Raw genomic sequence first — 55,492 nt, forward strand, 5'->3', positions numbered from 1 at the left:
CCGGGTGGACCCGGTCAACAAATTGTGGCGGCCAATTATCATCCCCGATTTGGTCTCGGGGAGAAAATTGTCCGTCTATGTTGGCGACCGCAGTGGCTAAATCCGGTAAAAACCGGCGTCAGCCCCTCGGTGAAGCCGCATATATGGAGGGTGTGCTGGGTGGTCAACGAGATTCTGTATTCTTTTTGCAATGGAAGGATAACAAACTGATATAAAGAGGTTTTTAGTCGCAAAAACTGCTCTGAACCGGCCGCATGGGTCGATTGGCCGATTCAAATCCCGCGAATCCCGACCGTGGATAGCCCCTTGCCCACCAGATCGCGTGACAACACGCTTTGTTTACCCGGCGCGGGGTAAAAACGATGGTTCAAAGCGATGGTTTCCGCACACGCTTTTGTGGATGAGACATGCAACCCAGCGTTCCCGGTATCAGCGTCGCGATGAGCATCTACGACGGTGAACGCTTTCTGGCCGCCGCGATCGAGAGCGTGCTCGGGCAGACTTTCGCAGATTTCGAGTTTCTGATTCTCGACGATGGTTCGCGCGATGCCAGCCGCGCGATCGCCGCGCACTATGCTGCGCGCGACCACCGCATCCGGCTGATCGCGCGCGAAAACCGGGGACTGGTGGCCAGCCTCAATGAATTGCTGGCGCTGGCGCGCGCGCCGCTGGTGGCGCGAATGGATGCTGACGATGTCTGCCTGCCCGACCGTTTTGCGCGCCAGGTCGCCGTTCTGGCCGCCCGTCCCGAGATTGGCGTGCTCGGCACCTGGACCGAAGATATCGACGAAAACGACACGCCTTATCCGCTCGATGCGCTCGATCACCCGGTCGATCATGCGCAATTCATCGCCGCGATCGATGCGGGTGCACCCTTGCTGTGCCATCCTGCGGTGATGTTCCGGCGCGATCTGGTCTTGTCGGTGGGTGGCTATCACCCCGCGTTTCGCCATTGCGAGGATCTCGACTTGTGGTTGCGGCTGGCCTCGGTCACGCAGATCGCCAACTTGCCCGAACGGCTGTTGCAATACCGGCACTACAGCCAGCAGGTATCGAGCCGCCACGCCACCGAACAGCAAGTCAACGCCGCGATCTCCCGCCTGGCCTATGCCGAGCGCAAGGCCGGACGCGTCGATCCCACCACGAAACTGGCTGCGCTGCCGCCGATCGACGCGCTCGACACGCTGTTCGGCCGGGCCGGTGTGGCACGCGCTGTGCGCGCCCGCGTGGCACCGGGCCTGCTCTATTCGCGCGCGGGCCTGGGGGATCACGGCTTTGCGATCGTGTGCCGCTATATCCGCGAAGGGGGCGACTGTCCGGGGCTGTGGCGCACGGTCGGGCGGTTGATGCTGTTTGGCTATCCCCTGCGCGCGCTGCAACTGGCCGCAGTGCTGGCGCGCCGGTCCCCGCACCGGTACACCCAGCCGAACGCCGTGGCAGCCTGAGGCAATGACCGCACCCACCACCCCCGGCCGCGAGCCCGCCGCGATGAGCGTGCGCGGCGCCGCCGTGTGGGCGATGGCGGGACAATATCTGTCGTTCGCGATCCAGTTCATCGCTTCGGTAATCATTTCGCGCTGGTTTCTCAGCCCCGGTGAAGTCGGGCTGTTTTCGATCGGCATGGCCACCGCGCTGATCGTGGCGGTGCTGCAGGATTTCGGGCTGTCGCGCTATATTTCGGGGCTGACCACGCTCGATGGCGAAGAAATCGCCCGCTGCGGGTCGGTCGCAGTGCTGTTTTCGGGGCTGGTCGCCCTGCTGGTTGCCGCCACCGCCTGGCCGATGGCACAGACTTATCACGAGCCGCGCCTGACCGCGATCCTGCTGATCCTGGCCGGCAGCTATCTGTTTGTGCCGATGTCGGTGGTACCTATGGCGTTGATGGCGCGCGCGATGCAGTTTCGCGGGCTGTTCGTCGTCAATGTCTGCACCGCATTGGCGCAAGGCGGGTTGGCGGTCGGGTTGGCGGCGGCAGGCTATTCCTCGTTTGCGCTGGCACTGGCCACGGTCGCCGCGGCCGCCACGCGCGGGGTGGTGGCCCAGATGATGCGCCCAAGCTGGCCGCGCCGCCTGCGGTTCGACGGCATCGGCCATGTCGTCGGGTTCGGCGCGCGCGCCAGCGTGCTCTATCTGACCGGCGCACTGGGCACGCGCACCCCGGACCTGATCGTGGGCAAGGCGCTGGGCGTAACCGCGGTCGGGCTCTACAGCCGTGCGGTCAGCCTGTCGGACCAGTTCCGCATGCTGATCGCCGGGGCGATCGGCAGCGTGTTCTACCCCGCCTTTGCCCGCATCCGCGATCGGGGCGAGCCGCTCGGCCCCGCGTACTTGCGCGTCTGCGCCGGCTATTCGGGGGTAGTCTGGCCCGCCATGGCCGGGCTTGCGCTGGCGTCCGGGCCGATCATCCGCCTGCTCTATGGCCCGGCGTGGCTGCGTACCGCGCCACTGCTGGCGATGATCGCGCTGACCGAGATCATGCTGATTGCCTTGCCACTGGTCAGCGATCTGCCGATTCTGGCCGGCAAGCTCAACCAGTTGCTGGCGCGCAATCTGCTCGACACCGCGGTGTCCGTGATCCTGCTGGCGCTTGGCACGCATTGGGGCGTGAACGGCGCGGCCGGATCGCGGCTGGTCTATGCGGTGTTCTGGTATGCGCTCTATTTCCGCTTCATGCACCGGATCGTCGGGTTCGATCGGATCAGGCTGATGTTGATCTATCTGCGCAGCGGTCTGGCCAGCCTGGCCGCAATTGCGCCGCTGGCGCTGACATACGCGCTATGGGCGCCACCGGCGACGATCACTTTTGCGCAATTGCTGCTGGCGACCATGGCGGGTGCGGTGTGCTGGCTGATCGCGCTGCCGCTGGTGCGTCATCCGGTGCTGCACGAAATCCTGGCCATTGCGGCCTCGATCCCGATCGTTGACCGCTGCATCCCGGCGCGGTTTCGCGTGGCCTGAGGCGATCATGGGGCATACCGAAACCGAAGTGCGGCTGACCAGCGTAACGCTTGATCCGGCAAACGGACTGCGCCGCGACAGCCCGCGCCCACCGGCCTTGCGCAATGGCGCCTATGCCGCGGCGTTCGACTGGGACACGCTGTTCTATGATTGCTATCGCGTCGGCGCCGATGTGGTGCTGCAGGGGCCGCCGCTGTTCAACCTGCTGGCGCCCCTGCTCGCCTCGGCCCCGATTGCTGCGCAGACGCGCCGCTGGTTCGCCCGTCCACGCCATGTCGGTCGCGACAAGCGCGGCGAACTGTGGCTGCGCTGCGCGGATCAGCGGCTGCACCTCGACGGCCCGATCGGGCGCCACGATCTGACCATCGGGCCCGACCTGTCGCACCTCTATGCCGGGCGCCGGGTGATCCTGACGCTGTCAAAGGACAATGCACCGCGCTGGATTCACGACTGGGTGCAATTCTATCGCGCCGAACACCATGCCGATGGCGTGCTGATCTATGACAACGGATCAACCACTTATCGCGCCGCCGATTTACAGGCCGAATTGCGCGCGGCGTTTCCCGACATGGTCATCCATGTCGTCGCCTGGCCGTTCAAATATGGCCCACAGGGCGGCCTGGCCGGGGCGGTCGACGGGCAGGAAGCCCCGTGGGATTCGGATTATTGCCAGACCGGATCGCTGCAACACGCGCGGCTGCGGCTGTTGCGGCAGGCGCGCAGCGTGCTCAATGTCGATATCGACGAACTGGTGCTGCCCGCGCAAGGCGGGTCGATCTTTGCCGCCGCGGAACGCAGCCGGGGTGGCTTTGTCAAGTTTGCGGGGCAATGGATCAGCGGTGCTGCGCCGGTGGCGGTTGCGCCGGAATCCTGCCGCCACGCCGATTTCGCCTGGCGCGACGTGCGCGAAACGCGCACATGCCCGCCCAAATGGTGTCTGGTCCCGGCGCGCGACGATCCATTTCGCACCAGTTGGTCGGTGCACAATGTGTTCGGTTCGCGCCATAACCGGCACGTCGATGACACTTATGTCTATCGCCACATGACCGCGATCTCGACAAGCTGGAAAGAGGCGCGCGGGCTGGCCGCCGCGTTCGACCCGGATCACCATGCGCTCGACACTGCGCTGGCCGACAGTCTGGCCCGCGCAGGGCTGGCCCGCTCCAACACCTGACCATCAGGGCGCTGGCCAGTGTGCCGCGACAGGCGTACAATCGGCATCAGGGAGATATCGGATGCCTTTGCGCGCCGTCACCATGCGTGCGGCACTTGCCGGGGCCGCGCTGGTGGTGGCGATCACCGCCGCGCGGGCAAGCGATCCCGTGCCACCCGCGCCCAACGCCCCGCGCCGGTTCGATTCCACGCCACTGGCCGCGGCCGCGCGATCAACCGACAGCGCGGATCAGGTGCTGTCGCTCAAGCGCGATGGTGGCGGCCGGATGACCGTGGCCGTCGCGATCGGCAACACGGCGGGGGCGCAGCGCACTTATGCCTTTCTGGTCGATACGGGCGCCGAACGCACGGTCGTCGCGCATGGCGTGGCCGATACACTGGGCCTGGTGGCCAGCGGGCGCGGGCGGCTGATCGGCATGGCCGGGATGCGCGATGTCGATATGGTCACGCTGGAATCGATCACACTGGGCCGCCGCGTGCTCTACGCAGTGTCTTCGCCCGTGCTCGAAGCCGATACGATCGGCGCCGACGGCATCATCGGGCTCGACGGGTTGCAGGGGCAACGCGTGCTGCTCGATTTTGACCACAACCGCATGGCGCTGGGCGATGCCGCGTCGCTGGGTGGCGACCGGGGCTATGACATCATCGTGCGCGCGCGGCGGCGCAGCGGCCAGTTGATCATGACCAATGCCACGATCGACGGGGTGCGCACCGATGTGGTGATCGACACCGGGTCAGACACTTCGGTCGGCAACGCCGCGTTGGCCCGTGCGCTGGCGCGCGATCACCGCAACGATACGGTGCAACTGGTTTCGGTCACCGGACAGCAGGCGACCGCCGGCCTTGGTCTGGCGCGCACGCTGGAACTGGGCGGCATGACGCTCAACAACACGCTAATCGCGTTCAGCGACGCGCCACCATTCGAAAGACTGGGGCTGCAACGCCATCCGGCATTGTTGCTGGGCATGGCGCAATTGCGGTTGTTCCACCGTGTGGCGATCGATTTTGCCAGCCATCGCATCCTGTTTGCGGTGCCCGAAACGCCGCCTTCCTGATCGGGTGACTGGCACTTTCCGGCAAAATCCCTATTTGCACAGGATGCCTCCCGATAATCCCCACACCGCGTCGACCGGCCGACCGCCCCGCCACGATGGCTGGCGCACGTTGCAACGGTTCCTGCCTTATCTGTGGCCGCGCGATAATCCCGATCTGCGCTGGCGCATCGTGGTGTCCTGCGTGCTGATCCTGTTGTCGACCGGGATACAGATGGCGTTGCCGTTTGCGCTCAAATGGGCGGTCGACGCAATGAACGTGACCGGGCCCCGCGTGGTGACGGCGGTGATGCTGCTGGTGCTGGCCTATTCGGCAGGACGCTTCACCGGGGTGGCGTTCGACAACGTGCGCAACATCGTGTTCGAACGCGTCGGACAAGAGGCCACGCGCAAGCTGGCCGAACATGTGTTTGCCCGCCTGCACCGCCTGTCGATGCGGTTTCACCTGGCCCGCCGCACCGGCGAAGTAACCAAAGTGATCGAGCGCGGCACCAAGAGCATCGACACGATGCTCTATTTCATGCTGTTCAACATCGCCCCGACCGTGCTGCAACTGGTGATCGTGGCGGGGATCTTCTGGTACAATTTCGGCTGGGATCTGGTCGGCGCCACCGCGCTGGCGGTGGTCGCCTACATCTGGGTGACCCGCGCGATCACCGACTGGCGCACGCATCTGCGCGAACAGATGAACCGGCTCGACGGGCAGGCGCTGGCACGCGCGGTGGATTCGCTGCTCAATTACGAAACGGTCAAGTATTTCGGCGCCGAAGCGCGCGAGGAACGCCGCTATTCCGAGGCGACTCGGGCCTATGCCGATGCCGCCGTGTCGAGCGAAAACAGCCTGGGCCTGCTCAACATCGCGCAGGCGCTGGTGGTCAACCTGCTGATGGCAGGCGCACTGGCGCAAACCGCGTGGGGCTGGGCCCATGGCGCCTATACCGCCGGACAACTGGTGTTCGTGCAGGCCTATCTGACGCAATTGTTCCGCCCGCTCGATCTGCTGGGCATGGTCTATCGCACGATCCGCCAGGGGCTGACCGACATGGCGGAAATGTTCCGCCTGATCGACACGCAAGTCGAAGTGGCCGATGTGCCCGGCGCGCCCGCGCTCGTGGTCAAGCGCGCACATGTCACGTTCGACAATGTCGTGTTCGGCTATGAGCCCGACCGCACCATCCTGCATGGCCTGTCGTTCGAGGTTCCGGCGGGCAGCCGGGTGGCCATCGTCGGGCCTTCGGGGGCGGGCAAATCAACTATCGGCCGCTTGATGTTCCGCTTTTACGATCCGTCGAGCGGTCGCATCCTGATCGACGGGCAGGATATCCGGTTGGTCACACAGGCCAGTCTGCGCGCCGCGCTGGGCATCGTGCCGCAGGATTCGGTGCTGTTCAACGACACCATCGGCTATAACATCGCCTATGGCCGCGAAGGCGCAGACGCAGTCGAAGTGGCTGCGGCGGCGCAGGGCGCGGCGATCGGCGATCTGCTCGCCCGCCTGCCGCAGGGGCTCGACACCGAAGTGGGCGAGCGCGGGCTGAAACTGTCGGGCGGGGAAAAACAGCGGGTGGCGATCGCGCGCACGCTGGTCAAAAACCCGCCGATCCTGCTGTTCGATGAAGCCACTAGCGCGCTCGACACGCGCACCGAACAGGACATTCTGGGCACGCTGCGGGTGATCGCGGCCAACCGCACCACCATCTCGATCGCACACCGCCTGTCGACGATCGTCGATTCGGACACGATCCTGGTGATCGACCAGGGGCGTCTGGCCGAGCATGGCAGCCACGCCGACTTGCTGCGCCACGACGGGCTCTACGCCGAAATGTGGGCCCGCCAGGCCGCCGAAAGCAGCGAGGACGATCTGGTCGAAGCCGCGCAGTAACGGGTCTGTTTCGAAAGTCGCCTTTCGGCGACTTTGTGCCACCCACCACCCCGCACCCCCGACCCAACCACCCACAGGGTACCTTAAATAGGTGGTTGGGCCGGGCGTGCGGGGTGGTGGATGGCACACCCTAGCCCTTGATCACATCGGCCTCCTGCCAGACCACTGCCTGCGCCACCTTGATGCAGCCCGCGCCGCCGTCCCACGTCATCGACGGCGAACCGTAGAGCCGCCAGCCTTGCGCCAACGCTTCGGACACGCGCTCGCAAAAGGCGCGGTCGTCCTTGCCGGTCAGCAGGCGATAGATCGGGCGGTCGTCGGGGGTCTGGTGCATGGCCCTTGCTCTATCAGGCAGGAACCGCCTCGCCAACGGGGTCATCTGCGGGCGCGGTCAGTTTCCCGCTGCGCATCCAGTGCCGCACCGGGATCAGCAGGATCAGGCACGCCGCCAGGCTGACCCCGGCATCCATCCAGAACGAGCCTGCAACATTGCCGACCAGGTGATAGCCATAGCCATCGAGCGCCAGCATATAGGAATAAGGCAGGAGCGCCGCGGTGTTGAGCAGGCCGAATTGCGATGCGGCCAGCGGGCTGCCCCGCCGGATCGATCCGAAAATGACCGCGTTCTGCGACACTTGCGCAAACGACTGGGCCATGTTCTCGCCAATCACCGCCACCAGATAGACCGGGGCCGTATGCGGCAGCGCGATCACCGTGACCGTGAACAGCGCCCCTACCACCCCGATCCCCAGATAGAGCAGCGGCCCATGGACAAAGCGCAGGAACCAGCGCGCCAGCAGCGCCGCGGCAAGGCCGGTGACCGTCGCACCAAACCCGTTGGCCAGATCGACCACGCCCGCTGAAACATGAAAATCAGGCCCGAGGCCGCCAAATGCATTGGTCAGCGTGAACGCGGCGCACGGCAGCGCAAACATCACCACCAGCCGCAGCACCAGCGGCTGGCGCACCAGCACCGCAACATCGCGGCCCAAATCGCCAAAGCTTTCGCGCACCGCCTTCAGCCCGGCATCGGGCGACGGGATCAACGGTTGCAGCGCCAATGGCGCCAGCGCGATCACGCCGACCGCCAGCGGCCCCCACGGCGCGGGCAAAGTGGTAATCAGCCAATACTGACTGAGCGCGCCCAGCCCGAACCCGCCGGCATTGCCCATGGTGAACCAGGTGCCGATGGTATCATCCATATCCTTGGGCAAGGCGGCGCCCAGCCAGCCGCCCAGCGCGGTGGTCAACATCACCAGTGCCAGCGCATCGGCCATCATCAGCGGCCCGACCAGCACCCCGGTGGGCGACACCGCCAGCAACGCCGTGGTCAGCGCCGCCACCAGCACGCCCAGCACCAGCGCCCAGGCGCGGCGGCTGATCATGGTATCAAGCAGTGGCGCCAGCGCAAACGTGGCCAGCGATGCCGCACCCGACAGCGCGGTGTAGTTCGCGATCACCGGTTCGGCCACGCCGTGCGCCGCCATGACTTGCGGCATCGTCACCAGCACCCCGGCATAGGCATAGCCATAGGCCGCGTTGGACAAACCCATGGCCCAGACAAATCGGGGGCGCGTTTCGATCGGTACGCTCATGGTCGCCCCCAGAGCAGGTCTTGCCCGATCCGCAACATGTCGCAGGCGCGGCGCGCGATCAACACCCTTGCCCCAATGGCCAGCAAAGCGCTTGCAGCGACGCGATCACACGTTACGTCGCTGTGTTCCAACGCAAAAAAGCAGGGCGCGCGGTATGGAACTGGTCAACGACATGCATGCCAACGTCGTCGCCCCGCGCCCGGCGAACTGGTTCGGGCATCCGCGCGGACTGTGGGTGTTGAGCGGCACCGAATTGTGGGACCGGATTTCGTGGCACGGCATGGTGTCGATGCTGGTGCTCTACATGACCGGCGACTTGCTGCATCCCGACCGCATCGCGCATGTCGCCGGGTGGCGCGCCTATCACGCCGGGCTGGCGGCGGTGTTCGGCACGATGTCCGACACCGCGATCGCGACGCAGACTTTTTCGCTGTATTTTGCAGGCATCACGTTTCTGCCGCTGATCGGTGGCTGGGTGGGTGATCGGGTGATCACGCGGCGCAGCGCGGTCACGCTCGGCGCGCTGGTGATGACGCTGGGACATTTCCTGATGGCCTTCGATGCCACGTTTCTGGTCGCGCTGGTTGCGCTGATGATCGGCGCGGGGCTGGTGCGCGGCAATCTGGCGCCGCAGATCCGCGCGCTCTATGCCTCGGGCGACCGCCGTCTGGGCGAAGCGTTTCAGGTCTATTCGCTGGCGGTCTGCGTCGGCGCGTTCATCGCCCCGCTGGTATGCGGCACGATCGCCAAATATTATGGCTGGCACGCGGGGTTTGGCGTGGCGGGGTTCGGCATGCTGGCCGGGCTGGTTTGGTATCTGGCGGGATCGCACGTGCTGCCGCCGCAACCGCCCCGTACGGCCAGGTCCATGCACGCGGCGTTGACCCCGCGCGAAGTGCGCAATCTGGCTGCGCTGGCGCTGATCTGGCCCTTTTCCGTCGCGTTCTGGACCAGCCAGGCGCAAGTGTGGAACGTGTACAACTTGTGGGTGCGCGACCACGTGGCGTTGACGGTGGACGGGTTTGTGGTGCCCGTTCCGTGGCTGCAATCGCTCGACGGACTGGCTCCGGCGGTGGCCATCCCGCTGACCATCGCGGTGTTTCGCGCGCTGGCGCGGTACGGTATCGAACCCGACAGTTTGCACAAACTGGCCATCGGCAGCCTGATCTTTGCCGGCGGCATGCTGCTGCTCGCGGCCGGGCCGCTGGTCGCCGGGCCCGACGGGCGCGCGCCGCTATGGCTGCCGATCGCGTTTCACGTGGTTTCGAATATCGGCGCAATGTGTTTCGTGCCGTTTGCCGGCGCGCTGTTCACCGGCCACGCACCCGAACGGCTGCGCGGCACGGTCTTTGGCATCTATTCGCTGTCGGTCTGCGTCGCCAGCCTGATCACCGGGCCGATGGGCGGGTGGTACGACCATGTCAGCCCGTCGCTGTACTGGGCGGTTGCGGCCGGATATGCCGGGGTCGGCGGGATCGTGCTGTTGCTGATCGCGACCCCGCTTGGCCGCTGGATGGGGCCGGACGAGGAGATCCGGTCCGGCCCTTGAAGGATTTCAGAGGATATATTTCGACAAGTCGGTGTTGCTGGCGAGGGTGGCCAGCCGGTCGGCGACATAGGCCTCGTCGATCGTCACGGTCGAACCGGTGCGATCTTCGGCTTCGAAGCTGACGTCTTCAAGCAGCTTCTCCATCACCGTCTGCAACCGCCGCGCGCCGATGTTTTCGACGCTGTCGTTCACTTGCGCGGCGGTGCGCGCAATCGCGCGGATCGCACCCGGGGTGAAATCGAGCGTGACCTGTTCGGTTTGCAGCAGGGCGCAGTACTGTTCCACCAGATTGGCGCGCGTTTCCGACAGGATGCGCACGAAATCATCCTCGGTCAGCGCCGACAGTTCGACGCGGATCGGCAAGCGGCCCTGCAATTCTGGCAACATGTCGCTCGGCTTGGCGATGTGGAACGCGCCAGAGGCGATGAACAACACGTGGTCGGTCTTCATCGGGCCATATTTGGTGGCAACGGTGGTCCCTTCGATCAGCGGCAGCAGATCGCGCTGCACGCCTTCGCGGCTGACCGAACCGCCACGCACATCGCTGACCGCGATCTTGTCGATTTCGTCGATGAACACGATGCCATTGGTTTCGGCATTGATCAGCGCGACGCGCGCGACATCGTCCTGATCCATGCGCTTTTCGGCTTCTTCATCGACCAGTTTTTCCCACGCATCGGGCACGCGCAGCTTGCGCCGCTTGGTCGGCTGGCGCCCCATCGCCTTGCCCATCATGTCCGACAGGTTGATCATGCCGATGCCGCCGCCCATGCCGGGGATCTCCATCGGCATCGAGGGGCTGTCCTCGACTTCGATTTCCACTTCGACATCGGCCATCGCGCCTTCGACAATGCGCTGGCGAAAGCTTTCGCGGGTGGCCTCGCTCGCGCCGTCGCCGACCAGCGCCTTGAGCAGGCGGTCCATCGCCGCCTTGCTGGCCGCCTCGCGCACGGCTTCGCGGCGACGCGCCTTTTCCAGCCGGATCGCCTCTTCGAACAGATCGCGCGCGATCTGTTCGACATCGCGCCCGACATAGCCGACTTCGGTGAACTTGGTCGCCTCCACCTTGACGAACGGCGCATCGGCCAGCCGCGCCAGGCGCCGGCTGATCTCGGTCTTGCCGCAACCGGTGGGCCCGATCATCAGGATGTTCTTGGGGCTGACTTCATCGCGCAGCGCCGGGCTCAGCCGCTGGCGCCGCCAGCGGTTGCGCAAGGCGACGGCCACGGCGCGTTTGGCATCGTGCTGGCCGACAATATGTTCATCGAGCGCGCGGACGATCTGTTTGGGCGTAAGGGTGTCGTTCATACTTGTTCCAGCGTCACGCGGTCGTTGGTGTAGACGCAGATGTCCGCCGCCACTTGCATGGCGCGGCGGGCGATCACTTCGGCATCGGCTTCATAGCCGGCGATGGCGCGCGCGGCGGCCAGCGCATAGTTGCCGCCCGATCCGATCGCGGCGATCACCGTGTCGCCCAGCTCTTCGGGTTCGAGCACGTCGCCATTGCCGGTCAGCACCAGCAATGTCCCGGCGTCGGCGACGATCATCAGCGCTTCGAGATTGCGCAGATATTTGTCGGTGCGCCAGTCCTTGGCCAGCTCGACCGCGGCGCGCAGCAATTGCCCGCGATGCGCCTCAAGTTTGCGCTCCAGCCGTTCGAACAAGGTGAACGCATCGGCGGTTGCGCCGGCAAATCCGGCGATCACTTTGCCGCCCTCGCCCAGCCGCCGCACTTTGCGCGCGTTGGGCTTCATGACGGTGTTGCCCATCGACACCTGGCCATCGCCGGCGATGACGGTGCGGCCATTCTTGCGCACACCGATGATGGTGGTTCCGTGCCACTGTATCAGGCCGTGGCTGGCCATCTGGTCATTCATGCACGGGATATGGGTGGTGGACCCGGGCAATCAATAGCCAAAGTCCACCGCCCCGGATCAGCTCCCGTTCGGGCCGGTGCCGCCGCCGCGACCACCACCGCCGCCGCCGCCCGCGCCGCCGCCCTGGCCCTGCGTGCCGCCGGGCAAGGCGCCGACCGTGCCGATATTGCCGAACAGGTCTTCAAAGAAGCTGCGCTCGCGGCCCAGCGTCGGGGTCTTGTGCTTGTCCGGCTCAAGCCGCACGGCATGTTCGACACCGTCGCGCGTGACGTCCTGCACATTGCCCGCGCTGTCGAAACCGACCCGCATGATCGACCCGCCCTTGATGCGCGGCCGGGTAAACGGCTTTTGCACGGTGTCGAGCGAGATGTAATAATAGGCCTGCTGACCGAACTGGCTCTTGATCGTGGGCTGGCCGAGCGACTTTTCCACCGACAGACGGTTGTCAACGCCGGGCAGCACCGACTGGGTCAGCGCAGGGTCGACCAGATAGCCGCGGTGATCGTGGATATTGCTGCATCCGCCGATACCCGCCACCAGCACGCAAGCCAGACCCGCCCGCACAGCTCCGGCGCCCACGACTCCGGCCCTGGCCTCCACTTTCCGCTCGCTACGCCGCGTTGCCACCTTAAAAGCCACCTTTCAAACCTGCCTGAACAGATAACTGCACCGAGGGTCGTTTGCCTTCGCGCCCGCGCTGCCTATATCACCTGCCTTAGGCATCAAAGCGCATTCCCGCAATGGCGGGGTGCGCTTTGATCCGTGGCGGGCCCCCGATCAGGCCCAACCAGGACAGAAAGAGACGTGATGTCGCGATTTGCGAATTGGCTGCGACCCCGCCCGGACCCCCGCGCGGCCATGCGCCCGCTGTGGCACAAAGTGGTGGAAATCGCCCGTGAAAAGGAATGGTATCGCGACTGCGGCATTGCCGACACGATCCCCGGCCGGTTCGATGCGATCACGCTGATCTTGGCGCTGGTGCTGATCCGCATGGAACAGGACACGATGCTGATCGAGCCTTCGGTGCGGCTGACCGAACTGTTTGTCGAGGATATGGACGGGCAACTGCGCCAGGGCGGCGTGGGCGATCTGGTGGTGGGCAAGCATATCGGCACACTGATGAGCACGCTGGGCGGCCGGCTGGGCGCCTATCGCAGCGCGCTTGACGAAGGCGAAGCGGCGACCACCGCGGCGGTGGCGCGCAATGTCACCTTGCGCGAAGGGGTCGATCCCGTGCTGGTGGCGCGGCGCGCGCGGGCCTTTGCCGCCGGGCTGGCGCTGGTGCCCGCGCTGCGCGTGCTCGATGGAGACATCGGCAAATGAGCGCGCCTGCCACCCCCGAATGGACGCGCCTGTTCGATATCCGGCAATTGCCCGCGACCGCGATCGATATCGAGGCCGACGCCGACGAACGGCGCAGGCTGGCGGCGCGATTCGGCCTGACCGCGATCGAGCGTCTGGTTGCGACCGTGCAGTTCGAGGACGACAAGGACAAGATCACCGTGACCGGCCGGATTCGCGCCGCGATCATCCAGGCCTGCGCCATTTCGGGCGAGGATTTTCCGGTGGCGATCGATGAACCGGTCGATCTGCGGTTTGTTCCGCTGCAAGGCACGATGGTGCCCGACGAGGAAATCGAACTGAGCGCCGAGGCCTGCGACGAAATCGAATATGCCGGAACCGCGTTCGATCTGGGCGAGGCGCTGGCGCAGACGCTGGCGCTGTCGATCGACCCGTTTGCGCAAGGCCCCGATGCCGACCGCGCGCGCGCCGAACACGGGCTGGCGGGCGAAACCGGCGGCGGGGCGTTTGCCGCGCTATCCGCGCTCAAGCCAAAGGAATAGGCGCCCGCATGGCCAATCCCGAACCGCACCAGCACGGCCCCGGCGGGGCGCGGCGTGGCGATCTGACGCGCGGGCCGATCATGGGCACACTGCTGCGCTTTTCCGCGCCGACGCTGCTGGCCAACGTGCTGCAATCGCTCAACGGTACGGTCAACGCGGTCTGGGTCGGGCGCATGCTGGGCGGCAGCGCGCTGGCCGCCACCGCCAATGCCAATGTGGTGATGTTTCTGGTGTTCGCCGCCACGTTCGGGTTCGGCATGGCCGCCACGGTCAAGATCGGGCAGGCGTTCGGCGCGGGCAATGTCGATGCCGCGCGGCGCACGTTCGGCACGGCGATGGGGTTTTGCGTCGGCCTTTCGCTGCTGGTGGCGGTGATCGGCTGGATCGGCGCGCCCGCACTGTTGCGCACGATGTCGACCCCGCCTGTGGTCTATACCTTTGCGCTGGCCTATTTGCGGGTGATCTTCATCGCCATGCCCGCACAGATGGTCAGCGTCATTCTGGCGATGTCGATGCGCGGCGCGGGCGATTCGGCGACGCCGCTGCGCATGATGATGATTTCGGTGGTGCTCGATGTGGCGCTCAATCCGCTGCTGATCGCCGGGTTCGGGCCGATCCCCGCGTTCGGCATCGCCGGATCGGCGATTGCGACGACGATCGCCTCGACCGTGGCGATGCTGGCCTTTGTGGTTGTGCTCTATGCGCGCGACCTGCCGGTGCGGCTGTTGCGCCACGAACTGCGCTATCTGATCCCGCACCCCGCCGAGCTGCGCTTTATCGTCACCAAGGGCCTGCCGATGGGTGCGCAGATGCTGCTGGTATCGATGGCCGGGATTGTCATGGTCGGGCTGGTCAACCGCGAAGGCGCCACCGCCAGCGCCGCCTATGGGGCGTCGCTGCAAGTGTGGACCTATCTGCAGATGCCCGCGCTGGCGATTTCGGCGGCAGTCAGCGCGATGGCCGCGCAGACCATCGGCGCGCGGCTGTTCGACCGGCTGGATGCGATCACTCGCGCGGGTGTCGTTCTGAATGTGATCATGACCGGGGTGATGACCGCGCTGCTGCTGCTGTTCGACCGGCCAGTGCTGGCGCTGTTCCTGGGCGCGCACAGCCCGGCGGTCGATCTGGCGCGGCATATCCAGTTTCTTGCAAGCTGGACCTATATCCTGTTCGGGATCACCATCGTGCTGTTCGGCACGATGCGCGCGGCGGGCACCGTACTGCCGCCGCTGATCGTGCTGGGCATCGCGATGTACCCCGGTCGGCTGGGGTTCTATGACCTGATGCACGCCAGGCTGGGCATGGACGCGATCTGGCTGAGCTTTCCGGTCGGATCGGGCATCGCGGTCGTGCTGGCCTATGGCGCCTATCGCCTGATCCCCTGGCGCCGGAATGCCGAACAGGCGCGTGTCACGCCCGCGCGCGCGTCCGCCCCCGCCTAGGCAGCAGGGTCAAAGTCCACCGCTTGCAGAGCCAAGATTGAGTGGCCGGAAGCACCCTACAAGTTGCCGATCCATGTGTCCGATGCGGACATTGCATTTTGCCTTTGGTAGGCTAAGCTGCGGTAAAATCCACATAGTGATTGAGGACATGGAGCAGAGTGCGTGCCGAAACAACTAGCGCATACTGTGTCGCAGGCTTGTTATGGCATAAGGAATTTTTGGAGCACTCTTAAATGAAGTTGCCATGCGATCAAAAAGGAATGCTGCGACTTATTCTTGCAGTTTTCTGGCTTATTCCTGCATGGCTTAGTTTTTCAATTCGCAATGATGCCCACCATCACGCGGGAATACGTCACTACGCATGGGTCGCGTTTCTTATTTCATCATTATTTGGAATATACTCGGCTTGTAGTGAAAGCGAAACTAAGCCACGCGCCTGACTTTTAGTAAAGATCGGTCCGCTCCCCTCCATTTTCCGCCGTTGCTGTGGGTAGCGGTCATGCCGCGAACGCTATGGTGGGAATCGCTCCACTTGCGGACATTGACGTGCTGGGTGATTATCCGCTTATGGAATACATCAGCAATAAAACGACCGCGGATCGCCTCTATTTGAAGGGGCTGACAGTCCGCTATGAGCAAGGTATCGGCAAGTGGATGCCCATCATGTGGCACTTGGCGCTTCGCGGTCATACCGGAGCGATGATTGAACTGGCTGACTGGTTCTCCGATGACGACAGCGCGGTATCGTTTGGCAAACCGGCCGATGCATTTAGCCCGGCAGGCCTTTACTATCGCGCTTGGCGGAAAGGCGATGCTCGCGCGGCTGGTAATGCAGCGATGAGCTGCTTCAATCGCAATGACATGATCGGGTATCGCCGTTGGCTAAGATGCGCTGCAAAAGCCGGTGACGCGGACGCGGCAAGGTCATTGCAGTTCTTTGAAACTCGGCTGTGGCATGCCGCTGCGAGGAAAGTTGGTCGGTTACGCCCTCGGCAAAAGCGGGACGGGTTCGCTTAGTTTAAACGACAGTTAGCCTCCAAAATCCGCCGTCGAATCAAGCGGAAAGCCTGCCCGCCCCCACCTAGCGGCTCTGCGCGCGCCAGCGTTGCAGGGTGCGTTCGATCATGGCGTCTTCGCCGCCCGATTTGCTCCATTGCGCGGCGAACGACGGGTCGTCGGAGGCCGGGCGCAGCGCGGCGTCGAGATCGTCGAACGACACCCGCATGGGGATCGATACGCCTTCGCCGCAGACCACGCATTCGCGATTGCGCAAGGCCGGGATCGCATCCATGAACCCGCGCGCGCCTTCGGGCATTGCCGCGCGCACATGCGCCTGGTCGCGTTCGTTGTTCAGCCGCATGGCGATGATCGTGCCGCATTGCGACAGCACCCCTTCGGCAAGGTCGGATGGCCGCTGCGTGATCAGGCCCAGGCTGACGCCGTATTTGCGGCCTTCCTTGGCGATGCGCGACAGCACGCGGCCCACTGACGAGCCATCGGCATTGCGTTCGTTTGGCACATAGCGGTGCGCCTCTTCACACACCAGCAGGATCGGACGGGTTTCCTCGTCACGCGCCCAGACCGCGAAATCGAACACCAGCCGCGACAGCACCGCCACCACGGTCGAGGTGATTTCCGAAGGCACGCCCGACACATCGATGATCGAGATCGGCTTGCCATTGGCGGGCAGGCGAAACACCTGGGCCAGGAAATCGGTCATGCAATCGGCCACCAGCATGCCCGAAAACATGAATTGATAGCGCGGATCGCCCCGGATTTCCTCGATCTTGGTCTTGATCCGCTGATAGGGGATCGATCCGGTGCCCTTGTCGAGCTTGCCCATCTCGTTTTGCAGGATGTTGACCAGGTCGGACAGCAGATAGGGAATCGGCGAATCGACGGTGATCTTGCCGATCGCCGCCGCCAGCCGGTTCTTGGCGCGCGATTGTTGCAGGCACCGCGCCAGAATGTCGGCATCGACCACCCGGTCCGACCCGCTCGACGTCAGGAACACCTCGCAATGTTCCTCGAAATTCATCAGCCAGTACGGCATCTGCAGGTTCGACACGTCGAGCAGATTGCCGCGATCGCGGAACGCCGAGATATATTCGCCGTGCGGGTCGATCATCACGATATGGCCCTGCGGCGCCAGTTCGCAAATGCGGTGCAGGATCAGCGAGGCCGAGGTCGATTTGCCCGTGCCGGTCGACCCCAGCAGCGCAAAATGCTTGCCCAGAAAACTGTCGATATAGATCCCCGCGCGGATGTCCTTGGTCGGGTGCACGGTGCCGATGCTGATATTGGGGCGGCCGTCGCTGGCATAGATCTGCGCCAGATCGGCCCGCGTGGCGACATGCGCCAGCGCGCCGGGCATGGGATAGCGGGTGACCCCCCGGCGAAAGCCATAGATATTGCCGGTCAGGCGTTCGGTATCGCCTTCGCCCATGAAATCGACTTCGGCGACCACGCCGCCATGCTCTTCGGCGGTTGTGGCCTGGCGCAAGGTGCGCACCACGCCCAGCAACCAAGTGTTGCCGACGCGGATCTTGATCTGGCTGCTGACCTGGCCCGACATGGCGATCGCCGGATCGGCATCGCTCAGGCATTCGTGCAGGCGCTCGGGATCGAACACCACGATGGTGGTGCCGCCCGCTACGTCGCGCACCACACCGATCGGCCGGCGCGCGTTGTCGAGGCTGACCGGATTGCCCGTCGGATCGCAGTTTGCCTGCCGGTCGTCACGCGAAGACTGGCCCGGCCCGGTGACCGCCTCGCTGCGTGCAGGATCGAACGCGGCATGCCTGCTCATTTCCGACATCGAGACCTTTCCCCCGTCGGCCATTGTGCACCGACCTGACGTTGGTTAGCCGTTACTGGTTAATTCGGCGCTAATTCGCGGCCTGATCGCCTTCATCGTCCAGCACGATGAAACGCGCGCGAAACCGCCCGCGCCGTTCGTCTTCCTCCAGCGCGGCATAGAGCCGGTCGAGACACCCGGCGCGGTCGGGCATGTCGGGGCTGTCGATCACCACGATCCGCAGACGCGGATCGCCGCCGGTTGCGGCCACTGCATCAAGCATCGCCGGATAGCCGATGGGACAGCCGACATAGACCCGCGTGCCGATCACCGGCCAGCTCGCCAGTTTGCGCCGAACGAGCGCGCGCGCCGCAACCGGATGGGCGGGAATGCGCATCAGCACGGCGGTCATGCCTTCGCCGCGCCCGGGCCCCCGGCCAGGCAGTCGGCGCCCTTGCGCCAGCCAATGCGGCCCGCGCCTGGCCAGCCAGACCGTGGTCAGCCAGACCAGATCCGAGCCGCGCCATGGCCCCAAGCGATATGCCCATTCCAGCATCGGCATGTGCCCCCGCACCCGGCATATTGGTACGCTGCGGGCAAGCCGCTGACAATTGCCCAAACCCCGACAATTGGGGCGAAAATGGTGCATCACGACGACCGCATGGCGAACCGCACAAATCTATTTTCTCGATGTCCGCAACCGAACATATTCACTAACCAATCGCGCGTTCGCGGTGCTAGGTGGACCAATGACAACCTGTGAAAGGGATCATTCCATGCCGGGTGACAATGCCAAGAAAGCCCTGATCGACAGCCTCAACGGGCTGCTCGCCGACTTGTTCGCGCTCTATCTGAAGACCAAGAATTTTCACTGGCACGTGGCCGGGCCGCAGTTTCACGATCTGCACCTGCTGTTCGACACCCAGGCCACCGAACTGTTCACACTGACCGACGTCATCGCCGAACGCGTGCGCAAGAACGGCGGCGCAACGCTGACCTCAATCGGCGCGATCACCGCCAAGGCGGCGATTGCCGACGATGATCGCGCCGGGCTCGATGCACTGACGATGGTGCGCGTCCTGCGCGATGACAACGCCACGCTGATCGGTCGCATCCGCGAGGTCAAGGCCGCGGCGGGCGAAGCGGGCGACAACGCCACGGATGGCGCGTCCGACGACTGGACCGACCAGGCCGAACAGCGCGTGTGGTTCCTTACCCAGATCCTGGGTGGCTGATCTAGGGTCATTCTGCCGTAGATTGAGGCACCGTGACGGAGCCGATTTTGGCCCAGTGTGAGGAGGGATGGCGCAGGAATATGTCGATATTTCAAGCCATCTCGACGAAGCAATGGGCCAAAATCGGCCCGCCGCTTCGCGATTGCCCTGGAAAGCCCCGTGACAGGGTCGCAGCACTTGCGCGGGACAACCAGCCCGCACTGCGCGCTGCGTCTTCTCACGGAGCTTTCCAGAGCAATCACGGTGCCCCTATCTACGGCAGAAAGACCCTAGCTCCCGACTGTCTCGCCCCCGATCGGGGGGGCACAGGCAGCCAGCCGCGCGTCGAGCGTGGCCGACAAGCGGGCTGCATCGCGCCTGCCGGCAAGGTCGCTGGCCAGGCTCGCCTTGCTGCGCGCCAGATCGGCGCGCACCGCTGCCGGGTTATCGTTGTGCACCAGCGCCAGGTGCAACCAGTGGTCGGACAGCGCATTCAGCCGCTCAACCGTCGCGCGATCCCGGGCCTCGGCCCGATCGCCGCCAAGCAGCGCGGCCAGCGTGGCCTCGCCCGCCGCACAGCCTATCGCGCGGTCGTAATCGCCCCCCGGCGTATCGACCACCGCAAGCGCCATTGCCAAAATCAGTGCCACACCCATTTCAGCCCACTTTCCGTCCTTGCCTCGCAGCGTCCTGGCAGACCCGCCCGTGGTCTGTCGAGCGCGGCCCAGACCCTATCGATACGGCGTTTCGCAACGGGACAGACGCGGCCCAAAGTCTTGCCGCACAGGTCATGAACGCCACCGCGCTGATCCCCGCACCGCTGCATCGCTGGCTGTTGCGCGTGCTGCAACCCTGGCGCCTGTGGCTGTGGGGCCGGCTCGGCCGCGAAGTCGAAGGGATCATGGTACTGGGCTTTGCCGCCGACGGACGATTGCTGCTGGTGCGCCATTCCTATCATTTGCCCGACCAGTGGCTGGTGCCCGGTGGCGGGCGGGCGGCGGGCGAAGACATCCTGACCGCCGCCGCGCGCGAAATCGCCGAAGAGACCGGCTGCACGCTCCACAACGCGCGCTCGCTCGGCCAGGTGCGGCGCCGGATGCCGCAAGGCTGGACCAACCGCATCGAAGTGGTGACCGGACGGATCACCGGAACACCGCGCGCCGATGGCCGCGAGATCGTCGCGGTCGCGCTGCACGCCCCCGACGCGCTGCCTGCCGCGACCAATGGGGCGGTCCATGCCTATCTTGCGCTGTGGCAGGCGTCAGAACGGTAACGAGGCCTGCCCTTCCGGGGCGGCATCGTCTGCCACCTGCCGGTCGGTTTCGAGCGCCGACAGCGTCAGCCCCATCAGTCGCACCGGCTGACGCAGCGGCAACAGCCCATCGAGCAGATCGCGGCCCAGACCGGCGAATTCCTCGATCCCCGCCACCGCGCGCGGCAACGACCGGGCCCGCGTCAGCGTCTGAAAGTCGGCACTGCGCAATTTCAGCGTGACCGTGCGCCCGCGCACCCCGGCCTTTTCGATGCGTTGCCAGACAATCTCGACAATTTCGGCCAGTGCGTCGCGCAGGCCCGGCCCCGAACCGATATCATGGGCATAAGTCCGCTCTGCGCCGACCGATTTGCGCGGGCGGTCGGGTTCGACCCGGCGCAGATCGATGCCCCGCGCCGCGCGATAGAGGTAATCGGCCTGGGCGCCGAAATGGGTGCGCAGGACATCGAGCGGAACCGCGCGCAAGTCTGCCCCGGTCTGCACGCCGAGCGCGGTCATGCGTTGCACCCCGCGCGGGCCGACCCCGTGAAACCGCGCCACCGGCAGCCGCGCGACGAACTCTGCGCCCTCGCCGGGGCGGATCACGCACAGCCCGTCGGGCTTGTTCTGGTCGGACGCCAGTTTGGCCAGAAACTTGTTGTACGACACCCCGGCGCTGGCCGTCAGCCCGGTTTCGGCGCGGATTCGCTGACGGATGCGTTCGGCAATACGCGTTGCCGAGCCGATGCCGCGATCGTCCGCCGTCACGTCGAGATAGGCCTCGTCGAGCGACAGCGGTTCGATCAGTGCGGTGTAATCGGCAAAGATCGCATGGATCTGCCGACTGACCGCGCGATAGACATCAAACCGGGGCGTCACGAACACCAGCGCCGGGCATTGCCGCGCCGCGCGGGTCGACGGCATCGCCGAGCGGACCCCGTAGGCGCGCGCCTCATAACTGGCCGCGGCCACCACGCCGCGCGCCGAAGACCCGCCAACCGCCACCGGACGGCCGCGCAAACTGGGGTCGTCACGCTGTTCCACGCTTGCATAAAAGGCATCCATATCGACATGGATGATCTTTCTGAAGCCGGACGCGGCAGGGTCTGGGGCGTGCTCCATGGGCTTTGTCCTAGCACAGATAAGAGTGGGAACACGTCCGCGCCATGCCTATAGCGCGCCGCATGTCCCGATCCCTTTCCCCCGACCAGCCCATGACCGAATCGACCCGCCGCCCCATCGGCAGCGGCGAATTCGTCGCGATGATGGCGGCGACGATGTCGCTGCAGGCGCTGGCGGTCGATGTCATGCTGCCCGCGCTTGGCATGATCGCGCGCGATCTGGGGGTATCCAATCCCAACCATCGCCAATTGGTGGTCGGGGTGTTTCTGGTCGCCGCAGGGTTCGGTTCGTTGCTGCCCGGCCCGCTGTCGGATCGCTATGGCCGGCGCCGCGTGCTGCTGGTGTGTTTTGGCGGCTATATCCTGCTGTCGCTGGGATGCGCGCTGGCGCCCGGTTTCAACACGCTGATCGCGCTGCGCGTGGCTGTCGCGCTGTGCAGCGCGGGCCTGACCGTGCTGCCGTCGGCGATCATCCGCGATCGCCATTCGGGCGATGCCATGGCACGCATGACATCGACCGTGTCGATGGTGTTCATGATCGCGCCGATGGTGGCGCCCACCGTCGGCCAGGCGGTGCTGCTGGTGGCAGGCTGGCGCTTCATCTTTGCCATGCTGGCCGCGCTGGCGCTGGTGATCGGCACATGGATCGCGCTGCGCCTGCCCGAAACGATGGCGGTGGCGCATCGCCAGGCGATCCGGCCCGCCCGCATCCTGTCGAACATGACCCACGCCGCCACCTATCGCCGGTCGATTGGCTATACGCTGGGCAGTTCGCTGACGTTTGGCGCAATGCTGGGCTATATCAATTCATCGCAGCAACTGGTGGCGGAACATTTCGGCGCCGGGGCGATGTTTCCGCTGCTGTTCGGCGCCACCGCGATCCTGATGGCCACCTCCAATTTCCTCAATTCGCGCATTGTCATGCGGTTTGGCGCAAGGCGGGTGTCGCACGGGGCGCTGATGGTGTTTCTGGTGCTGGCGCTGGTGCAATTGCTGCAGGCACGCAATCCGCACGAGACGCTGGCGCAGTTCATGCCGGTGATGGCGCTCAACATCTGCATGCTGGGCTTTATCGGCGCCAATTTCAGCTCGATCGCGATGCAACCGTTTGCCGGGATTGCCGGTTCGGCCAGTTCGGTACAGGCCTTTTTGCGCATGCTGATCGCCGCCAGCCTGGGGATCGTGATCGGACAGGCCTATAACGGCACCGCGCTGCCGCTGACCACCGCATTTCTGGTGTGCGGCCTTGGCACGCTGATACTGGTGCTGTTCAGCGAAGGCGGCCGCCTGTTCGGCGCGCGCGAACCGGTGGCTGAACACGCCCCGCCCCATTTCGACGTGCATTGACGGGCTCAGGCGACGGCGCGGTGCAATCCGGCGACCAGCGCCGCAGCGGTATCGGGCGCGCCAAAGTGAAAGCCCTGCATGCGGGTGATGCCCAGTGCGCGCGCCGCCTCGGCCTGCGCCTCGGTTTCAATCCCCTTGATCGTGCATTCGAGCCCCAATTGCCACGACAGCGCGACGATCATCCCGACCACCGCGCGCGCGCCGGGATCGACCGGCAGCGCCTCGGCCAGCGTGCCGTTGAGCTTGATCAGATCGAGCGGCAGGTCGCGCAATTGTGACAGGCTTGACCAGCCCGCGCCGAAATCGTCGAGCGCGATGCGAAAACCTTGCGCGCGCATGGCTTCGAGCTGGCGCGCGGCGCGGCGCGGATCGTCGAGCAGCGCACGTTCGGTGACATCGAGAATGAGGTCGGACGGCCTGCCCCCAGCCGCCAGGGTGATGTCGGCCAGCACCTCGGCAATCCCGTCGCGCACCACATCGCGCGGTGAAAGATTGACCGACAGCGCGATGGCATGGTCGGCGGGGCGGCATTCCTCGATGGCGCGCGACAGCACCAGCCGGGTCACTTCGCCCATCCGCCCGGTGGCATGGGCCATCGCCATGAACGAGGCCGGGGGCTGCCAGATCCGGCCATCGGGCGACCAGCGCGCGAACGCTTCTGCCCCGACCACGCGCCGATCGCGCAGATCGATCATCGGCTGATAAACCAGCCGCAGCCGATCCTGCAGCACGCTGTCGTGAAATTGCCGGGTGATCAGCGCGCGCTGGCGCAGCGCGGCTTCGTCTTCGGGCCCGAACAGCACCACCGCGCCATCGCCTTGCTGCTTGGCCTTGTACAAGGCGGCGTCGGCGCGTTCGAGGCAGGCGCCCGAATCGGGCTGATCGAGACGGTAGAGCCCGATCGAACACAGCACGCGCAGCCGCGTGCCATTGAACGGGATCGGCTGGCGCACCATGCCCGACAGCCGGCGGCAGGCTGCGCGGGCCTGCGTCTGGTCGAACGCCGCGTCGAACAGGATGGCGAATTCGTCGCCGCCCAGCCGGCCATGCGCCACGACCCCGGCCAGTGCGCCCGTCCGCCCGGCCACCGCGCGCAGCACCGCATCGCCCGCACCATGGCCATACGTGTCGTTCACATGCTTGAACCCGTCGAGATCGACCAGCGCCAGCCACAGCGGTGTCGCGGAGGCCCTGGCCACTTCGTCGCGCAGCCGTTGCAGGATCGCCCGCCGGTTGAGCACCCCGGTCAGATCATCGATCGTCGCGCGATCATAATTGACCAGTGATTCGCGCGCGGTGTGCGCCAGTTTGCGTGCCAGCCGCTGGTTGGCCAGTTCGCGTTGCACAAATTCGCGATGGCTGGTGACGATCGCGATCAGCATCGTGGCGGTGAACACGATCTGCACCAGCGCCAGCAACAGCGCATCGAAGGTACGCGCGGCAAGAAACATCCCCAGCGCCGGCACCGAGAACGCCAGCGCGACATTGAGCGCGGTGCGCGGCGCCTGGGCCAGCGCGACCATCGCGGCGAACGCCGTCACCGCCAGCACATATTCGACCAGCATGCGCTGTTCGAACGTACCATAGCGCATCAGCACCATCGTCCAGACCATGAACGCCAGCGCGAACAGTCCGCCGATTGTCTGCATCCGCGCCAGCGCACAGCGCTTGGCCTCCAGCGGTTGCACGGTGATGCGATGCGCGCGCCAGGCCTGCCCGCGAACGCCGGCGATCAGTGCCAGCACAGCGCCGAGGCAAAGCACCCAGCCCGGCGCCACCGTGCGATAGCTGCACGTCAGGATCGCCACATCGAACAGCAAGACCAGATAGAGCACCGGCACGCGCGCCGCGATTCCCGCCACATAGGCATCGACAAACTTCGACGACGTGCGCTGGCGCAAGGCGCGATCAAGCCGCCACAGCAGGTGGTTGAACTGCCGAACGACAGACCCGGTAATCTCGATCAGACGACCCATGCCCGATGGCATAGGCCGCCGGGGGTTAAATAGGGGTCAACACGCCACTACTGCCAATCCGCCGGATCAGAAAAAATGCTGATTTTTTAAAGCGCAGCGTGCGCGCGGAGCCAGCACGGGACAACGTTTGCCAGGCCGGTTCAGGCCTGCGGCGGGTGCAGCGCAGCCACCAGCGCGCGGACTTTCTTCTGGCGCCATTGCGGCAAGGGCGCGACCAGCCAATACCCGCGCAGGCCCTCTTCGGGCGCGCCCAGCGCACGCACCCGGCCGGTTGCCAGCGCCGCCTCGGCCAGTAGGCGCGGCACCCGCGCGCGGCCCAGCCCGGCCGCCGCCGCGCTGATCGCGGTGCCCGCATCACCCACCGAAATGTGCACTTCACGCGGGCTATTGCCTGTGGCGGGATCGCCCCCGAGATCGCCCCCGAGATCGCCGTCGTCACCTGCCGGATCGCCCGGCCAGGCAATCCACGGCGCCTGGTCGGCAACATCGTGCCCGGCCACCACGATCGTGCCGCGCGGCCCCAGCGCGATCCCTTCAAGATCGCCCGGCCCTTCGCTCCAGCGCACGGCGAGATCGAGATTGGCCTCGGCAAAATCGACATCACCGTCGCCGCCGATCAGCGCAAACCGCAATTGCGGGCTGTCTTCGCGAAACGCCGCCAGCCGCGCCGACAGCCACGCCGCAAAGAAATCGCGCGGGCAGGCGATCGTATAGACATGGCTCGACTGCCCGGCGCGCATCGCCTGAACGCCTTCTTCAAAGCGCAGGAATCCCTCGCGAATCGCATCGAGCCCGGCCGAAGCCTCGTCGGTCAGTTCCAGGCCTTTGGAGGTGCGGCGGAACAGGATCACCCCCAGCAGATCTTCGAGCGCGCGAATCTGCTGGCCGACTGCCGCCGGGGTCACCGCCAGTTCGTCGGCGGCGCGCGTAAACGACAGATGCCGTGCGGCGGCGTCGAGCACGCGCAAGCCATTGAGGGGAAGATGGGTCCGCTTCATCCCCGCCTCCATCACGCGGCAGGGCCGGTCTTGTCAATCTTTGGCGACTTTTCCCACCGGCGCGGATGCGGCCAGAGGAAAGAACGGGATCGCCACGTCAAACCGCGATCCATCGTCGCGGATCATCGTATAATGCCCCTGCATGCTGCCCAGCGGCGTGCCCAGCGGACAGCCGGAGACATAGTCATGCGACTGGCCCGGCTGCAATCGCGGCTGTTCGCCGACCACGCCTTCGCCATCGACATGGTTGACCACCCCGCGCCCGTCGGTGATCTGCCAATGGCGGGTCAGCAATTGCACAGCCTGCGCCGAATCGTTCTCGATGCGGATGTGGTAGACCCAGAACCATTTTCCGGATTCGACGCGCGACTGTTCTGGCAGAAAATTGACCGCAACCCGCACGGTCACGCCATCCGTCATCGCGGCATGCTGAAAAAGCTGCTTCATGATCGCAAGGCTATCGCACATCGCCGCTTGTTCCAACGGCGTATTTGCAAGGGTTTGACGATTCTCATCAGTCCATTGGCGCACGGGTTTGCGGGCGGCGATCTGCGCCTCTATGCGTGGCCCATGCTGATCCGCTCCCATGCCCTGCTCTGTGCCGCGCGCGCGCATGGCGAACATGGCGCGGTGGTGCGCGCGCTGACCGCCGAACACGGGCTGGTTGCGGCCTATGTGGCGGGCGCGCGAGGGCGCGAACTGCGCCCGGTACTGATCCCCGGCAACACCCTGGCGATCGAATTGCGCGCGCGCGGCAACAGCCAGTTGCCCTCCGCGCGGTGCGAACTGGTGGTCAGCCGCGCGCCATGGCTGTCCGAACCACTGCCCGCCGCCGGGATCGGCTGGGTCACCGCGCTGGCCGCCGCAACCTTGCCCGAAGGCCATCCCTATCCGGCTATCCACGCCGCGCTGGAGGCCGCGCTCGATGCGATCTGCCATGCCCCCTCGGCGCGCGGCTGGGCGCGGGTGCTGGCGGGGTACGAAGCGCTGTTGCTGCGCGAAGTCGGCTATGGCACGGCGCCACTGCCCCCGCCCGAAGAAAGCTGGCCCGATCTGCTGGCCCGGCTCGACCGCCAGGGCCACGCGCTGACCTCGCGGATGTTTGGCGATCGCGGCCAAAGCCGCGTGATCGCCGCGCGCGAACACCTGATCGAACGCCTGCGCCGCATTGACCCGGACAGTTGAGCGCGGCAAAGGGGCCGCTTTGATTGCAACGGGACAAGGCTGGCCATGAAAATTGCGGTGTTGCCGGGCGACGGCATCGGTCCGGAAGTCACGCACGAGGCGGTGCGCGTGATCGCGGCGCTCGATCTGGGCATCGATCTGCAGTGGGCACCGGTCGGCGGCGCCGCCTACAAGGCGCATGGCCACCCGCTGCCCGCCGACACGCTGGCCGTGGCGCAAGCCTCGGATGCCATCCTGTTCGGCGCGGTGGGCGATCCCGATTGCGATGCGCTCGATCGCCATCTGCGCCCCGAACAGGCCATTCTGGGCCTGCGCAAGGCCCTGACCCTGTTTGCCAACTTGCGCCCGGCGCAAGTGTTTGCCGGGCTGGAGGCGCGTTCGGCGCTGCGGCCGGAAATCGCCGCCCTGATCGACATGGTGATCGTGCGCGAGCTGAACGGCGATGTCTATTTCGGCGAAAAAGGCTTTCGCACCAACGCTGCGGGCGAACGCGAAGGCTATGACGTGATGTCCTACAGCACGTCCGAGGTGGAACGCATCGCCCATGTCGCCTTTCGCACCGCACAGGGCCGCAAGCGCCGCGTGTGCTCGGTCGACAAGGCCAATGTGCTGGAAACCTCGCAACTGTGGCGCGATGTGGTGATCGAGGTGGCGCGTGCCTATCCCGACGTCGCGATCGAACACATGTATGTCGACAACGCGGCGATGCAACTGGTGAAGAACCCGGGCCATTTCGACGTGGTGCTGACGGGCAACCTGTTCGGCGATATCCTGTCGGACCAGGCCAGCATGTGCGTGGGCTCGATCGGCCTGCTCGCATCGGCCTCGCTCGGCGCGCACCAGACCGCGCATGGCACGTTCGGCCTCTATGAACCGATCCACGGTTCGGCGCCCGATATCGCCGGCCAGGGCCTGGCCAATCCGATGGCGACGATCCTGTCGGCGGCGATGCTGCTGCGTCATTCGCTGGGCCTGGCCCCTGCCGCCGACCGGATCGAGGCGGCCGTGGCGGCGGCGCTGGCCGACGGTGTCCTGTCGCGGGACCTGGGCGGGAACGCGCGAACCACGGAAATAGGTGACGCCGTGCTCACAAGGTTGTAAGCGCGCGGCCCATGCTTCAACTCGCAGTCATACTTCCAACCTACAACGAGCGTGCGAATATCGCGCGCATGGTCGAACGCATCGACGCCGCGCTGACCGGCTACACCTGGGAAGCGATCTTCGTCGATGACAACAGCCCGGACGGCACCGGCGACGAAGTGCGCCGCATCGCGCAGGCCGATCCGCGCATCCGCGTGATCGAACGGATCGGGCGCCGGGGCCTTGCCTCGGCGGCGATCGAGGGCATGTGTGCCAGCGCGGCGCCGATCGTGGCGGTGATGGACGCCGACGGACAGCACGATCCCGCGCTGTTGCCGGGCATGTTCGCGGCGATCACCAGCGGTGAATACGATGTCGCCTATGCCTCGCGCTTTGCCGAGGGCGCCAGCACCGAGGCCTGGGGCCGACCCGATCGCGTGAAAGCATCGGGCATTGCCAATGCCATCGCCCGGCGCGTGACCGGGGTAGACCTGAGCGACCCGATGAGCGGCTTTTTCATGCTGCACGGCGAAACCTTGCGCGCCGATGCGCATCGCCTGTCGGGGGTTGGCTTCAAGATCCTGCTCGATATCCTGGCCACGGTCGATCGCCCCTTGCGGGTCAAGGAATTCCCCCTCAATTTTGCCGCCCGCATGGACGGCGAATCCAAACTGGACAGAACAGTCGTGTTCGAATTTCTGATCGGCCTTTACGACAAATGGCTGGGGCGGATCATCCCGACCCGGTTTGCGCTGTTCGCTACGGTGGGCGCGATGGGCGTCGCGGTGAACTTTGCGGTGCTGTGGCTGGTGCTGAGCGTGATCTTGCGCGAACGCTTTGTCTATGGCCACTGGGTGGTGGGCGAAACCACCTTCATCATCGCCAATGTGATCGCCGCGCTGACCGCGATGACGTTCAACTTCGTGCTGAACAACGAACTGACGTATGCGGAAAAGCGGCTGCGCGGGCTGATTCCGCTGTTCAAGGGCTGGGCCAAGTTCTTCCTGACCTGCGCGATCGGCATCCTGTCGCAGATCGCCAGCACCGACGCGCTCAAACGGCTGCACGTCAACGACGCGCTGGCCGTGCTGGGCGGGATCATCCTTGCCTCGGTGTGGAACTTTGCGCTGTCGAGCAAGTTCGTGTGGGGCAAATACGGCTGACCGTCGGCCAAGAGTCTGACCCGAAACGCGCGAAAGGGCGCGTTTCGAAGTCGGCACCGGCCCGCTCCCCGTGACGAAGAACACGAAAACGTCCGGGGGACGTTTTCGCTGAGGAGCCGACCACCCATAGGATACCTATAGTAGGGTGGTCGGGTGGGGGAGCGGGCCGGTGCCGACTTCCCGACACGCCAGTGTCGGGTCAGGCACTAAAAAAGGGGGCCCGCAAGGCCCCCTTTTTCATGCAACCCGCCGCAGCGCCGCCGCCAGGCTAGCCACGCGCTCGGCACCGGCAAAGCGTGGTCGGGTGCGCGCGAGTGTGGCCCATACCGGGCGGGGCATATCGCACAGGATCACCCGCGCGCCGCGTTCGCGCGCGCGGCGCACCACCGTTTCCAGCACGTGGACGCCCGAACTGTCGATATAGGGCACGCGGTCCAGCCGCAGGATGACCGCGCGCGGGTTGCCGCCGATGCGGCCCAGCGCCTCGACCATTTCGCTGGCCGCGCCAAAGAACATCGGCCCGGCGATGCGAAACACCTCGACGCCGGGCGGCAGAGCCGCGCGCTGGTCGGGGTCTTCGACGCTGTCGTCGTCTTCCAGCACGCCGGTCGCCTCGCTCATGCGCGCCATGAACAGCAGGCTGGCCAGGGTGACACCCACGCCGATCGCCACCGTCAGATCGACGAACACCGTCAGGGCGAACGTCAGCAGCAACAGCGCGCGTTCGCCCGCATCCATCCGCAACAGCGCGCGAAAGCGTTCGATCTCGCTCATCCCCCAGGCCACGATCAGCAGAATCGCGGCGAGCGCGGGCATCGGCACATAGGCCACCAGCTTTCCCGCGACGAGCAGGATCACCAACAGGAACCCGGCATGTGCCATGCCCGCCACCGGGGTCTGCGCGCCCGCGCGGATATTGGTCGCGGTGCGCGCGATCGCGCCGGTCGCGGGCAACCCGCCGAACAGCGCCGAGGCCATGTTGGCAACGCCCTGCCCGACCAGTTCCTGCCCCGAACGGTGGCGGAAACCGGTCATCCCGTCGGCCACCACCGCGGACAGCAGCGCCTCGATCCCGGCCAGAAAGGCAATCGTGAACGCCGAAGGCAGCACATCGCGCACGATGCCAAGGCCCAGATGCGGCACGTGCGGCAGCGGCAACCCGGTCGGCATCGCCGGAAAGCGCTGCCCCACGGTTTCCACCGGCAGATGCAGCAACGCCACCCCCAGCCCCGCCGCGACAATCGCGATGAGATAGCCGGGGAGGCGCGGATTGATCCGCCGCAGTCCCAGGATCAAAGCCAGCGTGCCCAGCCCGACCCCCACCGTGGCGGGCGAGATCGTGCCGACCGCGCCCGCATAGGCGGCCCATTTGCCGATGAATTCGGCCGGCACACGGCCCGCGTGCAACCCCAGAAAATCGCCCACTTCGCCCGACGCGATGATCACCGCGATCCCGGCGGTAAACCCCGTGACCACCGGCATCGGCACATAGCGCATCAGCCGCCCGACCCCGGCATAGCCCGCCACGATCAGGATCACCCCGGCCATCAGCGTCGCCGCCAGCAACCCGTCATAGCCATGGCGCGCGATCACCCCCGCGATCACCACCACGAACGCGCCGGTCGGCCCGCCCACTTGCACCCGGCTGCCGCCCAGCGCCGAAATCAGGAATCCGGCGATGATCGCGGTGACCAGCCCCCGGTCGGGCGAGGCGCCGCTGGCGATCGCCAGCGCCATCGACAACGGCAGCGCGACGATCGCCACGGTCAGCCCGGCGACCAGATCGGCGCGCAACCGCGCCGGGCCATAGCCTTCGCGCAACACGGTCACCAGCTTGGGCGTAAAGGCCAGCGGCAGGCGCATCATTCGTGGCTTTGCCGGGGCGGCTGGTCAAACAGCAACGATCCTGCACGCACCGCGTCGGCGCCCTGCCCCGGCTCGCGCAGGCGAACCCCGCGCCCGGTGCCCGCCGACGGTGCATGTTCGCCCAGGATCTCGATGCCTGCGCCTTCGAGCGCACGGATCAGCCGCATCAATTTGTCGACGGTGCCGCGCACTTCGCCGCTGGCCGCTTCCATCCGCTGGATGGTCGGCAACGACACCCCGGCAAGTTCCGCCAGTTGGCGCTGGTCAATCCCCAGCAGGGCGCGCGCGGCCCTGATCTGCGCAGCAACGATCATACATGTATCCTGATGCTTCAGACATCAGGATAGATACACCAATTCGGCGCTCTGCCAAGTCGCGTGATGCAGCGCTCAGCGCCAGCTTTTCAGCCACATATAGTCGAGATAGGCTTTCTTGCCCGGCAGGGGCCCGGCCGAAATGATCGGATAAAAGCCGATGAACACCACCGCCGTCACCGCCAGGGCAGTGCGGCCCGGCCATTTCAGCCCGGCATCCCACCACCGCCCGAGCACCAGCGCCAGCGCCGCGATCAGGAAACAGGCAGCCAGCTCATAGTGGTAATAGAACTGCACCGGCTTGCCGTTCATCGCCCAGAAAATCAGGCTGAGCACATAGAGCACCACGATCAGCGCGGGCAGCCCCTGGCCCTTCCAGCCCTTCCACGCGCACCAGCCCAGCGCGGGCAATCCGGCCAGCATCGAGAACGGATTGCCCAGCATCAGGATGCCGCGCTGATCGCCGTCGATATGTTCATACAGGAACCAGATCGGGCGCAAGTTGAAGATCCATTGCCACCACCGGCTCATATAGCGGTGCGGCTTGACCACGCTGTCCTGCAATTTCAGCATGTAGCTTTGCCACGGGATCACCCCGCGCAGCGTCATCGGCTGCACTTTGTAGAAGAACGCCGGGGCAAACGTGGCCAGATAGACCACTATCGGCAGCAGCCCCAGCCACAGCGCAGCCTCGGCCAGCGAGACCCCGCGCACCGGGCCCGCACGCGTGGCAAACAGCCAACGCCCCAGCCCGCGCAACACGCCGCGCACATGCGCTGGACGGCGCCAGCCGATCAGATCGAGCGCGGCGGCGCGTTGCCAGGCAAACAACAGCCCCGGCACCACCATCAGCGGCGCACCGTTCCATTTGCCGCCCAGCGACAGGCCAAAGAACATGCCCGCCAGCGCCAGATGCACGCGCCCGCCGCGCCGGTCGGCCCAGTGCGGGCGCGCGGCAAGCGCCCATTGCCACATCCCCAGCGCCAGCATCGAGGCCATCGCCATGTCGAGCATGCCGATGCGCGACAGGATGAACCAGATGAAATCAGTCGCCAGCAGGAACGTGAACAGCAGCGCCACGCGCCGCGATGCCGACACCCACCACATCGCGCGCGAGGCCGCCAGCAGCCCCACCGTGCCCAGGATCAGATTGGGGAACCGCCAGCCGAACGGATGATCGCCGAACAGCCGCATGCCGATCGCGATCATTTCCTTGCCCAGCAGGGGATGTTCGGGATTGAGCCGCCGGGTCAGGTCGATCAGGCGCCGCGCGGCGGGAATATAGTGGATCTCGTCAAACATCATCTTCGACGGTATCGCCAGGCGGCACAGGCCCAGCAGGAAGAACCCCGCGACCAGCACCAGCGTGGCCGCCAGCGGATCGCGCCGGTCAACAAGGGTACGCATGGCCCGCGCCGGGGCAGCAAGAATATCAGACCTGGGCATCGCTGGCAGCGCGCATACGCGAAAGGCGCCGGGATTGGTAGCGTCCTCGCAAATCCGGCTCGCCCCTTCGCCGCAATTCGATTATGGGCCCACGCATGAAACGCACGACAGGACAGGATCGCTCGATCACGCGCCACTGGCGCCCCGCCACACAGGCCATTCGCGGGGGCACCTGGCGCTCTGAAATGGGCGAAACGAGCGAGGCACTGTTCCTCACCTCGGGGTACACCTATGACGATGCCGCCACCGTGGCGGCGCGGTTTGCCGGTGAACAGGACGGGATGACGTATTCCCGCCTGCAGAACCCCACCGTGCAGATGCTCGAAGAACGCATCGCCCTGCTCGAAGGGGCAGAGGCCTGCCGCGCGCAAGCCAGCGGCATGGCGGCGATGACCACCGCCCTGCTGTGCCAGTTGTCGGCGGGCGATCACATCGTCGCGGCCAAGGCGGCGTTCGGATCGTGCCGCTGGCTGGTCGACAACCTGCTGCCGCGTTTTGGCGTGGCGGGCACCACCATCGATGCCAACGACAACGCCGCGTGGGAGGCCGCGATCCGGCCCAATACCAAAGTGTTCTTTTTCGAAAGCCCGGCCAATCCGACGATGGATGTGGTCGATCTGGAATTCATCTGCACCCTGGCGCGCAAGCACGGCATCATCACCGTGGTCGACAACGCCTTTGCCACCAGCGCGCTGCAAAAGCCGATGGAATTCGGCGCCGATGTCGTCGCCTATTCCGCCACCAAGATGATGGATGGCCAGGGCCGCGTGCTGGCGGGCGCGGTGTGCGGATCGGATGCGTTCATCAATGACGTGCTGTTGCCGTTTCAGCGCAACACCGGGCCCAATATCGCCCCGTTCAACGCCTGGGTCGTGCTCAAGGGGCTTGAAACGCTGGACTTGCGGATTTTCCGCCAGAGCGAAAACGCGCTGAAGGTCGCCGAATTCCTCGAAACGCGCGTGCCCCGCGTGCTCTACCCGTTCCTGGCCAGCCATCCGCAGCACGCGCTGGCCAAAAAGCAGATGAAAGCGGGCGGTTCGATCCTGTCGATCGAACTCGACGGCGGCCGGGCCGAGGCGCACGGGCTGCTCGATGCGCTGGAGCTGGTCGACATTTCCAACAACATCGGCGATTCGCGCTCGCTGATGTGCCATCCGGCCTCGTCGACGCACCATGGCGTGGGGCCGGAAACGCGCGCCGACATGGGCGTCGGCGAAAACATGCTGCGGCTGAACGTGGGTCTGGAAGACCCGCAGGACGTGATCGACGATCTCGACCAGGCCCTGCGCAAAATCGGCCTGTAACCAATCCTCCCCGCAACGGGGAGGATTTATTCGGGCTTGGCGTTTGCCTCCAACGCGGCAATGCGCGCCTTCAACGCCTCGACTTCCTCGCGCGCGCTGGCGGCCAGGTCTTTCACCGCGTCGAATTCCTCGCGGCTGACGAAATCAAATCCGCCAAAGGCTTCCTTGGCGCGTTCGCGCACGGTCTCGCCTGCTTCGCGGCCGATCCCGGCGACGGTGCCGGCGGCGCTGTTGAGCAGCTTGACGAAATCGGCGATCAGCGGGTTTTCGCTTTGCATGGGGTATGGCCCTGTGAGGAGTTTGGGTAACGGGTCTGAAGCCCGCTAGATGGGAGCGAACCGCCGCCGGGGCAAGGCCGGATTTTACAACTGCACGCGCACGGCCGCAGCAGGTGCATCCGCGCCATCGGCGCCGGGGTTGAGCTGGAGGAACTGCAGGTTCAGCAGCGAGGCAAAGCACACCCACACCAGATAGGGCAGCAACAGCGCCGCCGCCAGCCGCCGCACCCGCCACGCCAGCGCGATGGTGACACCGACCAGCACGATCAACACACCAATGATCGCCAACCCCAGGGTCAGCCGGTGGCCCACAAAGAACACCGGGCTCCAGGTCAGATTAACCGCCAATTGCACGGCAAAGGCCCCCACCGCCAGCCCGCGACCGCGCGCGCCGCGTGCCGAGGCGATCAGCGCCAACGCCACCCCCATCAGCACATAGAGCACCGACCAGACCACCGGAAACACCAGCGGCGGCGGATAGAGCGCCGGTTTGTCGAGCATCGCGAACCAGGGGTTGTCGGGCACCGACCCCGATACGCTGGCGGACAGAAAACCAAGGCCAAGGCACAAGGGAACGGTGAACAGCGACCAGCGCACGATCACGGCACGAAGCTGGGCATTCGAAGCAATCTGTTGCATGGCACCTGACAATTCACCCCACCTGCGCCCGGACCATTTCCGTGGCGCAAACGCGTGATTCGGGTGGGATATTGGCCGGGCAAATGCTTAATGGCAACGTCACTGTTCCTCCATTACCGCGCAGCCGAAATCAGGAACTCGATATTGCCTTCCGGGCCGGTGATCGGGCTTTCGACAATGCCGTCGATCTGCCAGCCTTCGCCACTCAGCCAGGCACGCACATCCTCGCACACCCGTGCATGCAGCGCCGGGTCGCGCACCACGCCGCCCTTGCCCACTTCGCCCCGCCCCACCTCGAACTGCGGCTTGATCAGCGCGACCAGCCGGGTCGGCCGCGTCGCCAGCGCCAGCGGCACTTCGAGCACTTTGCGCAGGCCGATGAAGCTGGCATCGCACACCACCCAGGTGGCCGGCCGATCCATCATCGCGGGCGTCAGCACACGCGCGCTGGTCTGTTCCAGCACGGTGACGCGCGGATCGCTGCGCAGTTTCCACGCCAACTGGTTGGTGCCCGAATCAACCGCAAACACATGCGCCGCGCCATGGTGCAGCAGGACATCGGTAAAGCCCCCGGTGGAACTGCCAATATCCATTGCCACCACATCCGACGGATCGAGCGCAAAATGGTTGATTGCATGCGCCAGCTTGATCCCGCCGCGCGACACCCACGGATGATCGCGCCCCCGCACGGTGATCGCGGCATCGGCGGCCACCGCCTGGCCCGCCTTGATCGCCTTGACCTCACCCAGATAGACCAGTCCGGCCAGGATCAGCGCCTGCGCCCGCGCGCGACTTTCGACCAGGCCGCGTTCGACCAGCGCGGCATCAAGCCGCAGTTTGCCAGCAGGTTTGGCCGGGGAATTGGGTTCGCGCCTTGAGCTCATCGCCGGTCTCTTCCATAGATGCCCCATGACAATCAACCGCGCGTTCGTTTTGCCTGCACTTGTGCTGTTCGCGCTTTCGGCTTGTGACGGCGCTGTCCCGCGCGCCGACGAGCGTCAGCCCTCGCACCCGGCCCCGCCGCCACCCCTGCCGCTGCCCCCGCGCGCACCCCCGGCGGCGCGCCCGCCCGCGCTGCCGCCCGCACCACAGATCGACTGGCGCGATGTGCCATTGCCTGCGGGCAACTGGGTGTGGACCGCGAATGCCGGGGGCAGCGCGGCGCGGTTCGGGTTGGCCGGGGCCGAACCGGTCGCCATGCTGGTGTGCGACCGCGCCGCCGCTGTCGTGTGGATTGCCCTGCCCACCCAGATTGCGCCCCCACCGACGCCCGCGCCGCGCGCCGCCACGATCACCGCATCGACCAGCAGCGCCACGCTTAGCGCCGAACCGCGCGTGATCGACGGCCTGAACACCTGGGCGATTGGCGTGCCGGTGGCGAACCACCTGCTCGATGCCATCGCGTTCAGCCGTGGCCGGTTCAGGATCGAAATCGCCGGGCTTGCCGGTGCGGTCGTGCCGAGCTGGTCGGAACCGGGGCGGGTGGTGGAAGATTGCCGGCCCTGAAACATCACCAAAAACGGCTGATTTCCGCCAGTCCGAAACGCTGATTCTGACGACAATTTTTTTTATATCAAGTCTTGTTGTTCGCCTCGCAATGAATCATTTTCATCCCAAGGCCGACGCGGGTGTAACGCCTCATGCGGCTCAGTCGGACGGGTGATTTTCCAGCCGCACGGCGAATTGGCTCAACAGCGCGAAAGGAGGTGATCCGATGTCTCATGGTTCAGCACAGAGGTCGGAAATCCGCAGCGCGAGGCATTATCGCTGATTTTCAGCAATACGCGATAAAGGCTTCGTGGGCGGCACTTCCTGCCGCTGACCATGCGAAGGGCCGCTTCCCTATGGGAACGCGGCCCTTCACATTTATTTCAAACCTGTTGCATCGCACGCAACAATAGTTCAAAGCGGCGCAATGTCTGCTGGGACTCGGGGAATCCGGCCTTGCCGACGCCCGAACCGCTTGCAACAAGGACTTGCCCCATGGCGTCGCCCGCCACCACTCTGCCCGGGTTTGCCCGCACCCCGCACCCCGCCCCGCGTGCGACCGAAGATCGCGCGGCGATCCTTGCCAATCCGGGTTTCGGCACGACCTTTACCGATCACATGGTCGAAATCGATTTCGACGCCGATCGCGGCTGGCACAGCCCGCGCGTGGTGCCCTATGGCCCGATCGCGCTCGATCCGGCGGCGGCTGTGCTGCATTACGCGCAGGAAATCTTCGAAGGGATGAAGGCCTATCGGCTGGGCGACGGCGGCATTGCGCTGTTTCGCCCGCAGGCCAACGCCGCGCGTTTCAACGCCTCGGCCCGGCGTCTGGCCATGCCCGAATTGCCCGAAGACCTGTTTGTCGAGGCGGTGCGCCAGCAAGTCATGGCCGACAGCGACTGGTTTCCCACGGTCGAGGGCGGCTCGATCTATCTGCGCCCGTTCATGTTCGCGTCCGAGGCGTTTCTGGGCGTGCGCCCGTCGCGCAGCTACAAGTTTCTGGTGATTGCCAGCCCGGCGGGCAACTATTTCAAGTCGGGCGCGCCCGCCGTGTCGATCTGGGTGAGCGACTATACCCGTGCGGCGCCGGGCGGCACCGGCGCGGCCAAGTGCGGCGGCAACTATGCCGCCAGCCTGGTGCCCACCGCCGAAGCCTTTGCGCGCGGGCATGACCAGGTGCTGTTCCTCGATGCGGCCGAACACCGCTGGATCGAGGAACTGGGCGGCATGAACCTGTTTTTCGTGATGGCCGACGGGTCGATCGTCACCCCGCCCCTGTCGGGCACGATCCTGCCCGGCATCACCCGCGACAGCCTGATCGCGCTGGCCCGCGAAGAAGGCCTGACCGTGCGCGAAGATCGCTATGCGCTCGACCAGTGGCGCGATGACGCGGCCAGCGGCAAACTGATCGAAACGTTCGCCTGCGGCACCGCCGCCGTGGTGACGCCGGTGGGCAAAGTCGCCGATGGCAATGGCGAATTCGTGATCGGCAGCGGCGGCCCCGGCCAGTTGACGCAAAAGCTGCGCCAGCGGCTTGTCGGCATCCAGCGCGGCGAGGTCGCCGACACCCACGGCTGGGTCCACCGTATCGCGTAAAGGGTTTGGCGACACTGACGTGTCGGAGACGGCACCGGCCCGCTCCCCCACCCGACCACCCCTAGGATACCTATAGTAGGGTGGTCGGGTGGGGGAGCGGGCCGGTGCCGTCTCCTGCAACCCCGTTGCAGCAAAGACTCCAAAGGTTGCAAACCGGCCTGCGGCGTGGCATCGGCGCGTGCGTTAATCACGCGGTTAAGCGCGTGCAGGAGGCAGACGCAATGAGCATTTCGTTCGAAGGCCGCGTGGCAATCGTGACTGGCGCGGGTGGCGGCCTGGGCCGCGCCTATGCGCTGGAACTGGCGCGGCGCGGCGCCAAAGTGGTGGTCAACGATCTGGGCGCGGCGCGCGATGGCAGCGGCGCTTCGGATGCCGCGGCGCAAGTGGTCGAGGAAATCCGCGCGGCCGGCGGCGAAGCGATCGCCGATGGCAGCTCGGTCACCGAATTCGAACAGATGCAGGCGCTGGTCGCCCGGGCCAAGGAAACCTGGGGCGGCGTGCATGTGCTGATCAACAACGCCGGGATCCTGCGCGACAAGAGCTTTACCAAGATGGACCCGGTCGATTTCGAACTGGTCGTCAAAGTTCACCTGCTCGGGTCTGCCAACGCCACCAAGGCGGTGTGGGACCTGATGCGCGAACAGGCCTATGGCCGCATCCTGATGACCGCATCGTCGACCGGGCTGTTCGGCAATTTCGGCCAGGCCAACTATGGCGCGGCCAAGCTGGGCCTGGCGGGTCTGACCAAGACGCTCTATCTCGAAGGCGCCAAATACAACGTGCGCGTCAACACGCTGGCCCCGGTGGCGGCCACGCGGATGACCGAAGACATTTTTCCCGAACAGGCGTTCAAGCTGTTCGCGCCCGAAAACGTGGTGCCCGCCGCGCTCTATCTGGTCTCGGAAGATGCGCCCAGCAACGCCATTGTCGGCGCGGGCGCGGGCGCGTTCCACAGCGCCTTTGTCACCATGAACCCGCCTGTGTTCCTGGGTGAGGACGATCGCACCGTCGAAGGTTTTGCCGCCAACTGGGCGCGCATCAGCGACCGCACGGGCGATTTCGTGCCGCAATCGGGCTCGGAACAGAGCCAGGCGATCCTGTCGGTGCTGCAGGCCGCGCTGAAGGGCTGAACCGTGTCAGGGGCAGGTCCCGCGGACCGCCCCCGACAACTGCATTCGCTTCATCCAGTCGACAGCCTCGGCGTGCGTGATCTGGCGCACGCCGTCGCTGGCATCATCGATCAGCAAGGGGGCCGCGCAATCACCCGGCGGCAGCCCGTGCGGACCGTCGGCCAGCGCGACCAGCAAATGGTGCGTGCCATCGCGGTAGATCGCGCGCAGCACCGGCGTGCCGCGCGCATGGATCTGGCGCGGCGCGGAATGCCCGCATCCGGCCAGCATGACCAGCAGGCAAAGACCGCTAATCCGCAACGATCTTGAGCAATTTGCGCTCAAGCGGCGACAGCACACCGGCCAGATCGTGCCCGCGCTTCAGCACCTGGCCCGCTTCGCCATAGAGCGCCCACATACCCTGCCGCCCGCGCAGGGCCGGGCGCTTTTCCACGCGCGCGGTGGGTCGTTCGGCGGTGCGCTTGTAGGCGCTGAAACTGGCCGCCTCTCGATCGAAGCTGATGGCATAGTCGCGCCACAGTCCGGCAGCGACCATGCGGCCATAAAGATCGAGAATGCGCATCAGTTCGGCGCGATCGAACGCCACCTGCGCCGCCACCGCGCGGGGAAACGCGACAACCGTGCCCGGCCCGTCGCCGGTCGATACCGTCATGCGCGCGCCGCCCGCACCCGTCCGATCACTTCGCAGACCATGCCATCGTCCTCATGCCGCGCCTGCACCTCTTATAAAAGCCTTGGCTGCCATTGACCACCTGTCAACGCACCAGCCGCCAGCGCGTCGCGCGCCAGGGCCAGCGTGACCGGCGCCTTGCGTTCGAGCGACAGCCGGTCGAGCGTGGCGACCACCGCTTCGGTTGCGGCATGGCTGCGTTCGAGGCGCGGCACCAGCCAGTCGAGCACCGCCTCGCCCAGGATCAACCCGCGCCGCCGCGCATGTTCATCGATCAGCGCGCGCAACAGCGCGTCATCGGGCGCGCCGATCCGCAAGGGCAGCGCCGCGCCCAGCCGCGATCCCAGATCGGGCAATGTGATGCGCCAGCCGCTGGTCTGGCCGGGCATCGCCACCGGCTGGCGCGCCACCACCAGCAGCGCGTGACCCGCAGCCTGCGCGCGGTTCCAGCGATGGAACACCGCTTCCTCCTCGATCCGGTCGGCATCGTCAATCGCTTCGCCCGCGCCGCTGGCCCCAAACCAGCGCGCCAGCAGGCTCTTGCCCGAACGCGGCGGGCCGCTCAGCACGGCGGTGCGATAGGGCCATGTTTCGCTCGTCTGCAGCGCGGCAAACACCGGCAGCAGCGACGGCCCGCCGACAATCGTTTCGGCGCCACCGGACAGTTCGAGCGGAAGGGCAATCTGGCTCATGTCAACGCCGGATGCTGAGCGCGCCCGGCCCTTGCGTCACTTTCCAGCCTTGCGCACGCAACGCCGAAGCCAGCGCCTCGATATCGCCGCCATACGTCACGCGCATCACCGATACACCGCCCAATGCCAGCGAGCTGGTGACGACGCCCTGCACCCCCGGCACCGCGCGCAAGGCGGCCTGCGCCGCGTCGACCGCACCGGCATCGGGGCTGGCAAACTGCACCTGGATCGCTGCGCCTGCGGCCACGCCCCCGGCTGCGGCCGTAACCGGCCCGCCCGCGACATGCACCCCGGCCTGCGGCGGGGGCAGCTTGTCGAGGATCGCCGCGATCAGCTTGGGATCGATCTGGGGCGTGCTGTTGAGCGAGGCATCGGGCGACAGTTGCCCCGCCGCCAGCGCCTGGGCATAGATCGCATCGAGCCGCTTGGTCGCCTCGCCCAGCATCGCGGGCAGCTTGTCCTCGTTGTCGGCGGTCAGTTCGAAACTGCCCAGAAACAGGTTGTCGGGGCCGTGGCGCGCGGTGAACGTGCCCTTGATCGGCCCGCCCGGCCATTGCCGTTCCAGCCGCGCGATCGGGATCACGACATCTTCGGCGCCATACTGGTCGAGGATCGTGCGCCACCAGTTGCGGCTGCGCCTACCGACTTGCCCGGCATCGATCAGCAGGCCATCGGCCCCGCCGCCATTGGGCCGCACATAATCGATCACGCTTTCGCCGGTATGGAAATCGGCCCAGGCCTTTTGCCACGGGGTGCGTGTTTCGAACACGCTGGCGACGCCACCTTGATAGAGCAGCGGGATCACCAGCAACGGCGCAGAGCGCGTGCCCCCGCCTTGCAGGCCGAGATAGCCCGCCGCGCGCGCGCGTTCGAACACCACGCCCAGCCGCGCGATATAACGGTGGGGGCCAATTTCCTCGTGCTCCACCGAAATCGCCGAAACCATGCCGGACAATGTGCCGTCATCGAGCGCCGGCGCCCCGCCGCCCAGGTCGCGCTGCGCCCACAGCTTCTGCCATGCCAGCCGGGTTGCGGTGTGCCAGCCATTGGCGCGCGCCTCTTCGGCGGTTCTGCCGGTCACTTCGACATCGATCCCGGTCACTTCGAAGTCGCCCGTGCTGGCAACCGGCGCGATCCCGCGATCGCCCTCGATCTGGGCCCAGACCACCGCGCCGCCGATGCCCAGCACAAGCAGCCCCGCGCCCGCAAGGGCGAGCCGGTGGTTACGCGAATTTTGCGACAAAAGGCGCGATAGGGCCAAGCGAACTCCGACGCGGCAAGCGTTCGCCGCAAACAGGACAGGGATAACCGGGGCGCTTTTGCCCAAAGGCAAGTGGAAATCCAAGCGGGAAAGCGATAGGGGGCACAGGCATGACCTCCGAAACGCACGAAAACGATCGCTACAGCTACGCCAGGGCCGGCGTGAACATCGCCGCCGGCAATGCGCTGGTCAAGGCGATCGGGCCACTGGCCCGCGCCACCGCACGCCCCGGCGCCGATGCCGAACTGGGCGGGTTCGGCGGATTTTTCGATCTGCGCGCGGCGGGTTACCAAGACCCCTTGCTGGTCGCGGGCAACGATGGCGTGGGCACCAAAGTCAAGCTGGCGATCGACCACGACCGGCACGATGCGATCGGCATCGATCTGGTGGCGATGTGCGTCAACGATCTGATCGTGCAGGGCGCAGAGCCGCTGTTTTTTCTGGACTATTTTGCCACGGGCAAGCTTGACAACGGCATTGCAGAACGCGTGGTCGCGGGCATTGCCGAAGGATGCCGGATCGCCGGATGCGCGCTGATCGGGGGCGAAACCGCCGAAATGCCGGGCATGTATGCGCCGGGCGATTATGATCTGGCAGGTTTTTGCGTCGGCGCGGTCGAACGCGGCGAACAGTTGACCGGCGATCGCGTGGCGGCGGGCGACGTGCTGCTGGGGCTGGCTTCGTCGGGTGTGCATTCCAACGGTTATTCGCTGGTGCGCCGTCTGGCCGCCGACAAAGGGTGGAAACTCGATCGCCCGGCGCTGTTCGACAACGAACGCCTGCTGATCGACCACCTGATCGAACCGACGCGAATCTATGTGAAGACGCTGTTGCCGTTCATCCGCGCGGGCCGGATCCACGCGCTGGCGCATATCACCGGCGGCGGCCTGCTGGAAAACGTGCCGCGCGTGCTGCCCGCAGGGCTCCATGCGCGGATCGACGCCGATGCCTGGGAACAACCCCGGCTGATGGCATTCCTGCAGGCGCAAGGGCAGATCGAGCCCGGCGAAATGGCCCGCACCTTCAATTGCGGGATCGGCATGGTGCTGGCGGTTGCCCCCGATGAGGCCGCAGCGCTGTCCGCCGATCTGACCGCGGCGGGCGAAGCGGTGGTGACCATCGGCGAAATCGTTGCCGGGCCGCGCGGCTGCACCGTGACCGGCAGCGCCGAAGCATGGTCCGCGCGCGAACCGTGGGAAGCGACCCATCTTGCCTGAGCGCATCCCGGTGGCGGTGTTCGTTTCGGGCGGCGGCACCAACATGGCGGCGCTGCTCTACGCCAGCCGCCTGCCCGATTGCCCCTACGACATCGTGCTGGTCGCGTCGAACAACCCGGCTGCGGGCGGGCTGAAACTGGCGCAGGCCGAAGGCGTGGCGACGTTTGCCCTGCCGCACAAGGGCATGACCCGCGCCGACCACGATGCCGCGATGGAGGCGGCGGTGGTTGAGGCAGGCGCACGCTATATCGCGCTGGCCGGCTATATGCGCATCCTTGGGCCCGAATTCGTGACCCGCTGGGCCGGACGCATGGTCAATATCCACCCCAGCCTGCTGCCCAGATACCAGGGGCTCGACACCCATGCCCGCGCGATCGCCGCCGGCGACAGCCATGGCGGGTGCACTGTCCATCTGGTCACGCCCGAACTCGATGACGGCCCGGTGCTGGGGCAGATCCCGGTGGCCATCGTGCCCGGTGACAGCGCGGAAACGCTGGCCGCGCGCGTGCTGTTTGCCGAACACCAGCTCTATGCGCGGTGTCTGGCCGATCTGGTGATCCAGCCGCACGCATGACCAGGGCCAATCCGCTGGGCGCCGTCACGGTCCACAGTGGCTTGCAATCGCTCGCCGAAAACACCGGCGGGCTGTTCATGACCGCGTTCCTGGTGAAGCAGGGCGTGTCGCAGCCGTTGGCTCTCGCGGCATTTGCGGCGCTGGTGATGACACGCTTTGCGATGCGCCCGGTGGTGCTGCCGCTGGCAGTGGGCCGGGGGCTGCGCGCGGTGGTGCTGATGGGCATTGTCGTGCGTGCGATGGGCTATGTGCTGTTGGGGTTCGTCACGCGCGCGGATGGCTGGATGGTCGCCTATGTGCTGGCAATGGGGCTGGGCAGCGTGCTCTACTGGACCGCCTGGCATGCCTACAACGCCGCGATTGCCGATCATGCCACACGCGGCCAGCAAGTCAGCCTGCAACAGGCCGCCTCAGCCGGGGTGGCCATTGTCGCGCCAGTGCTGGGCGGGCTGATCCATGATTCGATGGGGCCGGTAGCGGGGTTTGCACTGATCGCGGCGATCCAGTTGGCCGCCGCCTGGCCGTTGTGGTCGGCGCCCGACGCGCGCGTGGCCGCGCAAGTCACGCTCGATCGCGCGGTGATCCGCTTTGCCCAGCCGCTCTATTGCGCCGAAGGGCTGCATTCGGGCGCGGTCAACGTGGTGTGGAACTTGGCGCTGTTCGTGTCTTTGGGCGAACGGTTCGGCGCCTTTGGCGGCACCATGGCGCTGTCGGGCGCCTGTGCGGCGGTTGCCAGCCTGCTGATCGGGCGGCGCATCGATGCAGGGCAAGGCCGCGCGATGGTGCCGTTGGCCTATGGCTGCGCCGGGCTGGCGGTGCTGATCAAGGCGGTCGCCTGGCGCTATCCGGTGGCCGCGATCGCCGCCACCGCGCTGGGCGCGCTGGTCACGCCGATTACCCAGGTCGCGCTGCTGGCCCCGCTCTATGTCATGGCGCACCGTTCGGCCTGCCCCTTGCGCTTTGCCATGGCGACCGAGGCGGGGTGGGATTTCGGCTGCGCGGTGGCCTGCCTGCTGGCGGCGGGCGCACTGGCACTGGGCGCCAGCTATACCGTGCCGATCCTGGCCGGGCTGATCGGGGTGGCCACGGTCACGCTGATGCTGGCGCGCTGGTACGCGCGCACCACGTGATCCGCCCCGGCACGGGGAGGATCAGGGTTCAGATCTCGCTTTCGGCCACCACCGGGCGGCTTTCACGGGTGCCGCGATAGCGCAAGGTGTCATCGTTGGGATCGGGCGCCAGAATTACGTGGTCGTCGTGCACTTCGACCAGCGTGCCGACAAACGGCATACCGTCCAGGCTGCCGGTCACGCGATAGCTGACCACATCGCCCGGCTTGAACGTCGTTTCATCGAAATTGAATTCGAACGGGCAATCGCCCCCGCCCATCCCCAGCATATGCGCATCCCTTCCGCGGGTCAGTGGCTGACCTGAAACGCGCGAAAGGGCGCGTTTCGAAGTCGGTACCGGCCCACTCCCCCACCCGGCCACCCTACCATAGTACCCTATGGGTGGTCGGGTGGGGGAGCGGGCCGGTGCCGACTTCCCGACACGACAGTGTCGGGTCAGACACACAGTCTACGCAACAAAAAGGGGGCCGCAAGGGCCCCCTTCGCGTCATGCTACGGGCGCAGCGATCAGCCGACGATTTCTTCGGGCTTGAAGAAATAGGCGATTTCGATCGCGGCGTTTTCGTCCGAATCCGAACCGTGCACGCTGTTGGCTTCGATCGATTCGGCAAATTCCTTGCGGATCGTGCCGGCTTCGGCGTTGGCGGGGTTGGTCGCGCCCATCACGTCGCGGTTGCGCTTGACGGCGTCTTCACCTTCCAGAACCTGGACCACGACCGGGCCCGAGATCATGAATTCGACCAGATCGTTGAAGAACGGGCGCTCGGCGTGCACCGCATAAAAGCCTTCGGCCTGGGCGCGGGTCAGGTGCAGGCGCTTCGATGCGACAACGCGCAGACCGGCTTCTTCAAGCTTGGCGGTCACCGCACCGGTCAGGTTGCGACGCGTGGCATCGGGCTTGATGATCGAAAAGGTGCGGGTAACCGCCATGGTGTAAATCCTTGCCTGAATATAGCGAACAGCGGGCCCACCGGGGTCGGCCCTTGGGCGCGCCCCTAGCCGGGAACCGTTGCAATCGCAAGGCGGGGCCGCCTAGGGCCCTTCGCGCCACTTGCCGCCGTCCTGCCGCCAATAGTGGCGTTCCACCCCCTTGCGCTGGCCCAGCATGCGCCAGGTGCCGCGCGCATCGTCGATGCGTTCGGGGGCAAACAGCAGGAACACGCGCGTCATGCCCCCCACATCGCGCCACTGCCCGTCGGCCAGTGCCAGATAGCGCGCGCCGTTGACGGGATCGGGCGCGGGGCCCAGCAGGACCGGCTGGCGCGCATCGTGTGCGCCACCGGCCAGGCCATGGGCCAGAAACGAATCAGGCACACGCTGCCACAAGGCGGCACTGATCCGCCCGAGTTGCGCCGGTTCGTCCGACACCACCAGCAGCCGCTCGCCCGCGCCCAGCGTACTGCGCGCCAACAGCGGCACCACCAGCTCCGCCGGATCGCGGGTCAGTTGGTAGAAGTCGACACGCATGACTTGGCATTTCCCCGGCAGCGATCGGAACAGTACCGCACATTGTCCCAGTCGCGTTCCCATTTCTTGCGCCAGGTGAACGGCAGGCCGCAGGCGGCGCAAAGCTTGCTGGGCAGATCAGCCTTGCGCCGCATCTTTGGCATGGCTCAGCCTTCGAGCACGTCGCGCACATAGCGGTCGAGCAGGCGCACGCCGAACCCGGTGGCGCCCTTGCCATGCGTCGCGCCCGGCTTGTCGGCCCATACCGTGCCCGCGATGTCGAGATGCGCCCAGGCAACGCCTTCGTTGATATAGCGTTGCAGGAACTGCGCGGCGGTGATCGAGCCGCCAAAGCGGGGGCCGACGTTCTTCATGTCGGCAATCGGGCTGTCGATCAGCTTGTCATAGGCCGATCCCAGCGGGAAACGCCACAGCTTGTCGCCGCTGACTTTGCCCGCCGTGTCAAGCTGGCTGGCCAGCAAGTCGTCGTTGGCGAACATCCCGGCATATTCGTGGCCAAGCGAGATCATGATTGCGCCGGTCAACGTGGCCAGATCGACGATCGTCGCCGGGGCATACGTGCGCTGCACCCAGGTCAACACGTCGCACAGCACCAGCCGACCTTCGGCGTCGGTGTTGATCACCTCGATGGTCTGGCCCGACAGGCTGGTCACCACGTCGCCGGGACGCTGCGCGTTGCCATCGGGCATGTTTTCAACCAGCCCGACCACGCCGATCACGTCGGCCTCGGCCTTGCGCAGCGCCAGCGCCAGCAACGTTCCCGCCACTGCGCCCGCACCGCCCATGTCCCATTTCATGTCTTCCATCCCGGCCGGCGGCTTCAGCGAAATGCCGCCGGTGTCGAAAGTCACGCCTTTGCCGACAAACGCAGTCGGACGGGCGCCAGCGCGGCCTTTCCAGCGCAGGGCCAGCACGCGCGCCTCGCGCACGGAACCTTGCGCCACGCCCAGCAGCGCCCCCATGCCCAGCGCTTCGAGTTCGGCCTTGTCGAGCACGACGATATCGACCCCGGTCCCGGCGAACCGCTTGACGCAGCGTTCGACAAAGCTGGCAGGATAGATCACGTTGGCCGGTTCGGTCACCAGTTCGCGCGTGAATTCAATGCCTTCGGCCAGCGCCGCTTCGGTTGTCCAGGCGCCCTGGGTGCCTTCGGGAGCATCGATCGCAACGATCTGAGTCAACGACACTTTCTGCTCGTCGGTCAATTTGGTCTTGTAGACGTCATAGCGCCAGCCCCGCAGCCGCGCGCCCAGCAGCACCGCCGCCGCCTCGGTCGCGGTCAGCGCGGTGCCGCCAAAATCGATCCCCAGCGCGGTTTCGCCCGATGTCAGATATTTCGCCACCAGCGCGCCGCCTGCGCGTTCCAGCGCGGCCAGCCGTTCGGTGCCGCTGGCCTTGCCAGTCCCGGCCAGTGCGATACGCGCCAGGCCGGTATCGCCGGGCACGAAAGTTTCGAACACTTGCCCGGTCTTGCCCGCAAAGCGGCTGGCAGTGGCTGCTGCGGCAACCGTTTCGGGCAGATCGGCAGGCAAGGCGCCTTCGCTGACCAGCCGGGCCAGCAGCCGGGGGCGGGGATCAGTGGCAGAGGCGAAAACGACGGACATGGATGGCTCTCCTGATCGGCACCGCAAAGCGACGATGTTGCGGACATTACCGGAATTGTGGGTTTGCAGTTAAGCCGCACCGGTGCGATAGGCAAGCGCATGCGACCCCTGACGCGGCCCGCGCGCCATGCCTTTTCAACGCGCAGCCGCGCGCTCCATTCTTCTGCATTGCTTGCCCTTGCGGGCATGTGCGGCGTCGTGCCCGCGATCGGGACCGCCCGGGCCCAGACTGTGGCGGCGCCACAAACCGTGGCCGCCGCACCCGATTCGACCCCGGTGGGCGTTGCCGCTGGTCCTGGCACGACCGAAGCGCAGCCGGGCAAGAACGACATCGTGCGGTTTTCCGCCGACAAAGTGACCTATGACCGCGATACCGACGTGGTCACGGCCACCGGCAACGTGGTGATGCACCGCGACACGCAATCGTTGCGCGCCGACACAGTGGTGTGGAACCGCAACACCGGCGCGATCACCGGCACCGGCAATGCCCGGTTTGTCGATGAAGACGGCGATGTCCTCTATACCGATCGCATCGATCTGACCGAGGAATTCAAGGCCGGTGCAACGCAAGACCTGCTGCTGGTGCTGCGCGAAGGCGGGCGCATGGCGGCCCGGTCGAGCGAGCGCGATGCCGCCGGGCACGTCGTGCTGCACACCGCAGCCTACAGCGGGTGCGAAGTCGTCGATGACGAAGGCTGCCCCAAAAGCCCAAGCTGGGAATTGACCGCCGTCCGCATCGCCTACAACCCCGACACCAAAATCGTGCGCTATTACGGGGCAAAGCTGCGCATTTTCGGCGTTCCGCTGTTGCCGTTGCCGGGCCTGTCGCACCCGTCCGATTTCCGCGCCGAAACCGGGTTCCTGATCCCGACTTTCGGATCGTCCCCGGGCAACGGGCTGGAAGTGACCAACACGTTCTACTGGCGCCTGGCCGACAACAAGGATGTGGCGATCACCGGCACGGTGTTTTCGGCCGCGTTGCCGATGATCGAGGGACGCTATCGCCAGTTGACCGACAAAGGCGCGTTTCAGGTCAATGGCTATCTGACCTACAGCCGCCAGACCAACGAAACACTCGATGCGACGGGCGGTCTGGTCTCCGAAGGGACCGGCGACTTTACCCTGCGCGGCTATCTCGAAGGCAATGGCGTCTACCAGTTGGGCAACGACTGGAGCGTGAACGCGTCGGGCCGCTATGTGTCCGACCGCACGTTCCTGTTGCGCTACAACATTTCGTCCGACACGCGGCTGCGCTCGACGATCAATCTCGAACACGTCAACGACGACAGCTATTTCAGCTTTGCCGGTTGGGCGGTGCAGGCGATCGGGGTGACCGACGTGCCCAGCCAGCAGCCGTTTGCCCTGCCCGCGATCGATTATCGCCAGCGCTTCGACATGCCGGGACTGGGCGGCAAGCTGGAGATCGAGGCCAATTCGCTGGCGCTGACGCGCACCGACAACCAGGATACCCAACGCGCGCTGGCGCGGGCCGAATGGGATCTGCACACGATCACCGGGTGGGGCCAGGAACTGACGCTGACCGCGCTGGTGCGCGGCGATGTCTACCACAGCACCGACAATTCGCTGGCGACCAACACGACCTATCAAGGCCTGCCCGGCTGGCAGGCACGCGGCATCGCCACGGCGGCGGCCGACCTGAAATGGCCGCTGGTCGGGGAAGCGCTGGGCGGCACCCAGGTGCTGACCCCCGAAGTGCAAGTGGTGGCAACGCCCCACGTGCGCAATATCGATATCCCCAACGAGGATTCGCGCGCGGTCGAACTGGAAGACGACAACATTTTCGCGCTCAACCGCTATCCCGGCTATGACCGCGTCGAAGACGGCGTGCGGGTTACCTATGGCATCGACTGGCGGCTGAACCGGCCCGACTGGAAGGCCTCGGCGACGATTGCGCAATCCTATCGCACCACCACCGAAGAAAACCTGGTGCCCGACGGCACCGGGCTGGCCGCGCGGGTGTCCGACGTGGTCGGGCGCGCCGAAGTGCGGTTTCGCGACATCGTCCAGTTGACCGAGCGGTTCCAGCTCGACAAGGACACGCTGCAACTGCGCCGCAACGAATTCGACGCGACCGTGGGCGACCACCGGACATACCTGGAGGTCGGCTATATCGCGCTCAACCGCAGTATCCCGCTGACCTACGAAGACTTGCAGGACAGCAAGGAACTGCGCGTGTCGGCGCGCGCGGCGTTTGCGCATTACTGGTCGGTGTTCGGGTCGGGCATCGTCAATCTGACCACCAAGGCCGACAACCCCACGCTCGGCGCGGACGGGTTCCAGATGATCCGTCACCGCCTGGGCTTTGCCTATACCGATGGCTGTCTCGACCTGTCGTTCACCTGGACGCGCAATTATGTCTCGGCCGGCGACGCCGTGGCCGGCAGCGCCTATTCGTTGACGCTGTCGCTGCGCAACATCGGTACGCGCTGATGGTTTTTGCAGCGGGAAAACTTCCCACACCGCCGCAAAGACGCTATCGAGCCGGTCACTCAGCCCTGGTTCAGCCGGATTTACCAAGATCGGCGGCGCCAATGGCCCAGTTCGTGCCGGTCAGCCGGTGCGCCAAACAGGAATAATCGACTGCCATGACGTCTGCATTTCGCCGCTTGCATGTTTCGACTCCGGTTCCCTTGCGGTTGGCGCTAATGCTGGGCCTCGTGCTGGCCGGAGTGCCCGGTCCGATCACCGCGCCCGCCGTGCATGCGCAGGAAGACGTACCGGCAGCCCCGCCGCCGCCGCCACCCGCCTCGACCGATGCCGACGGCAACCTGAACTTGCCCAACAATCCGCAGTTCTATGGCAAGATGGACCCCAACCATCGCCATGCCACCGCGATCGTCAACGGCGAGATCATCACCGGCACCGACATCGATCAGCGCTTTGCGCTGTTTGCCAATGCCAACACCGGCAAGATCAGCCCCGAAGAGCTTGAACGCCTGCGCGCGCAAGTCGTGCGCAACCTGATCGACGAAACGCTGGAAATCCAGGAGGCCAAGGCCGCCGACATCACCATCGACGACGATGAAGTGAACCAGCGGTTTGCCTATGCCGCGCAGCAGAACATGGGCAAGGACGCCGCCGCGCTCGAAGCCTATCTGACCCAGATCGGATCGTCCGCCGCGTCGCTGAAGCGCCAGATCAGGGGCGAAATCGCCTGGCAGCGCCTGCTGCGCCGCAACGTGCAGCCCTATATCAACGTGTCCGACAGCGAAGTGCGCGAAATCATGGACCGGCTCAAGGCGTCCAAGGGCACCGAAGAGTATCACCTGGGCGAAATCTATCTGGCCGCCAATGACGAAAACCGCACGCAAGTGCTGGCCAATGCCGACAAGATCGTCGAGCAGTTGAAAAAGGGCGGCAACTTCGTCGGCTATGCGCGCCAGTATTCGCAAGCGTCCACCGCTGCGGTTGGCGGCGATCTGGGCTGGATCCGGCTGGCCCAGTTGCCCAGCGCGATCGCCGGCACTGCCGCCGGGATGGGCCCTGGCCAGTTGGCAGGCCCGCTCGAAGTGTCGGGCGGCTATTCGATCATCTATGTGATCGACAAGCGCCAGGTGCTGACCGCCGATCCGCGCGACGCGATCCTCAGCCTCAAGCAGATCTCGATCAGCTTCAAGCCCGGCACCCCCGAACGCGAAGCCGCCGCCAGCGCCAGCGCCTTTGCCAAGGCGATCAAGGATATCCACGGCTGCGGCCAGGTCGATGCGGCGGCCGCCAGGATCGGCGCGACTGTCGTCGGCAACGACCAGATCAAGGCGCGCGATCTGCCCGTCGCGCTGCAGCAGAGTGTGCTCAAGCTGGCCGTGGGCGAAGCGACGCCCCCGTTCGGCTCGGTCGAAGACGGCGTGCGCGTGCTGCTGCTGTGCGGCCGTGACGATCCCAAGGTCAACAACGGGCCCAGCTTTGAGCAGTTGCAGGAACAGCTCGAAGACGACCGCGTCAACAAGCGTGCGCAGACCTATCTGCGCGACCTTCGCCGCGACGCGGTGATCGAATACAACTGATCGCGACGAACGGGCGCCCATGAGCACGGCCGCGCGCCCCGCCCCTCTGGCGCTCAGCATGGGCGATCCGGCGGGCGTCGGCCCCGAACTGGCGGTCGCGGCGTGGCAGATGGCCGTGTCCGGACACCTGCCGCCGTTTGTTGTGGTCGGTTCGCACGCGGTGATCGCAGCGGCGGCGCGCGACCGGCAAGTGCCGGTGGTCGCGGTGGCATCGCCAGACGCCGCGCTGGCCGCGTTTCCCGCCGCACTGCCGGTGATCGATATCGGCACCGGCGCCTATACGCCGGGCGCACCCGATGATGCCGGGGCCGCGCTGGCGCTGGCCAGTCTGACGCTGGCCACCGAATTGACCCGCCATGGCGCGACATCGGCGCTGGTGACCGGTCCGGTCGCCAAAAGCCGCCTCGCGCGGGTCGGCTTCGCGTTTCCGGGCCAGACCGAATGTGTCGCCGCCGCTTGCGGCATTGCCGCCGATGATGCGGTGATGATGCTGGCCGGGCCCAGCCTGCGGGTGGTGCCGATCACTGTCCATGTGGCGCTGGCCGAAGTCCCCGGCCTGCTGACCACGCGGCTGATCACCGCGCGCGCGACGATCGCCGCCGCCGCGCTGGCCCGCGATTTCGGGATTGCCCGTCCGCGCCTCGCCGTGGCCGGGCTCAATCCCCATGCCGGTGAAGAAGGCCGCATGGGCCACGAGGATCAGGCCGTGATCGCGCCCGCCGTTGCACAACTGCGGGCCGCCGGGATCGATGCGGTGGGCCCGCTGCCCGCCGACACGATGTTTCATGCCGCCGCGCGCGCGACGTATGATCTGGCGATCTGCATGTACCACGATCAGGCGCTGATCCCGATCAAGGCGCTCGATTTCGACGAAGGCGTCAATGTCACGCTGGGGCTGCCGATCATCCGCACCAGCCCCGACCACGGCACCGCGTTCGGCATTGCCGGAACCGGCACCGCGCGCGCCGGTGCGACGCTTGCGGCGATCCGCATGGCCGCCCAATGCGTGGCCCACCGCAATGCCTGATCTTCCGCCTCTGCGTGATGTGGTCAATCGCCACGGCTTGCTGGCGCAGAAATCGCTGGGCCAGAATTTCCTGTTCGACGAACAGTTGCTGGCGCGTATCGCCGCCGTGCCCGGATCGCTCAAGGATGCCGACGTGCTGGAAGTCGGTCCCGGTCCCGGCGGGCTGACCCGCGCGCTGCTGCGCGCCGGGGCGCGCGTTACCGCGATCGAAATGGACCGTCGCTGCCTGCCGGCGCTGGCCGAACTGGGCGAGGCCTTTCCCGGCCAGTTGCGGGTAATCGAGGGCGATGCGGTAAAGATCGATCCGGCCAGCTTGTTCGACGGCCCTTATCACATTGCCGCCAACTTGCCCTACAATGTCGGCACCGCGCTGTTCACCGGCTGGCTATCGGGGCCTGTCTGGCCGCCGCGCTGGCAATCGCTGACGCTGATGTTTCAGCTCGAAGTGGCCGAGCGGATCATCGCCAGGTCCGGCAGCGATGGCTATGGCCGCCTGGCCATCCTGTCACAGTGGCGCGCCAGCCCGCGCATCGCCATCAAGGTCCATCGCAGCGCGTTTACGCCGCCGCCCAAAGTCATGTCGGCGATCGTCCACGTGGTCCCGGGCGCGATGCCCGAAGGCGTCAAACCGCGCACGCTGGAACGCCTGACTGAAGCCGCCTTTGGCCAACGCCGCAAGATGCTGCGCCAGTCGCTGAAAGGCCTGCCCGGCGCGCTGCCCGCGCTCGAAGCCCTGGCCATCGACCCGTCCCGCCGCGCCGAAACGCTCGATATCGCGGAATTTATCGCCATCGCGCGGGTGATCGACGGCCAGTAAGGCTTGGCCGATCAGCGCGGATGGATCGGCGTGATCTTGGTGCCTTGCAGCGTCAGGTCGGCCATCAGGCCCTTTTCGCTGAACGGAAAGGCATAGATGTCCTTGGTCAGCGTGGTCGAATTGGCCTCGGCTGCGGCGCCGGTGTTGATGATCGCCACGCTCGGCCCGGTACCGACATCGAACCCGGTGCTGCGACGCAGATGGCGCAAGGCGCCGTCGTTCATCAGGAACAGCACATAGCCGAACTTTTCGACCCCGGCCTGAAACCCGAAGCTGCCGCCCGACAGATTGTAGAAGCCCGCCGCGTGCCCGTTGACCAGCAGCACGCCGTCGCCGCTTTCCCCGCCGAACACAAACCCCGCCTTGTAGATCGCCGGGAACACCAGCACGGCGCGGGCATGATGGGCAAACAGCCGCGACCTGGGCTCGGTCCGCTCAAGCTCATGCAGGGCGCGTTCGCCGCGCACTGCAATCTTTGCGGCGGATTCACGGGCTTGCGCGGCGGGGATCAGCGGCGCCGACACGGCAGCGACAAGGGCCATCGTGGCGACGAATGAAGCGCGGAAATAGGGCATGGGCAATGTTCCTCTCGGCAGGTGGCCGGATTGACGCGGGGCCTGTGGCCACCGCTGCCATCCGGCGCCTGTACCTGCGGTGAAGCGTTTGGCCGCCCCCCGATTTCAGAACCGCTGGGTGAACTTGATCGTCACCGTCAGCGGCGGCATTGTCGCGACTTGCGGCACGACATTGCCACCTGCGTTGAACTGGGCATAGCCGACATAGCCGATGTCGCCCAGATTGGGCCGCGCGCCGGTCAGGTTGTTGGCATTGACCGACAGTTCCGACCGCGCCCACGCCACGCCGACGCGCGCATTGACCAGCGAATAACCCGGACTGGTTGCCAGCGTGCCGCTGCCGCTGTTGAGGATGCGCACTTCATTGCCGGTATAGCTGTAGTCGGCACCGATGAACCCTTCGAGGCCATGACCGATCGGCGCGCGATAGTCGCTGCCCAGTGTCACCGTTGCGGCCGGTGTTCCGGCAATCCGCTGGCCCGCCGCAATGCCCAACCCCAGCACCGCCAGATTGCCCGGATCGGTCAGATCGGTGTGTTCATAGCCCACACCCAGGTTGAAGCTCCAGTACCGCGTCAGCTTGCCCGAGGCTTCGAGTTCGCCGCCGTTGATCGTCGCCTTGGTGCCGTTGACCGAGAAATAGGCACCGCAGCCCAGCGCGACCTGTTGCTGGATATTGCTCCAGTCGATGTGGAACCCATCCGCAGTGATCAGGATGCCCGGATCGCGCAATTGCAGCTTGGCCCCCGCTTCATAGCTCCACAGCGTATCGGATTTCAGATTGGTGATCACCGAATCCGGCACCCCGTTGGGCAGCGAGCAATAACTCAGCAGCGGTTGTGCACCCCCGGCCCGGAACCCCTTGGA

The 55,492-nt window shown here is 66.0% G+C and carries 56 protein-coding genes (1 of these 56 only partly in view); 27 read left to right on the forward strand and 29 right to left on the reverse strand.

Annotated features, from left to right (window positions below; translation table 11 throughout):
- The first annotated feature begins 407 nt into the window (after positions 1–407).
- The 5 genes from AQZ49_RS11420 to AQZ49_RS11440 all read left to right on the forward strand — a co-directional run bounded on the left by AQZ49_RS11420 (position 408) and on the right by AQZ49_RS11440 (position 7,065).
- Positions 408–1,445: a glycosyltransferase gene (locus AQZ49_RS11420; protein ID WP_067615666.1), complete on the forward strand. Its 1,038-nt coding sequence runs from the start codon at positions 408–410 to the stop codon at positions 1,443–1,445.
- A gap of 4 nt (positions 1,446–1,449) precedes the next feature.
- A complete protein-coding gene (locus AQZ49_RS11425) occupies positions 1,450–2,958 on the forward strand; it encodes an oligosaccharide flippase family protein (RefSeq protein ID WP_067615668.1) in 1,509 nt (502 codons plus the stop codon).
- Between the two features lie 7 nt (positions 2,959–2,965).
- Entirely contained in the window at positions 2,966–4,132 is a 1,167-nt protein-coding gene (locus tag AQZ49_RS11430; protein ID WP_067615670.1) for a hypothetical protein, read from the forward strand.
- A 61-nt stretch (positions 4,133–4,193) separates the two neighbouring features.
- A complete protein-coding gene (locus AQZ49_RS11435) occupies positions 4,194–5,186 on the forward strand; it encodes an aspartyl protease family protein (protein ID WP_067615672.1) in 993 nt (330 codons plus the stop codon).
- 43 nt (positions 5,187–5,229) lie between these two features.
- A complete protein-coding gene (locus tag AQZ49_RS11440) occupies positions 5,230–7,065 on the forward strand; it encodes an ABCB family ABC transporter ATP-binding protein/permease (RefSeq protein ID WP_067615675.1) in 1,836 nt (611 codons plus the stop codon).
- A 130-nt stretch (positions 7,066–7,195) separates the two neighbouring features.
- On the opposite strand, the gene AQZ49_RS11445 is transcribed toward AQZ49_RS11440, so the two are convergent.
- A complete protein-coding gene (locus tag AQZ49_RS11445) occupies positions 7,196–7,399 on the reverse strand; it encodes a DUF1737 domain-containing protein (protein WP_067615677.1) in 204 nt (67 codons plus the stop codon).
- Positions 7,400–7,412: 13 nt separating this feature from the next.
- Positions 7,413–8,660, reverse strand: a complete 1,248-nt coding sequence (locus AQZ49_RS11450) for an MFS transporter (protein ID WP_067615679.1) — start codon at positions 8,658–8,660, stop codon at positions 7,413–7,415.
- A 154-nt stretch (positions 8,661–8,814) separates the two neighbouring features.
- On the opposite strand from AQZ49_RS11450, the gene AQZ49_RS11455 reads away from it, so the two are divergent.
- Complete coding sequence (locus tag AQZ49_RS11455) at positions 8,815–10,209, forward strand: peptide MFS transporter (RefSeq protein ID WP_067615681.1); 1,395 nt, start codon at positions 8,815–8,817, stop codon at positions 10,207–10,209.
- Between the two features lie 6 nt (positions 10,210–10,215).
- Here AQZ49_RS11455 and hslU read toward each other — a convergent pair whose 3' ends face one another.
- Genes hslU through AQZ49_RS11470 form a run of 3 tightly spaced genes read right to left on the reverse strand, consistent with a single transcriptional unit; the run spans position 10,216 to position 12,665 of the window.
- On the reverse strand, positions 10,216–11,517 hold the full coding sequence (gene hslU, locus AQZ49_RS11460) for an ATP-dependent protease ATPase subunit HslU (protein ID WP_067615682.1): 1,302 nt from the start codon (positions 11,515–11,517) through the stop codon (positions 10,216–10,218).
- Positions 11,514–12,086, reverse strand: coding sequence for an ATP-dependent protease subunit HslV (gene hslV / locus AQZ49_RS11465; protein WP_067615684.1), 573 nt, complete (start codon positions 12,084–12,086; stop codon positions 11,514–11,516). Before hslV ends, hslU begins: the two co-directional genes overlap by 4 nt.
- Positions 12,087–12,143: 57 nt before the next feature.
- Positions 12,144–12,665: an outer membrane protein assembly factor BamE gene (locus AQZ49_RS11470; protein ID WP_156428282.1), complete on the reverse strand. Its 522-nt coding sequence runs from the start codon at positions 12,663–12,665 to the stop codon at positions 12,144–12,146.
- 228 nt (positions 12,666–12,893) lie between these two features.
- Between AQZ49_RS11470 and AQZ49_RS11475 the strand changes: the two genes are divergently transcribed.
- The 4 genes from AQZ49_RS11475 (at position 12,894) to AQZ49_RS11490 (ending at position 16,389) form a co-directional block, all read left to right on the forward strand.
- The gene (locus AQZ49_RS11475) at positions 12,894–13,409 is read left to right on the forward strand and encodes a ubiquinol-cytochrome C chaperone family protein (RefSeq protein WP_067615687.1); all 516 of its coding nucleotides are present in this window, start codon (positions 12,894–12,896) and stop codon (positions 13,407–13,409) included.
- On the forward strand, positions 13,406–13,930 hold the full coding sequence (locus AQZ49_RS11480) for a YceD family protein (RefSeq protein WP_067615689.1): 525 nt from the start codon (positions 13,406–13,408) through the stop codon (positions 13,928–13,930). Before AQZ49_RS11475 ends, AQZ49_RS11480 begins: the two co-directional genes overlap by 4 nt.
- A gap of 8 nt (positions 13,931–13,938) precedes the next feature.
- Entirely contained in the window at positions 13,939–15,372 is a 1,434-nt protein-coding gene (locus AQZ49_RS11485; RefSeq protein WP_067615691.1) for an MATE family efflux transporter, read from the forward strand.
- A gap of 546 nt (positions 15,373–15,918) precedes the next feature.
- Positions 15,919–16,389 (forward strand): hypothetical protein, encoded by a 471-nt coding sequence (locus AQZ49_RS11490; protein ID WP_231739201.1) that lies wholly within the window; start codon positions 15,919–15,921, stop codon positions 16,387–16,389.
- Between the two features lie 64 nt (positions 16,390–16,453).
- On the opposite strand, the gene AQZ49_RS11495 is transcribed toward AQZ49_RS11490, so the two are convergent.
- Complete coding sequence (locus AQZ49_RS11495) at positions 16,454–18,181, reverse strand: ATP-binding protein (RefSeq protein WP_082701726.1); 1,728 nt, start codon at positions 18,179–18,181, stop codon at positions 16,454–16,456.
- A 79-nt stretch (positions 18,182–18,260) separates the two neighbouring features.
- Entirely contained in the window at positions 18,261–18,725 is a 465-nt protein-coding gene (locus tag AQZ49_RS11500; protein ID WP_231739202.1) for a glycosyltransferase family protein, read from the reverse strand.
- A 220-nt stretch (positions 18,726–18,945) separates the two neighbouring features.
- Here AQZ49_RS11500 and AQZ49_RS11505 point away from each other — a divergent pair, with 220 nt between their 5' ends.
- Positions 18,946–19,404 (forward strand): Dps family protein, encoded by a 459-nt coding sequence (locus AQZ49_RS11505; protein WP_067615701.1) that lies wholly within the window; start codon positions 18,946–18,948, stop codon positions 19,402–19,404.
- Between the two features lie 269 nt (positions 19,405–19,673).
- Here AQZ49_RS11505 and AQZ49_RS11510 read toward each other — a convergent pair whose 3' ends face one another.
- Entirely contained in the window at positions 19,674–20,033 is a 360-nt protein-coding gene (locus tag AQZ49_RS11510) for a hypothetical protein (protein WP_156428269.1), read from the reverse strand.
- Between the two features lie 140 nt (positions 20,034–20,173).
- On the opposite strand from AQZ49_RS11510, the gene AQZ49_RS11515 reads away from it, so the two are divergent.
- On the forward strand, positions 20,174–20,656 hold the full coding sequence (locus AQZ49_RS11515; RefSeq protein ID WP_067615705.1) for an NUDIX hydrolase: 483 nt from the start codon (positions 20,174–20,176) through the stop codon (positions 20,654–20,656).
- On the opposite strand, the gene dinB is transcribed toward AQZ49_RS11515, so the two are convergent.
- Positions 20,645–21,757, reverse strand: coding sequence for a DNA polymerase IV (gene dinB, locus AQZ49_RS11520; RefSeq protein ID WP_067615710.1), 1,113 nt, complete (start codon positions 21,755–21,757; stop codon positions 20,645–20,647). The two genes, AQZ49_RS11515 and dinB, sit on opposite strands and share 12 nt — an antisense overlap.
- Before the next feature lie 92 nt (positions 21,758–21,849).
- On the opposite strand from dinB, the gene AQZ49_RS11525 reads away from it, so the two are divergent.
- Positions 21,850–23,103: a multidrug effflux MFS transporter gene (locus AQZ49_RS11525; protein ID WP_067615712.1), complete on the forward strand. Its 1,254-nt coding sequence runs from the start codon at positions 21,850–21,852 to the stop codon at positions 23,101–23,103.
- A gap of 5 nt (positions 23,104–23,108) precedes the next feature.
- Here AQZ49_RS11525 and AQZ49_RS11530 read toward each other — a convergent pair whose 3' ends face one another.
- The 3 genes from AQZ49_RS11530 to apaG form a co-directional block, all read right to left on the reverse strand.
- Entirely contained in the window at positions 23,109–25,079 is a 1,971-nt protein-coding gene (locus AQZ49_RS11530; RefSeq protein ID WP_067615714.1) for a putative bifunctional diguanylate cyclase/phosphodiesterase, read from the reverse strand.
- A gap of 140 nt (positions 25,080–25,219) precedes the next feature.
- Positions 25,220–26,077 (reverse strand): LysR family transcriptional regulator, encoded by an 858-nt coding sequence (locus tag AQZ49_RS11535; RefSeq protein WP_067615715.1) that lies wholly within the window; start codon positions 26,075–26,077, stop codon positions 25,220–25,222.
- A gap of 33 nt (positions 26,078–26,110) precedes the next feature.
- On the reverse strand, positions 26,111–26,524 hold the full coding sequence (apaG, locus tag AQZ49_RS11540; RefSeq protein WP_067616077.1) for a Co2+/Mg2+ efflux protein ApaG: 414 nt from the start codon (positions 26,522–26,524) through the stop codon (positions 26,111–26,113).
- 123 nt (positions 26,525–26,647) lie between these two features.
- Here apaG and AQZ49_RS11545 point away from each other — a divergent pair, with 123 nt between their 5' ends.
- Genes AQZ49_RS11545 through AQZ49_RS11555 form a run of 3 tightly spaced genes read left to right on the forward strand, consistent with a single transcriptional unit; the run spans position 26,648 to position 29,505 of the window.
- Positions 26,648–27,262, forward strand: a complete 615-nt coding sequence (locus AQZ49_RS11545; protein ID WP_067616079.1) for a DNA repair protein RecO — start codon at positions 26,648–26,650, stop codon at positions 27,260–27,262.
- Positions 27,263–27,307: 45 nt separating this feature from the next.
- A complete protein-coding gene (leuB, locus tag AQZ49_RS11550) occupies positions 27,308–28,363 on the forward strand; it encodes a 3-isopropylmalate dehydrogenase (RefSeq protein WP_067615717.1) in 1,056 nt (351 codons plus the stop codon).
- An 11-nt stretch (positions 28,364–28,374) separates the two neighbouring features.
- Positions 28,375–29,505, forward strand: coding sequence for a glycosyltransferase (locus AQZ49_RS11555; RefSeq protein WP_067615720.1), 1,131 nt, complete (start codon positions 28,375–28,377; stop codon positions 29,503–29,505).
- A gap of 237 nt (positions 29,506–29,742) precedes the next feature.
- Here the strand turns inward: AQZ49_RS11555 and AQZ49_RS11560 are convergent, their stop codons facing one another.
- The 3 genes from AQZ49_RS11560 to AQZ49_RS11570 form a co-directional block, all read right to left on the reverse strand.
- Complete coding sequence (locus AQZ49_RS11560; RefSeq protein WP_067615722.1) at positions 29,743–31,371, reverse strand: SulP family inorganic anion transporter; 1,629 nt, start codon at positions 31,369–31,371, stop codon at positions 29,743–29,745.
- On the reverse strand, positions 31,368–31,685 hold the full coding sequence (locus tag AQZ49_RS11565; protein WP_067615724.1) for a helix-turn-helix domain-containing protein: 318 nt from the start codon (positions 31,683–31,685) through the stop codon (positions 31,368–31,370). The genes AQZ49_RS11560 and AQZ49_RS11565 overlap by 4 nt, the downstream gene beginning before the upstream one ends.
- 75 nt (positions 31,686–31,760) lie before the next feature.
- Positions 31,761–33,092 carry a phospholipid carrier-dependent glycosyltransferase gene (locus tag AQZ49_RS11570; RefSeq protein ID WP_231739203.1) on the reverse strand — a complete coding sequence of 444 codons (1,332 nt, stop codon included), beginning with the start codon at positions 33,090–33,092 and terminating at the stop codon, positions 31,761–31,763.
- A gap of 134 nt (positions 33,093–33,226) precedes the next feature.
- On the opposite strand from AQZ49_RS11570, the gene AQZ49_RS11575 reads away from it, so the two are divergent.
- Entirely contained in the window at positions 33,227–34,435 is a 1,209-nt protein-coding gene (locus tag AQZ49_RS11575) for a trans-sulfuration enzyme family protein (RefSeq protein WP_067615729.1), read from the forward strand.
- A gap of 26 nt (positions 34,436–34,461) precedes the next feature.
- On the opposite strand, the gene AQZ49_RS11580 is transcribed toward AQZ49_RS11575, so the two are convergent.
- The 3 genes from AQZ49_RS11580 to AQZ49_RS11590 all read right to left on the reverse strand — a co-directional run bounded on the left by AQZ49_RS11580 (position 34,462) and on the right by AQZ49_RS11590 (position 36,236).
- Positions 34,462–34,713, reverse strand: coding sequence for an accessory factor UbiK family protein (locus AQZ49_RS11580; protein ID WP_067615731.1), 252 nt, complete (start codon positions 34,711–34,713; stop codon positions 34,462–34,464).
- An 84-nt stretch (positions 34,714–34,797) separates the two neighbouring features.
- Positions 34,798–35,352, reverse strand: coding sequence for a TspO/MBR family protein (locus AQZ49_RS11585; protein ID WP_067615733.1), 555 nt, complete (start codon positions 35,350–35,352; stop codon positions 34,798–34,800).
- A 113-nt stretch (positions 35,353–35,465) separates the two neighbouring features.
- Positions 35,466–36,236 (reverse strand): TlyA family RNA methyltransferase, encoded by a 771-nt coding sequence (locus AQZ49_RS11590; protein ID WP_067615736.1) that lies wholly within the window; start codon positions 36,234–36,236, stop codon positions 35,466–35,468.
- 25 nt (positions 36,237–36,261) lie between these two features.
- Here AQZ49_RS11590 and AQZ49_RS11595 point away from each other — a divergent pair, with 25 nt between their 5' ends.
- From AQZ49_RS11595 to AQZ49_RS11605, 3 genes are all read left to right on the forward strand, one after another.
- On the forward strand, positions 36,262–36,858 hold the full coding sequence (locus AQZ49_RS11595) for a hypothetical protein (RefSeq protein WP_067615737.1): 597 nt from the start codon (positions 36,262–36,264) through the stop codon (positions 36,856–36,858).
- Positions 36,859–37,335: 477 nt separating this feature from the next.
- Positions 37,336–38,436: a branched-chain amino acid aminotransferase gene (locus AQZ49_RS11600; RefSeq protein WP_067615739.1), complete on the forward strand. Its 1,101-nt coding sequence runs from the start codon at positions 37,336–37,338 to the stop codon at positions 38,434–38,436.
- Positions 38,437–38,657: 221 nt separating this feature from the next.
- Positions 38,658–39,566, forward strand: a complete 909-nt coding sequence (locus AQZ49_RS11605) for an SDR family NAD(P)-dependent oxidoreductase (RefSeq protein ID WP_067615740.1) — start codon at positions 38,658–38,660, stop codon at positions 39,564–39,566.
- A gap of 6 nt (positions 39,567–39,572) precedes the next feature.
- Here AQZ49_RS11605 and AQZ49_RS11610 read toward each other — a convergent pair whose 3' ends face one another.
- From AQZ49_RS11610 to AQZ49_RS11625, 4 genes are all read right to left on the reverse strand, one after another.
- Positions 39,573–39,866: a hypothetical protein gene (locus tag AQZ49_RS11610; protein WP_156428271.1), complete on the reverse strand. Its 294-nt coding sequence runs from the start codon at positions 39,864–39,866 to the stop codon at positions 39,573–39,575.
- Positions 39,856–40,218 carry a DUF2794 domain-containing protein gene (locus AQZ49_RS11615; RefSeq protein ID WP_082701728.1) on the reverse strand — a complete coding sequence of 121 codons (363 nt, stop codon included), beginning with the start codon at positions 40,216–40,218 and terminating at the stop codon, positions 39,856–39,858. Before AQZ49_RS11615 ends, AQZ49_RS11610 begins: the two co-directional genes overlap by 11 nt.
- Before the next feature lie 71 nt (positions 40,219–40,289).
- A complete protein-coding gene (locus AQZ49_RS11620) occupies positions 40,290–40,928 on the reverse strand; it encodes an HdaA/DnaA family protein (protein WP_067615743.1) in 639 nt (212 codons plus the stop codon).
- A 1-nt stretch (position 40,929) separates the two neighbouring features.
- Complete coding sequence (locus AQZ49_RS11625) at positions 40,930–42,117, reverse strand: hypothetical protein (protein ID WP_067616083.1); 1,188 nt, start codon at positions 42,115–42,117, stop codon at positions 40,930–40,932.
- Between the two features lie 182 nt (positions 42,118–42,299).
- On the opposite strand from AQZ49_RS11625, the gene purM reads away from it, so the two are divergent.
- Genes purM through AQZ49_RS11640 form a run of 3 tightly spaced genes read left to right on the forward strand, consistent with a single transcriptional unit; the run spans position 42,300 to position 45,110 of the window.
- Positions 42,300–43,406, forward strand: a complete 1,107-nt coding sequence (gene purM, locus AQZ49_RS11630; protein WP_067615746.1) for a phosphoribosylformylglycinamidine cyclo-ligase — start codon at positions 42,300–42,302, stop codon at positions 43,404–43,406.
- On the forward strand, positions 43,399–43,980 hold the full coding sequence (purN, locus tag AQZ49_RS11635) for a phosphoribosylglycinamide formyltransferase (protein ID WP_067615747.1): 582 nt from the start codon (positions 43,399–43,401) through the stop codon (positions 43,978–43,980). The genes purM and purN overlap by 8 nt, the downstream gene beginning before the upstream one ends.
- The gene (locus tag AQZ49_RS11640) at positions 43,977–45,110 is read left to right on the forward strand and encodes an MFS transporter (RefSeq protein ID WP_156428272.1); all 1,134 of its coding nucleotides are present in this window, start codon (positions 43,977–43,979) and stop codon (positions 45,108–45,110) included. The genes purN and AQZ49_RS11640 overlap by 4 nt, the downstream gene beginning before the upstream one ends.
- Before the next feature lie 28 nt (positions 45,111–45,138).
- Here the strand turns inward: AQZ49_RS11640 and AQZ49_RS11645 are convergent, their stop codons facing one another.
- From AQZ49_RS11645 to AQZ49_RS11660, 5 genes are all read right to left on the reverse strand, one after another.
- Positions 45,139–45,378: a hypothetical protein gene (locus AQZ49_RS11645; RefSeq protein WP_067616085.1), complete on the reverse strand. Its 240-nt coding sequence runs from the start codon at positions 45,376–45,378 to the stop codon at positions 45,139–45,141.
- 239 nt (positions 45,379–45,617) lie between these two features.
- Positions 45,618–46,040, reverse strand: coding sequence for a nucleoside-diphosphate kinase (gene ndk, locus AQZ49_RS11650; protein WP_067615748.1), 423 nt, complete (start codon positions 46,038–46,040; stop codon positions 45,618–45,620).
- Positions 46,041–46,142: 102 nt separating this feature from the next.
- A complete protein-coding gene (locus AQZ49_RS11655; protein WP_067615750.1) occupies positions 46,143–46,577 on the reverse strand; it encodes a DNA polymerase III subunit chi in 435 nt (144 codons plus the stop codon).
- The gene (locus tag AQZ49_RS21845; RefSeq protein WP_082701729.1) at positions 46,553–46,720 is read right to left on the reverse strand and encodes a DUF2256 domain-containing protein; all 168 of its coding nucleotides are present in this window, start codon (positions 46,718–46,720) and stop codon (positions 46,553–46,555) included. The genes AQZ49_RS11655 and AQZ49_RS21845 overlap by 25 nt, the downstream gene beginning before the upstream one ends.
- A 3-nt stretch (positions 46,721–46,723) precedes the next feature.
- A complete protein-coding gene (locus AQZ49_RS11660; RefSeq protein WP_067615753.1) occupies positions 46,724–48,181 on the reverse strand; it encodes a leucyl aminopeptidase in 1,458 nt (485 codons plus the stop codon).
- A 99-nt stretch (positions 48,182–48,280) separates the two neighbouring features.
- Here AQZ49_RS11660 and AQZ49_RS11665 point away from each other — a divergent pair, with 99 nt between their 5' ends.
- From AQZ49_RS11665 to rsmA, 4 genes are all read left to right on the forward strand, one after another.
- Entirely contained in the window at positions 48,281–50,632 is a 2,352-nt protein-coding gene (locus AQZ49_RS11665) for an LPS-assembly protein LptD (RefSeq protein WP_067615755.1), read from the forward strand.
- A 155-nt stretch (positions 50,633–50,787) separates the two neighbouring features.
- Positions 50,788–52,206 carry a peptidylprolyl isomerase gene (locus AQZ49_RS11670; RefSeq protein ID WP_067615757.1) on the forward strand — a complete coding sequence of 473 codons (1,419 nt, stop codon included), beginning with the start codon at positions 50,788–50,790 and terminating at the stop codon, positions 52,204–52,206.
- 19 nt (positions 52,207–52,225) lie between these two features.
- A complete protein-coding gene (pdxA, locus tag AQZ49_RS11675; protein ID WP_067615760.1) occupies positions 52,226–53,233 on the forward strand; it encodes a 4-hydroxythreonine-4-phosphate dehydrogenase PdxA in 1,008 nt (335 codons plus the stop codon).
- A complete protein-coding gene (gene rsmA / locus AQZ49_RS11680; RefSeq protein ID WP_067615762.1) occupies positions 53,226–54,050 on the forward strand; it encodes a 16S rRNA (adenine(1518)-N(6)/adenine(1519)-N(6))-dimethyltransferase RsmA in 825 nt (274 codons plus the stop codon). Before pdxA ends, rsmA begins: the two co-directional genes overlap by 8 nt.
- An 11-nt stretch (positions 54,051–54,061) precedes the next feature.
- Here rsmA and AQZ49_RS11685 read toward each other — a convergent pair whose 3' ends face one another.
- Positions 54,062–54,625: a lipid-binding SYLF domain-containing protein gene (locus tag AQZ49_RS11685; protein ID WP_067615764.1), complete on the reverse strand. Its 564-nt coding sequence runs from the start codon at positions 54,623–54,625 to the stop codon at positions 54,062–54,064.
- 105 nt (positions 54,626–54,730) lie between these two features.
- Positions 54,731–55,492, reverse strand: the 3' portion of a protein-coding gene (locus AQZ49_RS11690) for a TonB-dependent receptor (RefSeq protein ID WP_067615767.1). 1,656 nt of this gene lie beyond the right edge of the window; 762 of the gene's 2,418 nt are visible here — the last part of the coding sequence; its start codon lies beyond the right edge, outside the window — the gene reads right to left on this strand; it ends in the stop codon at positions 54,731–54,733.

The sequence above is a fragment of the Novosphingobium sp. FSW06-99 genome (genome assembly GCF_001519065.1).
Classification (GTDB): Bacteria; Pseudomonadota; Alphaproteobacteria; order Sphingomonadales; family Sphingomonadaceae; genus Novosphingobium.

Bases quoted from the DNA above. Each gene is read 5' to 3' on its own strand.
- AQZ49_RS11545 (WP_067616079.1), top strand. From the start codon at position 26,648: ATGCTGATCCGCTCCCATGCCCTGCTCTGTGCCGCGCGCGCGCATGGC.
- ndk (WP_067615748.1), bottom strand. From the start codon at position 46,040: ATGGCGGTTACCCGCACCTTTTCGATCATCAAGCCCGATGCCACGCGT.
- AQZ49_RS11660 (WP_067615753.1), bottom strand. From the start codon at position 48,181: ATGTCCGTCGTTTTCGCCTCTGCCACTGATCCCCGCCCCCGGCTGCTG.
- AQZ49_RS11475 (WP_067615687.1), top strand. From the start codon at position 12,894: ATGTCGCGATTTGCGAATTGGCTGCGACCCCGCCCGGACCCCCGCGCG.
- AQZ49_RS11570 (WP_231739203.1), bottom strand. From the start codon at position 33,092: ATGCGTACCCTTGTTGACCGGCGCGATCCGCTGGCGGCCACGCTGGTG.
- AQZ49_RS11515 (WP_067615705.1), top strand. From the start codon at position 20,174: ATGAACGCCACCGCGCTGATCCCCGCACCGCTGCATCGCTGGCTGTTG.
- AQZ49_RS11440 (WP_067615675.1), top strand. From the start codon at position 5,230: ATGCCTCCCGATAATCCCCACACCGCGTCGACCGGCCGACCGCCCCGC.
- AQZ49_RS11655 (WP_067615750.1), bottom strand. From the start codon at position 46,577: ATGCGTGTCGACTTCTACCAACTGACCCGCGATCCGGCGGAGCTGGTG.
- AQZ49_RS11555 (WP_067615720.1), top strand. From the start codon at position 28,375: ATGCTTCAACTCGCAGTCATACTTCCAACCTACAACGAGCGTGCGAAT.
- AQZ49_RS11500 (WP_231739202.1), bottom strand. From the start codon at position 18,725: ATGCTGGAATGGGCATATCGCTTGGGGCCATGGCGCGGCTCGGATCTG.
- AQZ49_RS11445 (WP_067615677.1), bottom strand. From the start codon at position 7,399: ATGCACCAGACCCCCGACGACCGCCCGATCTATCGCCTGCTGACCGGC.
- AQZ49_RS11450 (WP_067615679.1), bottom strand. From the start codon at position 8,660: ATGAGCGTACCGATCGAAACGCGCCCCCGATTTGTCTGGGCCATGGGT.
- leuB (WP_067615717.1), top strand. From the start codon at position 27,308: ATGAAAATTGCGGTGTTGCCGGGCGACGGCATCGGTCCGGAAGTCACG.
- AQZ49_RS11525 (WP_067615712.1), top strand. From the start codon at position 21,850: ATGACCGAATCGACCCGCCGCCCCATCGGCAGCGGCGAATTCGTCGCG.
- hslV (WP_067615684.1), bottom strand. From the start codon at position 12,086: ATGAATGACCAGATGGCCAGCCACGGCCTGATACAGTGGCACGGAACC.
- AQZ49_RS11530 (WP_067615714.1), bottom strand. From the start codon at position 25,079: ATGGGTCGTCTGATCGAGATTACCGGGTCTGTCGTTCGGCAGTTCAAC.
- AQZ49_RS11455 (WP_067615681.1), top strand. From the start codon at position 8,815: ATGGAACTGGTCAACGACATGCATGCCAACGTCGTCGCCCCGCGCCCG.
- AQZ49_RS11480 (WP_067615689.1), top strand. From the start codon at position 13,406: ATGAGCGCGCCTGCCACCCCCGAATGGACGCGCCTGTTCGATATCCGG.
- AQZ49_RS11595 (WP_067615737.1), top strand. From the start codon at position 36,262: ATGACAATCAACCGCGCGTTCGTTTTGCCTGCACTTGTGCTGTTCGCG.
- AQZ49_RS11605 (WP_067615740.1), top strand. From the start codon at position 38,658: ATGAGCATTTCGTTCGAAGGCCGCGTGGCAATCGTGACTGGCGCGGGT.
- purM (WP_067615746.1), top strand. From the start codon at position 42,300: ATGACCTCCGAAACGCACGAAAACGATCGCTACAGCTACGCCAGGGCC.
- AQZ49_RS21845 (WP_082701729.1), bottom strand. From the start codon at position 46,720: ATGCCAAAGATGCGGCGCAAGGCTGATCTGCCCAGCAAGCTTTGCGCC.
- AQZ49_RS11685 (WP_067615764.1), bottom strand. From the start codon at position 54,625: ATGCCCTATTTCCGCGCTTCATTCGTCGCCACGATGGCCCTTGTCGCT.
- AQZ49_RS11430 (WP_067615670.1), top strand. From the start codon at position 2,966: ATGGGGCATACCGAAACCGAAGTGCGGCTGACCAGCGTAACGCTTGAT.
- apaG (WP_067616077.1), bottom strand. From the start codon at position 26,524: ATGAAGCAGCTTTTTCAGCATGCCGCGATGACGGATGGCGTGACCGTG.
- AQZ49_RS11495 (WP_082701726.1), bottom strand. From the start codon at position 18,181: ATGAGCAGGCATGCCGCGTTCGATCCTGCACGCAGCGAGGCGGTCACC.
- AQZ49_RS11425 (WP_067615668.1), top strand. From the start codon at position 1,450: ATGACCGCACCCACCACCCCCGGCCGCGAGCCCGCCGCGATGAGCGTG.
- AQZ49_RS11640 (WP_156428272.1), top strand. From the start codon at position 43,977: ATGACCAGGGCCAATCCGCTGGGCGCCGTCACGGTCCACAGTGGCTTG.
- AQZ49_RS11435 (WP_067615672.1), top strand. From the start codon at position 4,194: ATGCCTTTGCGCGCCGTCACCATGCGTGCGGCACTTGCCGGGGCCGCG.
- pdxA (WP_067615760.1), top strand. From the start codon at position 52,226: ATGAGCACGGCCGCGCGCCCCGCCCCTCTGGCGCTCAGCATGGGCGAT.
- AQZ49_RS11665 (WP_067615755.1), top strand. From the start codon at position 48,281: ATGCGACCCCTGACGCGGCCCGCGCGCCATGCCTTTTCAACGCGCAGC.
- AQZ49_RS11560 (WP_067615722.1), bottom strand. From the start codon at position 31,371: ATGATGCGCCTGCCGCTGGCCTTTACGCCCAAGCTGGTGACCGTGTTG.
- AQZ49_RS11505 (WP_067615701.1), top strand. From the start codon at position 18,946: ATGCCGGGTGACAATGCCAAGAAAGCCCTGATCGACAGCCTCAACGGG.
- dinB (WP_067615710.1), bottom strand. From the start codon at position 21,757: ATGGAGCACGCCCCAGACCCTGCCGCGTCCGGCTTCAGAAAGATCATC.
- AQZ49_RS11565 (WP_067615724.1), bottom strand. From the start codon at position 31,685: ATGATCGTTGCTGCGCAGATCAGGGCCGCGCGCGCCCTGCTGGGGATT.
- AQZ49_RS11590 (WP_067615736.1), bottom strand. From the start codon at position 36,236: ATGAGCTCAAGGCGCGAACCCAATTCCCCGGCCAAACCTGCTGGCAAA.
- hslU (WP_067615682.1), bottom strand. From the start codon at position 11,517: ATGAACGACACCCTTACGCCCAAACAGATCGTCCGCGCGCTCGATGAA.
- AQZ49_RS11420 (WP_067615666.1), top strand. From the start codon at position 408: ATGCAACCCAGCGTTCCCGGTATCAGCGTCGCGATGAGCATCTACGAC.
- AQZ49_RS11485 (WP_067615691.1), top strand. From the start codon at position 13,939: ATGGCCAATCCCGAACCGCACCAGCACGGCCCCGGCGGGGCGCGGCGT.
- AQZ49_RS11645 (WP_067616085.1), bottom strand. From the start codon at position 45,378: ATGCTGGGGATGGGCGGGGGCGATTGCCCGTTCGAATTCAATTTCGAT.
- AQZ49_RS11580 (WP_067615731.1), bottom strand. From the start codon at position 34,713: ATGCAAAGCGAAAACCCGCTGATCGCCGATTTCGTCAAGCTGCTCAAC.
- AQZ49_RS11600 (WP_067615739.1), top strand. From the start codon at position 37,336: ATGGCGTCGCCCGCCACCACTCTGCCCGGGTTTGCCCGCACCCCGCAC.
- AQZ49_RS11585 (WP_067615733.1), bottom strand. From the start codon at position 35,352: ATGCAACAGATTGCTTCGAATGCCCAGCTTCGTGCCGTGATCGTGCGC.
- AQZ49_RS11670 (WP_067615757.1), top strand. From the start codon at position 50,788: ATGACGTCTGCATTTCGCCGCTTGCATGTTTCGACTCCGGTTCCCTTG.
- AQZ49_RS11575 (WP_067615729.1), top strand. From the start codon at position 33,227: ATGAAACGCACGACAGGACAGGATCGCTCGATCACGCGCCACTGGCGC.
- rsmA (WP_067615762.1), top strand. From the start codon at position 53,226: ATGCCTGATCTTCCGCCTCTGCGTGATGTGGTCAATCGCCACGGCTTG.
- AQZ49_RS11620 (WP_067615743.1), bottom strand. From the start codon at position 40,928: ATGAGCCAGATTGCCCTTCCGCTCGAACTGTCCGGTGGCGCCGAAACG.
- AQZ49_RS11535 (WP_067615715.1), bottom strand. From the start codon at position 26,077: ATGAAGCGGACCCATCTTCCCCTCAATGGCTTGCGCGTGCTCGACGCC.
- AQZ49_RS11615 (WP_082701728.1), bottom strand. From the start codon at position 40,218: ATGACGGTATCGACCGGCGACGGGCCGGGCACGGTTGTCGCGTTTCCC.